At 58.6% G+C, this 57,671-nt stretch carries 44 protein-coding genes, 1 pseudogene and 1 riboswitch (2 of these 46 running past the window's edge); of the genes and pseudogenes, 18 read left to right on the top strand and 27 right to left on the bottom strand.

Features of this window, described 5'->3' with window-relative positions:
- Both gtfA and H3T90_RS05095 read right to left on the bottom strand, forming a co-directional pair.
- Positions 1 to 1,105: the 5' portion of a sucrose phosphorylase gene (gtfA, locus tag H3T90_RS05090; protein ID WP_198229794.1), read on the bottom strand. It extends 413 nt beyond the left edge of the window; the window shows 1,105 of its 1,518 coding nt (coding positions 1–1,105); it begins with the start codon at positions 1,103 to 1,105; its stop codon lies beyond the left edge, outside the window.
- A 249-nt stretch (positions 1,106 to 1,354) separates the two neighbouring features.
- Positions 1,355 to 2,632 (bottom strand): LacI family DNA-binding transcriptional regulator, encoded by a 1,278-nt coding sequence (locus H3T90_RS05095; RefSeq protein ID WP_198229795.1) that lies wholly within the window; start codon positions 2,630 to 2,632, stop codon positions 1,355 to 1,357.
- Between the two features lie 373 nt (positions 2,633 to 3,005).
- On the opposite strand from H3T90_RS05095, the gene H3T90_RS05100 reads away from it, so the two are divergent.
- The 5 genes from H3T90_RS05100 to H3T90_RS05120 all read left to right on the top strand — a co-directional run bounded on the left by H3T90_RS05100 (position 3,006) and on the right by H3T90_RS05120 (position 8,262).
- Entirely contained in the window at positions 3,006 to 4,076 is a 1,071-nt protein-coding gene (locus H3T90_RS05100; protein WP_198229796.1) for an iron-siderophore ABC transporter substrate-binding protein, read from the top strand.
- 46 nt (positions 4,077 to 4,122) lie between these two features.
- Positions 4,123 to 5,172 carry a FecCD family ABC transporter permease gene (locus H3T90_RS05105; RefSeq protein ID WP_198229797.1) on the top strand — a complete coding sequence of 350 codons (1,050 nt, stop codon included), beginning with the start codon at positions 4,123 to 4,125 and terminating at the stop codon, positions 5,170 to 5,172.
- A gap of 2 nt (positions 5,173 to 5,174) precedes the next feature.
- Complete coding sequence (locus H3T90_RS05110; RefSeq protein WP_198229798.1) at positions 5,175 to 6,233, top strand: FecCD family ABC transporter permease; 1,059 nt, start codon at positions 5,175 to 5,177, stop codon at positions 6,231 to 6,233.
- Positions 6,234 to 6,238: 5 nt separating this feature from the next.
- A complete protein-coding gene (locus H3T90_RS05115; protein ID WP_198229799.1) occupies positions 6,239 to 7,138 on the top strand; it encodes an ABC transporter ATP-binding protein in 900 nt (299 codons plus the stop codon).
- Positions 7,139 to 7,290: 152 nt separating this feature from the next.
- Positions 7,291 to 8,262, top strand: coding sequence for a siderophore-interacting protein (locus H3T90_RS05120; protein WP_198229800.1), 972 nt, complete (start codon positions 7,291 to 7,293; stop codon positions 8,260 to 8,262).
- 235 nt (positions 8,263 to 8,497) lie between these two features.
- On the opposite strand, the gene H3T90_RS05125 is transcribed toward H3T90_RS05120, so the two are convergent.
- The 8 genes and pseudogenes from H3T90_RS05125 to H3T90_RS05160 form a co-directional block, all read right to left on the bottom strand.
- Positions 8,498 to 9,088 (bottom strand): anthranilate synthase component II, encoded by a 591-nt coding sequence (locus H3T90_RS05125; RefSeq protein ID WP_198229801.1) that lies wholly within the window; start codon positions 9,086 to 9,088, stop codon positions 8,498 to 8,500.
- Positions 9,069 to 10,694 carry an anthranilate synthase component I family protein gene (locus H3T90_RS05130; protein ID WP_198229802.1) on the bottom strand — a complete coding sequence of 542 codons (1,626 nt, stop codon included), beginning with the start codon at positions 10,692 to 10,694 and terminating at the stop codon, positions 9,069 to 9,071. The genes H3T90_RS05125 and H3T90_RS05130 overlap by 20 nt, the downstream gene beginning before the upstream one ends.
- 467 nt (positions 10,695 to 11,161) lie before the next feature.
- A complete protein-coding gene (locus H3T90_RS05135) occupies positions 11,162 to 12,610 on the bottom strand; it encodes an MFS transporter (protein ID WP_046323515.1) in 1,449 nt (482 codons plus the stop codon).
- A gap of 39 nt (positions 12,611 to 12,649) precedes the next feature.
- Positions 12,650 to 13,573: a nucleoside hydrolase gene (locus tag H3T90_RS05140; RefSeq protein WP_046323516.1), complete on the bottom strand. Its 924-nt coding sequence runs from the start codon at positions 13,571 to 13,573 to the stop codon at positions 12,650 to 12,652.
- Positions 13,574 to 13,607: 34 nt separating this feature from the next.
- Positions 13,608 to 14,426 (bottom strand): energy-coupling factor ABC transporter ATP-binding protein, encoded by an 819-nt coding sequence (locus tag H3T90_RS05145; RefSeq protein ID WP_198229803.1) that lies wholly within the window; start codon positions 14,424 to 14,426, stop codon positions 13,608 to 13,610.
- Positions 14,423 to 15,271, bottom strand: coding sequence for an energy-coupling factor ABC transporter ATP-binding protein (locus H3T90_RS05150; RefSeq protein WP_198229804.1), 849 nt, complete (start codon positions 15,269 to 15,271; stop codon positions 14,423 to 14,425). The genes H3T90_RS05145 and H3T90_RS05150 overlap by 4 nt, the downstream gene beginning before the upstream one ends.
- On the bottom strand, positions 15,268 to 16,086 hold the full coding sequence (locus H3T90_RS05155; RefSeq protein ID WP_198229805.1) for an energy-coupling factor transporter transmembrane component T: 819 nt from the start codon (positions 16,084 to 16,086) through the stop codon (positions 15,268 to 15,270). Before H3T90_RS05155 ends, H3T90_RS05150 begins: the two co-directional genes overlap by 4 nt.
- Positions 16,087 to 16,232: 146 nt before the next feature.
- Positions 16,233 to 16,874 (bottom strand): annotated as a pseudogene (locus tag H3T90_RS05160) (ECF transporter S component); the annotation flags it as partial.
- A 251-nt stretch (positions 16,875 to 17,125) separates the two neighbouring features.
- Between H3T90_RS05160 and H3T90_RS05165 the strand changes: the two are divergent.
- Entirely contained in the window at positions 17,126 to 18,997 is a 1,872-nt protein-coding gene (locus H3T90_RS05165; protein WP_198229807.1) for a PfkB family carbohydrate kinase, read from the top strand.
- A 344-nt stretch (positions 18,998 to 19,341) separates the two neighbouring features.
- The gene (locus H3T90_RS05170; protein ID WP_198229808.1) at positions 19,342 to 21,411 is read left to right on the top strand and encodes a glycoside hydrolase family 31 protein; all 2,070 of its coding nucleotides are present in this window, start codon (positions 19,342 to 19,344) and stop codon (positions 21,409 to 21,411) included.
- A gap of 165 nt (positions 21,412 to 21,576) precedes the next feature.
- Here H3T90_RS05170 and H3T90_RS05175 read toward each other — a convergent pair whose 3' ends face one another.
- The 3 genes from H3T90_RS05175 to H3T90_RS05185 all read right to left on the bottom strand — a co-directional run bounded on the left by H3T90_RS05175 (position 21,577) and on the right by H3T90_RS05185 (position 26,204).
- On the bottom strand, positions 21,577 to 22,929 hold the full coding sequence (locus H3T90_RS05175) for an MFS transporter (RefSeq protein WP_232350567.1): 1,353 nt from the start codon (positions 22,927 to 22,929) through the stop codon (positions 21,577 to 21,579).
- Positions 22,892 to 25,081, bottom strand: coding sequence for a beta-galactosidase (locus tag H3T90_RS05180; RefSeq protein ID WP_198229809.1), 2,190 nt, complete (start codon positions 25,079 to 25,081; stop codon positions 22,892 to 22,894). Before H3T90_RS05180 ends, H3T90_RS05175 begins: the two co-directional genes overlap by 38 nt.
- A 106-nt stretch (positions 25,082 to 25,187) precedes the next feature.
- The gene (locus H3T90_RS05185) at positions 25,188 to 26,204 is read right to left on the bottom strand and encodes a LacI family DNA-binding transcriptional regulator (RefSeq protein WP_332468238.1); all 1,017 of its coding nucleotides are present in this window, start codon (positions 26,202 to 26,204) and stop codon (positions 25,188 to 25,190) included.
- A 260-nt stretch (positions 26,205 to 26,464) separates the two neighbouring features.
- On the opposite strand from H3T90_RS05185, the gene H3T90_RS05195 reads away from it, so the two are divergent.
- A complete protein-coding gene (locus tag H3T90_RS05195; RefSeq protein WP_232346836.1) occupies positions 26,465 to 26,860 on the top strand; it encodes a VOC family protein in 396 nt (131 codons plus the stop codon).
- 303 nt (positions 26,861 to 27,163) lie between these two features.
- Complete coding sequence (locus H3T90_RS05200) at positions 27,164 to 28,057, top strand: 3-hydroxyacyl-CoA dehydrogenase (protein ID WP_198207869.1); 894 nt, start codon at positions 27,164 to 27,166, stop codon at positions 28,055 to 28,057.
- 181 nt (positions 28,058 to 28,238) lie between these two features.
- Here H3T90_RS05200 and H3T90_RS05205 read toward each other — a convergent pair whose 3' ends face one another.
- From H3T90_RS05205 to H3T90_RS05215, 3 genes are read right to left on the bottom strand one after another with little or no spacing between them, the layout of a single operon-like run.
- A complete protein-coding gene (locus H3T90_RS05205; RefSeq protein WP_144177877.1) occupies positions 28,239 to 29,483 on the bottom strand; it encodes a glycoside hydrolase family 1 protein in 1,245 nt (414 codons plus the stop codon).
- 5 nt (positions 29,484 to 29,488) lie between these two features.
- The gene (locus H3T90_RS05210; protein WP_198229810.1) at positions 29,489 to 32,335 is read right to left on the bottom strand and encodes an alpha-L-rhamnosidase; all 2,847 of its coding nucleotides are present in this window, start codon (positions 32,333 to 32,335) and stop codon (positions 29,489 to 29,491) included.
- Between the two features lie 15 nt (positions 32,336 to 32,350).
- Positions 32,351 to 33,619: an MFS transporter gene (locus H3T90_RS05215; RefSeq protein ID WP_046323527.1), complete on the bottom strand. Its 1,269-nt coding sequence runs from the start codon at positions 33,617 to 33,619 to the stop codon at positions 32,351 to 32,353.
- A gap of 274 nt (positions 33,620 to 33,893) precedes the next feature.
- Here H3T90_RS05215 and H3T90_RS05220 point away from each other — a divergent pair, with 274 nt between their 5' ends.
- Together H3T90_RS05220 and H3T90_RS05225 are read left to right on the top strand one after the other, a co-directional pair.
- On the top strand, positions 33,894 to 34,700 hold the full coding sequence (locus H3T90_RS05220; protein WP_046323528.1) for an IclR family transcriptional regulator: 807 nt from the start codon (positions 33,894 to 33,896) through the stop codon (positions 34,698 to 34,700).
- 361 nt (positions 34,701 to 35,061) lie between these two features.
- A complete protein-coding gene (locus tag H3T90_RS05225; RefSeq protein ID WP_198229811.1) occupies positions 35,062 to 36,756 on the top strand; it encodes an MFS transporter in 1,695 nt (564 codons plus the stop codon).
- Between the two features lie 216 nt (positions 36,757 to 36,972).
- On the opposite strand, the gene H3T90_RS05230 is transcribed toward H3T90_RS05225, so the two are convergent.
- The gene (locus H3T90_RS05230; RefSeq protein ID WP_198229812.1) at positions 36,973 to 38,931 is read right to left on the bottom strand and encodes a right-handed parallel beta-helix repeat-containing protein; all 1,959 of its coding nucleotides are present in this window, start codon (positions 38,929 to 38,931) and stop codon (positions 36,973 to 36,975) included.
- 151 nt (positions 38,932 to 39,082) lie between these two features.
- Between H3T90_RS05230 and H3T90_RS05235 the strand changes: the two genes are divergently transcribed.
- The 4 genes from H3T90_RS05235 (at position 39,083) to H3T90_RS05250 (ending at position 42,975) form a co-directional block, all read left to right on the top strand.
- Positions 39,083 to 40,396 carry an extracellular solute-binding protein gene (locus tag H3T90_RS05235; RefSeq protein ID WP_198229813.1) on the top strand — a complete coding sequence of 438 codons (1,314 nt, stop codon included), beginning with the start codon at positions 39,083 to 39,085 and terminating at the stop codon, positions 40,394 to 40,396.
- 35 nt (positions 40,397 to 40,431) lie between these two features.
- On the top strand, positions 40,432 to 41,337 hold the full coding sequence (locus tag H3T90_RS05240) for a carbohydrate ABC transporter permease (protein ID WP_110425966.1): 906 nt from the start codon (positions 40,432 to 40,434) through the stop codon (positions 41,335 to 41,337).
- Positions 41,337 to 42,167, top strand: coding sequence for a carbohydrate ABC transporter permease (locus H3T90_RS05245; protein ID WP_110425967.1), 831 nt, complete (start codon positions 41,337 to 41,339; stop codon positions 42,165 to 42,167). The genes H3T90_RS05240 and H3T90_RS05245 overlap by 1 nt, the downstream gene beginning before the upstream one ends.
- Positions 42,168 to 42,351: 184 nt before the next feature.
- Positions 42,352 to 42,975 (top strand): TetR/AcrR family transcriptional regulator, encoded by a 624-nt coding sequence (locus H3T90_RS05250; protein WP_110425968.1) that lies wholly within the window; start codon positions 42,352 to 42,354, stop codon positions 42,973 to 42,975.
- Positions 42,976 to 43,017: 42 nt separating this feature from the next.
- Here the strand turns inward: H3T90_RS05250 and H3T90_RS05255 are convergent, their stop codons facing one another.
- On the bottom strand, positions 43,018 to 43,419 hold the full coding sequence (locus H3T90_RS05255; RefSeq protein WP_198229814.1) for a DUF4186 domain-containing protein: 402 nt from the start codon (positions 43,417 to 43,419) through the stop codon (positions 43,018 to 43,020).
- 189 nt (positions 43,420 to 43,608) lie between these two features.
- Here H3T90_RS05255 and H3T90_RS05260 point away from each other — a divergent pair, with 189 nt between their 5' ends.
- On the top strand, positions 43,609 to 44,898 hold the full coding sequence (locus H3T90_RS05260) for a class I SAM-dependent methyltransferase (protein WP_045935925.1): 1,290 nt from the start codon (positions 43,609 to 43,611) through the stop codon (positions 44,896 to 44,898).
- A gap of 113 nt (positions 44,899 to 45,011) precedes the next feature.
- On the opposite strand, the gene H3T90_RS05265 is transcribed toward H3T90_RS05260, so the two are convergent.
- The 8 genes from H3T90_RS05265 to H3T90_RS05300 all read right to left on the bottom strand — a co-directional run bounded on the left by H3T90_RS05265 (position 45,012) and on the right by H3T90_RS05300 (position 54,318).
- Entirely contained in the window at positions 45,012 to 45,557 is a 546-nt protein-coding gene (locus tag H3T90_RS05265) for an FMN-binding protein (protein ID WP_198207863.1), read from the bottom strand.
- Position 45,558: 1 nt separating this feature from the next.
- A complete protein-coding gene (locus H3T90_RS05270) occupies positions 45,559 to 46,386 on the bottom strand; it encodes an ABC transporter ATP-binding protein (protein WP_046323936.1) in 828 nt (275 codons plus the stop codon).
- 44 nt (positions 46,387 to 46,430) lie between these two features.
- A complete protein-coding gene (locus tag H3T90_RS05275; protein ID WP_198229885.1) occupies positions 46,431 to 47,597 on the bottom strand; it encodes an ABC transporter permease in 1,167 nt (388 codons plus the stop codon).
- A 16-nt stretch (positions 47,598 to 47,613) separates the two neighbouring features.
- Positions 47,614 to 48,924, bottom strand: a complete 1,311-nt coding sequence (locus H3T90_RS05280) for an ABC transporter permease (protein WP_198229815.1) — start codon at positions 48,922 to 48,924, stop codon at positions 47,614 to 47,616.
- Between the two features lie 21 nt (positions 48,925 to 48,945).
- Positions 48,946 to 50,220 (bottom strand): DUF2318 domain-containing protein, encoded by a 1,275-nt coding sequence (locus H3T90_RS05285; RefSeq protein ID WP_198191193.1) that lies wholly within the window; start codon positions 50,218 to 50,220, stop codon positions 48,946 to 48,948.
- Between the two features lie 13 nt (positions 50,221 to 50,233).
- On the bottom strand, positions 50,234 to 50,857 hold the full coding sequence (locus H3T90_RS05290) for an iron transporter (protein ID WP_110417790.1): 624 nt from the start codon (positions 50,855 to 50,857) through the stop codon (positions 50,234 to 50,236).
- Positions 50,854 to 52,668, bottom strand: coding sequence for an FTR1 family iron permease (locus tag H3T90_RS05295; protein ID WP_198229816.1), 1,815 nt, complete (start codon positions 52,666 to 52,668; stop codon positions 50,854 to 50,856). The genes H3T90_RS05290 and H3T90_RS05295 overlap by 4 nt, the downstream gene beginning before the upstream one ends.
- 159 nt (positions 52,669 to 52,827) lie before the next feature.
- Entirely contained in the window at positions 52,828 to 54,318 is a 1,491-nt protein-coding gene (locus H3T90_RS05300) for an amino acid permease (protein WP_198191191.1), read from the bottom strand.
- Between the two features lie 305 nt (positions 54,319 to 54,623).
- Between H3T90_RS05300 and H3T90_RS05305 the strand changes: the two genes are divergently transcribed.
- The gene (locus H3T90_RS05305) at positions 54,624 to 56,087 is read left to right on the top strand and encodes an amino acid permease (RefSeq protein ID WP_198191190.1); all 1,464 of its coding nucleotides are present in this window, start codon (positions 54,624 to 54,626) and stop codon (positions 56,085 to 56,087) included.
- 15 nt (positions 56,088 to 56,102) lie between these two features.
- On the opposite strand, the gene H3T90_RS05310 is transcribed toward H3T90_RS05305, so the two are convergent.
- The gene (locus H3T90_RS05310) at positions 56,103 to 57,059 is read right to left on the bottom strand and encodes a 3-hydroxyacyl-CoA dehydrogenase family protein (protein WP_198229817.1); all 957 of its coding nucleotides are present in this window, start codon (positions 57,057 to 57,059) and stop codon (positions 56,103 to 56,105) included.
- A gap of 152 nt (positions 57,060 to 57,211) precedes the next feature.
- Positions 57,212 to 57,390: riboswitch (Lysine riboswitch) on the top strand.
- Between the two features lie 96 nt (positions 57,391 to 57,486).
- On the opposite strand from H3T90_RS05310, the gene H3T90_RS05315 reads away from it, so the two are divergent.
- Positions 57,487 to 57,671 carry the start of an amino acid permease gene (locus H3T90_RS05315; RefSeq protein WP_198191188.1) on the top strand. 1,291 nt of this gene lie beyond the right edge of the window, so only the first 185 of its 1,476 coding nucleotides appear in the window; it begins with the start codon at positions 57,487 to 57,489; its stop codon lies off the right edge, out of view.

The raw sequence follows: 57,671 nt of genomic DNA on the forward strand, positions 1-57,671 counted from the left end.
ACTGGACTGCCCTGGCGGCCAGGTAGGCCTGATCGTTGCAGCCCAGGGCCGAGTAGTAGGTGCTGTTCACTTGATAGAGATCAAGATTACTGGCGGCCCCACCGGTGGCCTCGGCCGACTGGCCCCTGGTGCGCTTGTGTATGGTCCTGACCAGGTTGTCCACCGCCTGGTCGCTGACCAGCCCCTTCAGGTTCCTGTCGAGCTGATCGGAGCCGATGTCGATCACCCCGATTCCATCGTGGGTGTCAAGGACGGTCACCGCGTTCTGGGGACGCACCTGAATCCAATGTTCCAGCGCGGCCACGTCTCCTGTGTAAAGGGCGTGAAGGAGAAGAGGAGGCAGGGCGAAATCGTAGACCCTGTCAACCTTGGAAGCGATTTCAATCTGTTTTTTGTAGTAGGAGTGGACCTCAATCAGGGTCTCCAGACCACGTCTGGCCCCCTCCTCCTTAATCCGCCCGATCAGCTCGAAGGTCTTGGGAATCATGAAACAGCTGGTGCCCGCCTCTTTGGCTCCGTAGCCCACGGCATCCAACCGTATGTAGCGCACATGGCTGGCGGCCAGCCGGTCCAGGATGGAGAGGATGTACTCCCATCCACCCTGGGAGTCGGTGTCGATGTCGACCTGTTGGGGAGTGAAGGTGGTCCAGACCAGGCGCGTCTCGCCCGCCCAGGTGTATTGGGTAAAGGGCAGGCCCGGACGCGGGCGGTAAATGCCGGCCAAGTCGGACTCGGTGGCCCCGTCAGGGAAGACCGTCGACATGGTCAGGAACATGCCGTAGTAAGGGCTGCCCTGCCCGCGGGCCATCACATCCTGGAACTGGCTGGATTTCCATGACATGTGGTTGACGATGGTGTCCACCATCACGTCGTGGGTACGGCTGAGTTCGGTCACATCATCCCACGTCCCCAAACGGGGGTCCACCTGGGTGTGGTCTATGGGGTCGAAACCGGCATCAGCCCCGTCATAGGGGGCGAAAAAGGGGAGGATATGCACACCTTCGTAGACCCCCTGAAAGCGGGTGCGCAGGAGATGGGTGAGAGAGGCCAGCGTACCGTCCCCGAACCGGTCCGCGTATGCAATCAGTTGGACCTTGTTATCCATGAAGCCTCCTTAGGTCATCTGCCCTGCTAGCCCTGCACGTCACAGCTCTCCCCAAAGAGACGCCAAACGCAATATCGAACCCGTCGTCGCCACGTCTGACGAACGGGTTCGATAGTATCATAAAACCGGTTCGATACATTTGAAAAGCACACATGGTGCAACGGATTCCTGACCTCACGCTGGAACATAACCGCCAGCCTTTGGATCCGGTCAGGCTCATCTCTGGGAGGGGCCCAGCCAAATGCCGATTCAGTTGGTTTTGGTGGTCTCGCCGATCCTTACGTGCAGAGGAATCACATCCGCCACAGTATGCACGAATCTGTTCCCATCCATGGCAGATTCCGCTACCGAATCCGGACCTGCATGTGGATCCTCCCCTTCGGACACGCCGATCTGGCCACCACGACGGGCCGCGGAATACGCGCCCCTGTCCCGGCACTCGCGACCGCCGCCACCGGTTTGGGTCCTGCCACCTTCGGAGGACCTGCCCGACCTTCGAGTATTGTCCCTCTTCTCGTCGACCTCGATGGACTCAATGATCCGCCGGCCCAGAAGTTCGGCTATCCTGTCGAAGTTCTGTTGGAGGGCGGTCAGCCTCATGCCGGCCGCATCAGCCAGGTAGGTGCCGTCGTAGGCGATCACCTGAAGGTCGTCCGGAATCCTGATACCCCGCCGTATGGCCTCCTGGACGCAATACGCCGCCCCAATATCCGAACTAACCACGGCATCGACGTCGTCATAGGAGTCGAGCACATGGTTGACCGCCCTGGCATAGCCCTCCAGACTCTCGACAGCCCCCGCCTCTACGTACTCGTATCGGACGTCGGCCTGGTCCAGCGCGTGTTCCAACGTCAGGTAGTAACGAACCGTGGGGAAGGTAGTGTCCAGGGCTCCGCCCCCCCGTTGAACAGGGTCTGCAAGTCTTTTCGCCGACCTTCCCCGGTTGGAACCAGCCCGAGGCATGTCATGGAACTGCTCGCGCGGGCCGCCGATCATAACCACGTGACGGGCTTTGGAACTGAGTAGGATATCAGCCACGGAGCGCCCCCCACCCTCGTGGTCGGAGGCGACGACAGGGATGCCGGGTCCCAGGTAGCGGTCAAAGGCCACCAATGGGCGCCCGATGGAGGTCCAGTAGGAGGCAGGATAAGTGGTGTGGGCCCCCATGATGATTCCGTCCATCATATGTCTGCGGAGCATGTCGACGTACTGATCCACATCCTGGTTCACATCGACTGTGGAACAGAGGATGGTGCGAAAACCGTGCTGGTAAAGGACCCGTTGCAGGCTGGCCGTGAGTGTAGCAAAGAAGGGGTGACGGATCGTGGGCACGATGACCCCGATGATGTCAGTCCGGTTGCGGTAGAGGTTCCTGGCCAGCTCGTTGGGTATGTAGTCAAGGTCCTCCATGGCCGAATGGACCCTAGCCTTCATCTCGTCCGAGACATAGCCGGTACCGTTGACCACCAAGGAGACTGTGCTGATCGAAACCCCCGCGGCCCGGGCGACATCGCGCATACCAACCATAGTGGCCTACCATCCTTCCAGGTCTCTCCCCCGGGCTTCCTCACCCCGAGGCTAGCGGATACTCCATTATTACCAGCATGGTCATGACGAAGAGGCGACGAAGGGGGGTAAGTCCCGTGATCCACGTCCAACATGGTTGACCTAACCTCATTCAAGGCCTTAGTGGTTGAGGATGGTTTACGCAGTGGCAAGAAGGCCCGAGTTCATCAAGTTATTCATGCCCTTGATCGCAAGGACACTGTGGTCGGCATATGCTCCGTTTAACACATGCAATCAAGGAAATCAACTCTTTTCTTCCCATCGTGCCGATGCTACATCTGGTGTCTGGCTCTGGTGCACCATGCCAATTCGACAGCACGATCAAAGGAACCACATGCACATTCGACCACTCCTTTCCCTCACTCGATTCAAGCGCACTATCGCAGTCATCCTGGTGCTGGCAAGCGCCCTGTTCTTTCTGGGAGCCTGCGGGTCGGGCTCGCAGGCAGGCCAATCCGGCCAGCCAAAAGCCTCGGAGGAGCAAGGCTCCTTCCCCATCAAGATCGACCACGTCTACGGCACCACCTCCATACTCTCCAAGCCCAAGCGCATCGCCACCGTCGGATGGGCCACTCCCGACAACCTCATCGCCTTGGGGGTCGTGCCGGTCAGCATCCAGAAGAACACCTTCGGCAAGACCGTCGATGGCGGATACCTGACCTGGACCAAGGATGCCCTGGATGACATGCATGTGGACAAGGCGGACATGCCCAAGCTGCATGACGAATCAGACGGCATCGATGTCGAGGCCATCGCCGCATCCAAACCCGATCTGATCATCGGACTGCTCTCCGGCATGACCAAGAAGCAGTACGACACCTTGAGCAAGATTGCGCCCACCATCGCCTATCAGAAGGTTGCCTGGGGCGACCCCTGGCGCAAGGTCATCACCGCCACGGCCCAGGCCATCGGAGAACCCGAAAAGGGCAAGAAGCTAATAGCCGACATGGAGGAGCGCATCGCAAAGGCCGGAGAGGCCCACTCAGCCATCAAGGGGAAGACCGGGGCGGTCATGTACTTCGATGCCGCCAAGCTCTCCAAGTTCAGCGTCTACACCACCTCCGACGCCCGGCCTCAATTCCTGAACGACCTGGGCCTGGAGACTCCGGAATCCATCAAGGAGGACTCCAAGAGCACCAAGGACTTCTACAAGGAGATCTCCTCCGAGCATGCCGACAGGTACAAGGACGTCGACATCATCGTCACCTACGGCACCCCGGACCTACTTGAAGCGATGCGCAAGGACCCCCTCCTTTCCAAGATTCCCGCAGTTGAGCGCGGATCCGTTGTGGTCATCGACAACGACAGCGAGATGGCCAACGCCCTTGACCCCTCGGCCCTGTCCATCCGGAAGACGACCGACACCTACGCAGGGCTTCTGGGCGAGGCTGCCGCCAAGGTCTGATTCGGCCCCGCAGGGAAGGGATGGAAAAGGAAGAGGGAGCGCCGATATGCGGTCAGAAATGACACCGCGCCCTGATACTCGACAGGCCGTCATGCATCGCAAGAGAACCGGACCCATGGTTTTGTCCGGGCTGATCCTGACGGCTTGTCTGGTCATGGTCTGCGGCCTGTCCCTGGTTTTCGGATCCCGTTCCGTCAGCCTTTCCGACATCCTCAATGCCCTGTCCGCCTCCTCGGATGACATCGCGGTCTCGGCCATCCGCCTGAGAATTCCCCGCACCGTCCTCGGTATCCTGGTCGGTGCCGGGCTCGGGGTGGCCGGGACCCTGATGCAGGGCATATCCCGCAACCCGCTGGCGGACCCGTCGATTCTGGGCTTCAACACGGGGGCAGCTCTTGCAATCGTCTGCTCCATGGCCTTCTTCTCCCTTTCAACGCCAGCCCAGTATGTCTGGGTGGGATTGCTGGGCAGCGCGATGACCGCACTGGTCGTCTGGGCTATAGGATCCCTGGGTCCATCCGGCCCATCGCCCCTGCGGCTGACCCTGGCCGGTGTCGTGATCAGTTCGGTACTGGGATCCCTTACCTCCGCCATCCTTCTGCCGCGCGTCAACGTCATCAGCTCATATCGCTTCTGGCAGGTGGGCGGAATCTCGGGCGCCCGGTTCGACCTCATGATGCCGGTCCTGCCTCTTCTCGCTCTTGGACTGATACTCGCCTTCTGCCTGACGCCCGGAATCAACGCTTTGACCCTGGGGGACCAGATGGCCGAGGGGCTGGGCATGCACGTCGGGCGTGTCCGCAGCATGGCCTGGCTTGCGGCGATACTCCTCTGCGCCTCATGCACGGCACTAGCAGGTCCGATCGGCTTCGTCGGGCTGGTGGTTCCCCATGTGGCACGACTGCTCATAAGACCCGACTACAGGCGAATCATGGCCCTGAGCATCCTTATCGGCCCCCTCCTGGTGGTTGGTGCCGACGTGGTGGGCAGGATAATCACCCGTCCATCCGATGTGGAAGTCGGCATCGTCACAGCGCTGATCGGAGCTCCCGTATTCGTGATTCTGGCCGGACGCAGAAGAACCGCGGAGGTATAGGCATGGATGCTTGTCTCCTTTATGATTCGGCTAAATCCGACACGATGACCAAACTGCAGCGGATACGACGGGCCCATGCCATTCGTTCGCTGACAGTTACCGTCCTACTTGTGATACTCCTGGTCGCTCTCGCACTGGCCGATCTGGCACTGGGACACCGCGCCTACTCCATGAGCGACCTGCTTGGAGTGGTTTGGGGGCAGTCAGACGAAGGCACCAGGTTCGTGATTCTCCAACTGCGCATGCCCCGGACACTAATTGGCTGTGTCGCCGGCATCGCATTCGGCATGGCCGGAATTGGTTTCCAGCATCTCCTTCGCAACATGATGGCCAGCCCGGACATCATCGGCATTACTGCCGGAGCCAACACTGCTGCCATCTTCGGCATTGTCGTATTGGGTCTGTCGGGCATGCCTCTGGCCTGCCTGGCGGTCATGGGTGGTCTTCTGACAGCCCTCCTGGTCATGGCCCTGGCCTGGCGCGGTTCGTTTGACCCGACCCGGCTGATACTGATCGGAATAGGAGTAGCCGCAGGGTTCAACGCACTGGGCTCCTGGCTGATGATTCGTAGCGACCAGTGGGACATCCAGGCTGCGACCAGATGGCTGACGGGCAGCCTGGCCGATGCCCAGTGGACCGATCTGCCGATACTGGCGACAACAACCTTGCTCGGCGCCACGCTCTTGTTGGCACTCGACAGGAATGTCAGCACCCTACAGCTGGGACCGGAGATGGCCGCAGGACTGGGCGTCAGGGTAAGCCGTGTTCAGTTTCAGGTGATTATCGTAGGCGTGCTGCTCCTGTCCGTCGCAACAGCGACTACCGGTCCCATCTCCTTCGTTTCGTTCCTCTCCGGCCCCATCGCCGCGGTCCTGGTCGGCCGGGGAGCATCAGCCCTTATCCAGTCAGGCCTGGTAGGAGGTTGTCTGGTTCTGGGTTCGGACATCGTCGCCCAACATCTGCCCTCGGCCCAGGTGCCGGTCGGCATCATCACCAGCATTGTGGGCGGACCCGTCCTCATCGCGATCATGGTCCTCATGACCCGCAGACAGGAGCTCTGAACATCATGACGTCACCCCCGGCACACAACTCCTGGAGCAGCGAGCATCGGCTGGCCGCCTCGCATCTTCGCCTCACCTATGGCGGACGTACGGTCATCGAGGACCTGAGTCTTGATATACCTCCACACACGATGGGATCCATCATCGGACCCAACGGGTGCGGGAAGTCGACCTTTCTCAAGGCCATGGCTAGGATTCTGAAACCGGCGTCGGGGGCCGTCACGCTGGACGGAGAACCCATCACCAGCATGCCCACCCGCAAGGTGGCGACGATTCTGGGGCTGCTGCCGCAGAACCCGTCAGCCCCCGCCGGCATCACCATCACCGACCTAGTTGCTCGCGGCCGATATCCCCACCACCACTTCGTCGAACGGTGGACCACCAAGGATGAAAAGGCAGTGGAACGAGCCCTCGCCCTGACCGGACTGACCGACATGGCGGGGTGCCCAATCGACCGCCTGTCCGGAGGCCAGCGCCAGCGCGCCTGGATTGCCCTGACCCTGGCCCAGCAGACCGACATACTCCTGCTTGACGAGCCGACCACCTACCTGGACATCGCCTACCAGCTTGAGGTGCTTGACCTGCTGAGCACCCTGAACAGGCAGGAGGGCGTCACGGTGGTCATGGTCCTCCACGACCTGAACATGGCTGCCAGATACTCGGATTGGATCCTGGCCATCAAGGATGGCAGGAGGGTCGCCTTGGGTGCTCCCGATGAGGTCATGACCGAGAACCTGGTCAGCGAGGTATTCGACATCGCTTCCACTGTGGTGACCGATGGGTCCACCGGTGCCCCCTTGATGACCCCGACACCCCTCCATAGTCTCAAAGCCCACTCTGGCGGGGCTTGCAATGTACACGTACACTGGGATGACGCGGCAGGACGACACCAAACAACCCAATGATGTAAAACCTCTCGTCCTGCTCCCCACATCGCTTACCCCGACGTCCTGAACCGCGAGGTCTCAAGCCACAAAGTCACAAACTGCCACAACCTGAACGACGACAACCCGACACCAAGATCGACCCATAAACCTCAACCGAAAGAGAGCCAGCCGTGGAACGCCAAGCCGACAATCATCCTGTACCCTTGATCCCCTTCCGTGTCTCCGTAGCCAGAGCAGAAACGCTCTCGCCCCACTTCAAGCGAATCGTCTTCCAGGGACCGGATCTGAAGATTTTTGCAGACGCCGGGTACGATGAGCGAATCAAAATCCTTTTGCCCCTTCCCGACGGATCCGTGCCGCCCCCTTCCTTCTTTGAGGCGACCCCTGAGGATCCGCTCGCCTGGTATCAAAAGTGGAGGACCCTGCCCGCAGAGAGTCGCAATCCCATGCGCACCTATACGGTTCGCAAGGTCAGGCCCGAGAGCGAGCAAATAGATGTGGACTTCGTCATCCACGATCATGCCGGACCTGCTGGAGCCTTTGCAGAGGCTGCAAAACCTGGCGACCAGGCCATCATCATCGGCCCTAATGCGCAGGCCGGAGGACCGGTCGCTGGGATGGACTTTCACCCGGGCCAATCCAGACATCTTCTCCTGGTGGGCGATGAGACAGCGGTACCAGCCATCGCCGCCATAATAGACAGCCTGATTCGTGACCACTGGAAGGGAGAGGGGGTTGCATTGATCGAAGTTCCGGCCGAAGAGGATCGTCTTCCACTGCCCGAACTCGAAGGAATCCGCGTCATTTGGACGACCTGCGACGAATCCGGGCATGGGCACGCCCTCATCGAAGCCATGCGTAACCTGTTGGAGGACCTGCCGATCCATTCGCCTACGGTCGCAGCAGCCGAATCTTCCAAGGAATTCACAGAGGTCGACATCGACAAAGAGCTGCTCTGGGAGACTGCCAATGCCACCCAAGCAGATGCTTCCATTCATGCCGACGAGCTGTACGCCTGGATCGCCGGAGAGGCGGCCACCGTCCGCGAGCTGAGGCGCATGCTGGTCAGAGACCGGGGAATGAACCGGCGCAACGTCTCTTTCATGGGATATTGGCGTCAAGGTCGCAGCGAGATGTCCTGACTGACCGATCCCGTGAGCGGGCGATGACCTGCCATGCGCGGACAACCCACTCCAGTCTTTCTTGACCCACAAATCAGAGAGTAATCACACGGACCCTTCTGACTATGTAAGTATCAGGCCATGGTTGCCGAGCTGAACCTCGCCACAGCATCTTGCAAGACCGATAGAGAGGAAACACAGCCTTGCTTACTACATGGCGGATTATACGGAAAGGAACCCGGCCTGGCCTGATGAGTCAGTCCCCGTCTGATGAACCGCAGTACTCCTGGAAGAAATTGGCAATCACCTGGTGACCATACTGGCTGCCGATGCTCTCGGGGTGGAACTGGACACCCTCCATGAGCGACCGGTTCCGCCTCAGACCCATCACATAACCATCCAGAAGCGAGCGCGCGCTGATCTCCAGATCGGCAACCCGACTGACCGAGGCCTCGTCAGCAACCAGAGAGTGGTATCTGGTCACGTCGAAAGTATCGGGCAGGCCCTTGAAGCAGCCCTTCCCGTCGTTTCTTATTCCGCTCACCTTGCCATGCTGACGACTGGAGGCCCTGACCACCTGAGCTCCAGCATGTACCGCGATGGCCTGCATGCCCAGGCAGATGCCGAAGACCGGCTTCCTTCCTGCCACCTGATCAAGAAACTCCAGGTAGCCGCAGTCCTCCGGACGACCCGGTCCGGGGCCCAGAATGACCGCATCGAAAGCGAGCGGATCCACCTGCGCAAGGTGGTTTACCCTGACAATGGTCGTATCGGCGCCCAGCAGGTCCACGTAGTTCTTGACCACATAGACGAAACTGTCAAAGGCATCAACGAGCAAGACTTTCATGGGCCAGCTCCTTTCCGGTGATGGCCAGGTAGGCCGAACTCATCTTCTTCATGGTCTCCTGCCACTCGCTCTCCGGCTGGGAGTCCTCAACGATCCCGGCCGATGCACGCAGGTGATAGCTGCCGGAATGGTAGGAGGCCGTCCGTATGCACAGTGCAGTCAGGACCATACCGTCGAATCCAAGGAAACCCACTGCCCCGGCGTACACCCCGCGCGAACTGACCTCGGTCTCCTCAATGATTTCCACGGCACGTACCTTGGGGGTTCCTGTCATGGTACCGGCGGGGAAGGCGGCCGAGAAGACGTCGTACTTGTCCAGGCCAGGCCGGATCCGGCCGACAACATCCGAGACCATGTGAATGACGTGGGAATAGACCTCGGTAGTCATCAACCGGTCCACCTTCAAGGATTCTGGTGTGCAGCACCTGGCTACGTCGTTGCGCCCCAGATCCACCAGCATCAGGTGCTCGGCCCGCTCCTTGGGGTCGCCGATCAGCTGCCTGATGGCCGCCTGGCGGGCCTCTTCTTCTCCGGGGTTGCCGACCGTGCCGGCGATGGGCCGTAGGGTTATGTCACCGTCTGGGGTCAGCCCAATGAAGAGCTCAGGGCTGGCTCCGATGACATGCACCCCTTGGGGAGTCACGAAGTAGTACATATAGGGGGACGGATCCTGCAGACGCAGCCGCCGGTAGACCTGGAAGGGTGGAATGCGGGAATCCACCTGGATCTCATGCCCGAGCTGGAGCTGGTACACATCGCCCTGGGCTATGTGCTCCTTTCCCTTGGCAAACCACCGATAGAAACGGTCCCGATCGATTGTGTCATGGGCCTCATATGGATAGTCCGGCCCAATGCCACCTTGGGCAGCTTTCGATTCAGGGGATTGCCCCGGCGATACGTCAGATTGGAGCAGTCCCAGCACCTCTTCCAACGACGCGAATCCATGCCCGGACCCGCCGCTCTCCATTGACGCATTCTGGACCTGCACACCAGACTGTACTGAAGATCCGCGCTCTCGCGGTTTTTCCCCGACCTTTGGAATACCACACTCGGCATAGGCCTCTTCGACATGAATCAGAGTGGCGCAGTGGCCGCCGGCCTTCAGATCCAAGGTGATGATTCCCTGATAAAGCGTCAACGAGATGACCGGCAAGGCCGCGTCCCTTGGTATATGCTCCTCCAGATCCTCGATCATGAAGATGGTGTCATACCCGAAGTAGCCGAACCAGCCCATCCCGAAAGGGCCTTTGTGGTCACCGCTGATGACGAAGGAGGATTCCAACCGCCTCAGCACTGCAAAGACCTCCTTGATGTCGGGGACCGGATGGTCTACCACCCCCTGTTCAATCCGGCCAAATGTCTCCAGGATTCCTGTCAGCTGAGCATTGCCTAGAGAATCAATGGTCATGACATGGTCCGTCACACTCAGACTCAGCATCGGCTCGAACCCAATTGCCGAACGATTCCGGTCTTTATCTGGGCCACTTAGAGACTCCAGGAGGAAAAGCTGATCCTCCCGATATCTGGTGCACAGCCGTCTGTAGATGGCCAGAGCATCGAGGTCACTGGAGAATCGGCTAGATTCCATGGTTACGTTGATAGTCATTAGGGCACTTCCTAAGTCAAGTACTGCGGTTTGGAAACGGCAGATGAACCTCACCTGATGCCGATTCAGCAGGCCATAAATATGGATTTCCTGTGGCAGCCTGTCCACAGATAATAAAAGAGCAACCTCAAACACCGAGGTAAAGAGGTAAATCCAGGAATTAGAAGAAGAACCGGCTAAAACATCAACGCCATCGGGCATCGACATAGAAGAAGACACCCTTGGGCAACCAGGGCTGCAGTGATGTCGTTTTCTCCATGGCCACGATGCTAGAGCACCAGGATGCAACCGCCCAACCGGCATCCATAATCCGGACATTTTTAGACCGAAAGCTGTTCACCCGCCAACGGCGTTGCGGAAGATATGCCCATCATGCCCAACGGAATTCTATCCACACCCTTATAGAGAAGAACCGGGCCCAGGAGTAAATCCCAGACCCGGTTCTCTCAATTAAGCAGCTCGGAAGATCAGTCCTCGTCCTCAGCCACGCGGGAGTGGCTGTAGATCATCTTCATGGAGCAGATGAAGAGCACCAAGCCCAGCAGGATGATCACGCCGCCGATCATGAAGACATTGGCGTAGGTCGAAGCCAGGCCCTGCGCTGTGCCGGCCAGGCTGCCCGAACCCATGGATCCGTTGGCCATGAGCTGGCCGAAGAGGGCGACGCCGACAGAGCCGGTGATGGCCTGCAGGAGGTCGTTGAAGCCGAGCACACGCCCGGACTCCTCAGGAGCCACGGTCAGGGTCGCGGTGTCAACGATGGGCTGGTAGAAGAAGGAGGTGCCGAAGTAGTAGATGCAGGGCGCTACAGCCAGGGCCCAGATCTTGCCGGCAGGAATCAGGAAAGCGATGGCGATCAGACCGCCGCCCATGCAAGCCAGGGCCAGGATGACCGAAGCCTTGCGCCCGATCTTCTGGATGATAGGCCCGGCAGCGAATCCCATGATGCCAGCCAGGATGATGGACCAGACCAGCAGGTTGGAGACCTTGGAGGAGTCGATGCCGTACACGTTCAGACCAATGGCGTTGACGCCCGCGTTCAGGGTGTAGCTGAAGAAGTAGCCGACGAAGATGACGGTCATGGTCATGGCGAAGGCAGGGTTGGTCAGCATCTTCGGAGTGATGAAGGGGTTGCTGGCCTTGTTGATGTATACCACGAATGCAACGAGGGTCACAATGCAGGCGATGCCCCAGCCCCAGTTGATGTCGGTGAAGAACATGGTCACTGAAGCGGCGAACAGTCCGATCAGCGTGAAGCCGATGCCGTCGATCTTGACGCCAGCTGCATGCTGGTCGGGCAGGTTCTTGGCCAGAACAGGAATGAAGAAGACGGCCAGGATGCCCACGCCGAAGAGCCAGCGCCAGTCAAGCAGGGTCATGTAGCCGGCCAGGAAGACTCCCAGGGCGGCGGCGAAGCGGAAGACCGCGACGAAGACACCGTACCAGAGCACGCGCTTCTTTTTCTCCACATACTTGGAGACCAGAACCAGGAAGATGGAGCCGGAAACCTGCCAACCGGCAGACTGCACCACACGGGCGGCGATGACGATCCAGATGCTGAAAGTGCCGAAGCACCCCAGAATCGACCCCAGCACGAAGACGATCGTACCCAGGATCATCATCTTCTTCAGGGAGACGAAATCGCCCAGGGATCCGTAGATGACGCAGACGATTCCCAGGATGATGCCCGGCAGGGAGGTGATCAGCGGCGCCAGATTGGCCTGGTTCAGCTGCTTGCCGATGTTCACGTAGATCATGCCGAAGGCCTGCTGTTGGAGCACGCCCAGGGTGAAGATGATCAGGACCACCGGGATGGCCACGCGGGCCATCTTGTTCATTTTCGCGAACTCGGGAGTCCCCTCCTCGGGAACGGGTATGCCGTTCTTCTGCTCCTCGGAGACAGTTGACTCACTCATTTTTCCTTAGTTTCCTTTCGGTTCTTCTCAATGCGGAAGCTACTGGCGCTGGACCCGGCCGACCCTGTCGACAAAGGCGGAGCGGAACCCGTCCACATCCACGTCCACGCAGACGCTGGCGTTGGCCTTGCCGCCCAGGATGCCGTCGTAATCGACCACCGTGGCGCCCAGGGTGAGCGGACTGGAAATCTCGACATCCACGAAGGCCTGGCGCATGGTGAACAGGTCGGGCTGGAGCAGGACCATGGCGGCGGAGGGGTCATACATCTTGATTCCCTCCTCGATATGTCCGCCGTCGTAGGACCGGAAGAGGGAGGCAACCATGCCGCCCACTTCGCCGGCTGCGTCCAGGTCGTCCAGGTCTCCGGCGACCAGATGGGCCTTGCGACCGATGTCCAGGCCGACCATGGTCACGGGCAGCCCGCTGCGGAAGACCATCTTGGCAGCCTCAGGATCGACGGAGATGTTGAACTCGCCATAGACCCCGATGTTGCCGCGTCCGGTGGAGCCTCCCATCATGACGATCCGGTCGATGTGGTCCTTGACCTCCGGGAAGGTGGCCAGCAGCAGGGCGATGTTGGTCAGAGGGCCCAGGGTCAGGATGGTGACCGGCTCATCGCTCTCCAGCAGCACCCGCCGCTCCTCCAGGACCGCATTGTTCTCGGTCAGCAGGCTGGTGTCCGGCTCAGGGAAGACGAATGACCCCATCCCTGACTTGCCGTGGGCTTCGGTGGCGAACCTGTTGTCACGCATGAGCGGGGCCGCAGCGCCACGGGCCACGGGGATGCGCCTGCCCAGGAAGGTCAGCAGCTTCAGGGCATTGTTGGTGGTGTGGCCGATGCCCACATTGCCGGACACCGAGGCTATCAGCCTGATGTCGAAGCTGGGCTCGTCGACCAGCATCGTAATGGCCGCAGCATCATCGATGCCGGGGTCCGTGTCGATGATCAGTGGTCTGGTCATTGCTTCACTCCTTTTGCTCTTGTCGTGTCCAAACTCAAATTCCTGCCCCCGCTTTGGCCCGCCGGGCTGCACCGACAAAGCCGGAAACGGTGAAGACCGGGCCCTCCAACCCGACCTGCCGTGCCACTCGGGTGATGGGCGGAGGTGTCACATAGGCCTGCTTGAGCACATCCTCCCGGGCGAAGACCTCCTCGCGGCTGCCATCCAGCAGGACCCGGCCATGCTGCATGAGCACAACCCTGGGGAAGTTGCGGGTGACGAACTTCATGTCGTGGGAAATCGTGATGCAGAGCTTGCCTTGGTCCCGCAGACGGGCGATGATGGCAGCCAGTCGATCATTGCCAGCCTTGTCCTGCCCGCATGTGGGCTCATCAAAGACCACGGCACCCGTATCCATCATGAGGACGGAACCGATGGCGCAGAACTTCTTTTCAGTAGGGCTCAGATCAAAAGGATGATCGTCCAACCGGTCCGCCAGACCCACTAACTCAGCCACCTGCTCCAGACGTCGCCCTATCAGATCCTGATCGAACCCAAGCTGCCGGGGACCGAACTCAAATTCCTTACGCACACTGTCCAGAAAGAGCTGATCGTCGGGATTCTGAAAGACGTACCCCACCTTCCGGGCCCACTGGGCCATGTTCGCCGTTGCCAGATCGACGCCGTCAATCAAGATCCGACCACCGGTCGGTCTAAGGATGCCGTTCAGATGCTTGGCCAGGGTGGTCTTGCCGGCGCCGTTCTGACCGATCAGCGCCACGGGCCGGTCGCCTTCGAGGGTCAGATTCACTCCGTCCAAAGCACGATGGCCATGCGGGTAGACGTACTCCAGATGCTCCAGGTCGATTTTCATCGCAGCGCCTCCCGAATCATGCGTACCGCCTGGTCCTCGCGTACGGGCAGATCCGGCAGATCGAATCCTGCGTCCTGCAAACCTCTGCCGAGCTTGACGTAATCCGGTATGTCAATCCCCCACTTCACGGTCTCGGGATCGGTGAAGACCTCCTCGGGAGTGCCCATGGCACGGACCCGACCAGCGCCCAGGACCATGACCTGGTCGGCGCATCGGGCGACCCGCTCCATATCGTGATCCACCATGACTACGGTGATCCCCTCCTGGTTGAGTCGCTTGACAATGTCGAAGATCTCCTCGCTGCCAAGCGGATCCAGCTGAGCCGTGCATTCGTCCAGAACCAGGATGTCCGGTTCCATGATCAAGGTCGAGCCGAGGGCCACCCGCTGCACCTGGCCGCCGGAAAGCTCCAGAGGGTTCTTGTCGAGCAGATCCTCGATATGCATAAGAGCAGCCACCCGAGCCACCTTGGCATGCATGGTTTCACGTGAAACCCCATGATTGCCCAATCCGAAAGCCAGTTCCTCGGCCACGGTCCCGGCCGTATAAGAGAGCTGATTGAAGGGGTTCTGAAAGACCAGGCCCACGTATCTGGACAGATCGGCAATGGTCGAAGTGGCTACATCCCTGTCCTTAATTCTGACGCTTCCCTTGGATTTGCCTACGAAATAGTGTGGAATCAGACCGACCAAGGCGTTGCAAAGGGTCGATTTGCCTGATCCATTGGCTCCGACGATGCAGAAGAAGCTGCCCTGTTCGACGCTAAAGCTCACCCGCTTCAAGGTGGTCCGATCGGCATCACGGTATCTGAAGGAGAAGTCCTCCACTCGTATGACCTTGGTCATGCCCGACCTCCCCACTGGATGGCCAAGGTGATCATGCCTGCGCGCGAGAGGCAGGCGAGCATCAGGGCCAGCACCAGAAAAACGGTGAACAGGATGGTCATGACGGTGTCACTGCGCCGCCAGACCACCTCAAGGTAGCTGGTCTGCCGCACTCCCCGGATGCCGAATCCGCGAGTCTCCAGGGTCATCCCGCGTTCCTGCGAATCCGTCAGGGAGGAAAGAACAACCGGTCCGAGCAGGGGCAGAAAGGCCCGCGCCCGGGAAATCAAACCGCCGCCGGTCTCCAGACCACGCGCATGCTGAGACTGCTCAATGATCGCAATCCTGCGCTGCATCTGCGGGACCACATTCAGGCTGGCCAGAATCAGGTAGCCGATCTTCGAAGGCACGCCGATCTGTGTCAGAGCAGCAACCAGGCGACCCATGTAGGTAGTTTTATTGGTCAGGTAGAAGGATCCCAGGAAGACCAGAAGTGTCACTACGATTTTGGCCGCGTAGAGGCTGCCTTCAAGACCCAGCTCGGCAAATCGCAGGTCGAGAATGACCTTGGTATTCCTCGGGCTGTAGCACCCCTGGATGAACAGCAGCATGAGCGTAACGGGAATGCCGAACCCCAGCATCACGCCCGAGAAGGGCCGGAGCACCCGGGCCAGTGCCGCTGCGATAAAGAGCATGACGATGATTCCCAGACCCAAGGTAAAGTCCGGCCAAACCAAGGTCGCCAAGCCCAATGAGCACACGCCGACGATCTTGGCCATGGGATGCATGCGAGCCAATGGAGAATCGGGAATCCCGTTTGATTCAGGGCCAGGCATCAGCGTTCAGACCCTTGGGTATGATCACAGCCCAAGTCCGCGGGGGTACCTGGCGATGAGCCCCGATCAGCTTCTGCCCCGATGTCGACCTTCACCGGCTGCGATGAACTCTCTTGACTGGACGCTCCAGCCGCTTCGTGCCCATCCTCGTCTTCGTCCTCATCCAAGTCGTCCAGATCGGCCTGGTCCTCGCTACCGTCCAGGGCATACTGGCTCAGGAAGCGTTTGGGGATTCGACGCACAATCACATAAGCAATCAGGACGGTGATGCCCTTGTCGATCAGATTCTCCAGCATGGAGGAGGAGAGCACAGAGATAACGATGTTTTTTACAGCCACCACCAGTGCAGCTGTGAGGACCGAGGTGCCATTGACCCCGGTGGCGCCTCCGTAGACGAGCACGGTGATCAGAGAGGCGGTGACCGTGTTGACCAGGGCGCAGGCCAGCCAGACCAGGACGACTCCCCATATCCGTTTAAAGAGCCCGGCCTTGACCATGTATCCGATCACCAGGCCGCACAGAACGCTGGAGAGCGCGTAGGGCAGATAGACCGGATTCGCCACCAAGGCGAGGAAGACGTTGGTCAGCAGTCCACACAGGGCAGCCACCCAGGGACCGGACAGACAGGCGATGACCGTGGTGCCGATCATGTCCAGGAAAAGCGGCAGCTTGAGGGTAGAGCTCAGAGTCCCGCCGATGAGGTTGATGCCCACTGCGATGGGTATCAGCACCAAGGATTTTGTCGAAAACTGCGCAGTGATTCCTCTCCATAACGATCGCGCGCTCATAATCCGTACCGCCTTTGGTCCTTGAATGTCGATTTCTGCAGATGGCCGTCGCTCACAACCAGATCCGCATCACCGCTTTGAGAAACCACTTTAGTAAACAACTTTCATTGACAGAGACTATCAACAGCCGGATGGGGTGTCAAATGCGAAACCTCCGATGACGATCTCTCAGGTAAGCTTGATTCGCTAGATCCAACAGGTCGACAGAGCCGTTCGCCGGAGCGTCAGAGATGAGGAGGACAGGAAACCACATGAACATCAAGGACATTGCTCAACTTGCCGGCGTATCCACATCGACGGTCTCCAAGATTGTGAATCACAGGGACGCGAGCATCACAGCCGCCACGCGCGACAGGGTCCTTGAACTGGTCAGGAAGTACCACTACACGCCCTACGGATCCTCCAAACCCAACACCACCACCTGGAGAATCGGAGTCCTGCTGAGCTCATCCATCTCCATGGACTCCACCTTGGATGGGATCATCCAGCAGGCACAAAAGTCGGGGTACGGCACCCTGGTTTTCAACAGCTACGGCAATCACGACCAGGAGGAACGCAACATCCTGGCAGCTCTGGAACATCGAGTGGATGGCATGGTCTGGGAGCCGATCGACCGCACAAGCCTGGCCTTGAAAAGCAAGATCGAAGCACAAGGGATTCCCGAATTGACCATTGGACCCCTGGGAGACGACCGGACCGCGCTCATGCCCTATGAGGAGGCTGCATACAGTCTTACTGAAGAGCTGATCAAGCGCCACCACACCAGCATCGCCTGTCTGCTCTCACCGGGCAGACGGACCCAGAGCTTCCTGCACGGTTATCGTCGCTGCTTGTTCGACCACAACATCCAATACCACACTGACATGGTCCTGGAAACCATCGGCGAGGACCTGACCCAAGTCTTGGAGAACCGGCAGGTCACCGGAATCGTGGCATCCCACTATCACCATGCCCTGGAATTCCTCCAGTTCGCCGAATCCATGCATTACCGTCTGCCCCAGGACCTCTCCCTGGTCTCCCTGATGAACGACACCAACGTGCACCTACGCTACCCTGGCAGCCCGGAGATATCGTCCTACGTCATGCGCAATGCCGACTTCGGTGCCTACTTGTGCCGACGGATCATCCACGCCATCGAACATGAATCCCAGCCAAGCGAGGCTTTCGAGCACGTCTTCGCCTTGGACGGCGAGCAGACTGTCAGCCGGCCCCCGGACCAGCAATGCAAGAAGATCGTGGTAGTCGGCAGCATCAACGTGGACACCTACCTGACCGCCCCCAACCTGCCCAAGGCGGGCATGACCACCACGACCAGAAACTTCGCCTCCACACCGGGCGGCAAGGCCACCAACCAGGCGGTAGGCGTGGCCAGGCTGCAGCATCAAGTTTCCCTGATCGGCAATGTCGGCAGTGATCCGGCCGCAGACTACATCTACAAAACCATGAGGCAAGCCCATGTGGATGCCACCGGTGTGCGCAGAGTCATCGGCGCGGACACGGGCAAAGCCTACATCTTCGTCGACAGCAAGGGCGAGTCGATGATCTCCCTGGTGGCAGGCGCCAACGAGTCCCTGACCCCGGACGACATCACCGAGCGCGACCAGATCTTCCGGAACGCCGGCTATTGCCTGATCCAGACAGAAATCCCTATGGACACTGTCGCCGAGGCATGCAGAACAGCCAAGCGCCACCAGGCCGCCACCATCGTCAAACCGTCGTCCTGCGACCACCTGCCTGAAGACCTGCTGACTTCAATCGACATCCTGATCCCGAATCTCAACGAGTTGAACACCCTGATACCCGGACCAGGATCCGTGGCAGACAAGGCGAAACAGTTCATCAACGGCGGGGTGGGCAAGGTCATCATCACCCTGGGCGAGCACGGCTGCACCCTGGTCACCGCCAGCGGACACAAGGACTTCCCGGCCCACGAGACCCGAGCAATCGACGACACCGGCGCCAGCGATGCCTTCATCAGTGCCCTGGCCTCCTATCTGTGCAGCGGATGCTCCCTGGACAAAGCCGCCCACATTGCTAATCTGGCCGCCGGCTTCAGCGTCGCCCACGAAGGCGTCATCCCCTCCCTGATCAACCGCCGCCAGCTGGAGGGCCTGATTGACTGAGCGGTCCAGGCGCAAGTACGGTCGGAAGGCTGTTACCGTCCATGGCCATGCTCTGACTCAAGCTGAACGTCCCCAGGTTCTCCGGCTGCAGTACCTATCATCAAGGTCTGCAGTCTTGGCCCATCTCAGCCTCTTGGAGCGCGTCCCTCACGATGGGCCTTTATAATTTTATAGGGTACAGAATCCGGAATGGAGACCATTGATGGCTGCAGCTGTTCTGGCTTCGGCGCCAACCGTATTACTGCTGATGGTCGCACGGGAATATGTCATTGCGGGAGTCGCAGCAGGTGCGATAAAGGACTGATCTCAAAGGTGAATCAACCAGTTGGAAGGGTACCGAATCAATGCAACATTCAACATTTACTATCGACGGCCAAGCCCTGAAGTGGACAAGCGACGGTGAATACCTTCGCATCGAGCCCTGGGGAACAGATTCGATACGCGTCCGATCCTCGCAGATGCATGAACCTGAAGACCCGGACTGGGCGCTTTTACGCGACCACCACGAGCCTGCCGATGCGGTGCACATAAGCATCGACGATCAACGAGGACAGGCCACCATAATCAACGGATCTTTAATGGTCAAGGCGCAGGCTTCGGGCGGCATTGACACAGGCAACGGCTATACCGACAAGTGCCTGCTCAGCTTTTGGCGCGCGGACGGCGAGCTGCTCTTCAGCGAGATGAGCGATGGCGGCTCCCTGAATTTAAGAGCGCGTTCTTTCACTCCCATCGCGGGAGGCGACCACCAGGTCAAGGTAACATTCGTGCCTCCAGAAAACGAACGTCTGTATGGCATGGGCGAATATCAGCAGAACATCATGAATCTGAAAGGCTGCACTCTCGAACTGGCCCATAGGAACTCGCAAATCTCCATACCTTTCGTCGTCTCCAGTAGTGGATACGGATTCCTATGGAACAACCCAGCCGTCGGTTCCGTCAGTTTTGGGAAAAATAAGACTCAGTGGACGGCGGACAGCACTCGACAGATTGATTATTGGGTTACAGCCGGTGCCGATTATCGCTCAATTATGGCCCATTACGCAGACGCTACCGGTCATGCTCCTCAGATGCCTGAATGGGGTCTTGGCTTTTGGCAGAGCAAGCTTCGCTATTGGAACCAGGATCAATTGCTGGAGGTCGCCAGAAAATTTAAAAAGCGCGATATCCCTCTGGACCTCATTGTCATTGACTTCTTCCATTGGCCTCACATGGGTGATTTCAGATTCGAAGACGAATTCTGGCCAGATCCCGTCAGCATGAGCAACGAATTGCACAAGATGGGGATTCGACTCATGGTGTCAGTCTGGCCGCAAATAGCACTGACTTCTGAAAACTATCCAGAGATGAAAGCCAAGAATCTGCTGGTACGAGCAGACCACGGCGAAGACATCGGCATGATGTTCGAGGGACCCAGCCAGTTCTACGACGCCACCAACCCTAGAGCCCGCCAATATGTATGGGAGAAATGTCGTGAGCACTATGCCGATGTCGGTGTCGATGCCTTCTGGCTGGATGAAGCCGAACCGGAGTATGGCACTTACGATTTCAGCAATTACCGCTACTGGGCTGGGCCTGCTCAGCAAACGGCCAATTTGTATCCGAGGGAATACAACAAGGGATTCTACGAGGGGCAACTGGCCTACGGGCGCCAGGGACAGATCGTTAACCTCACCAGATGCGCATGGGCCGGATCCCAGCAATATGGGGCTCTTGTATGGTCGGGCGATGTTGCATCCACCTTCGAAGCGTTCAGAGCGCAAATTACTTGTGCCATCCATATGGGCATGGCCGGCATTCCTTGGTTCACCACCGACCTGGGAGGCTTCCACGATGGCGATATCGACGATCCCACCTTCCGTGAACTGTTGTTGCGGTGGGCACAATTCTCCTGCTTCTCGCCCGTCATGCGCAATCACGGTGACCGCAGCCAGCATCACCCCGATGGGACCACCAAGACCGCCATCACTACAGCGCAGGGCGAGCGGCGATTGCCGTCCGGGGCGAGCAATGAACCGTGGAGCTACGGCAAGTCCGTCGAAGATATCTATGTCAAGTTCATCAAGATCCGAGAGCATCTTCGCCCTTATCTGCGTGAGCTGTTTGCCCAGGCACATGAGGACGGGCAGCCGCTTATCAGAGGACTGTTCTACGAATTCCCCCATGACGATGCCGCCTCCGATATCGCCGACGAGTATATGCTCGGACCTGATCTGCTGGTAGCCCCCGTGGTAGAGGAAGGAGCCAGATCTCGACAGGTCTACCTGCCTGGTGACGCGACTACGCAGTGGCAGGATCTTCGCGACGGAGCAATGTACGACGGCGGTCAGACGATCACCGCAGAAGCCCCGCTGGATACTCTGCCGGTATTCGCAAGGGACAGCAGAAACCACGAGCTGCTGGGCATACTCTGATATATACATCTGTACACCACGTGCAGATTGCAGATTATCCGATCACTAATAATGGGTCAGGACCATCTCGTCCTGACCCACTTCATTCTTCAAGATAAGTTGATGAGACACCGTGGTTTGTTGGGACCATGTGCCGATATGCTGATCAGCTCATCATTTGCCTCGTTATTTGACCTTGCGGATAAAGAAAATCAGGCAGACGCCGACGGCCGCCAGAACAGCTGCCAACGGAAAGACCCCGCTGTAACCGACAATCTTGATGATCGCGGCAGAGAAAATGGGTCCCAGCACCTGACCTCCGTTATTGGCAATGTTGAGAATACCAAGATCCTTGGCTGCTGTCCGCTGATCAGGCAGCACTTCTATATTCAGCGCCTGATCCACGGAATTGAACATTCCCATGCCAATGCCCACAACCACGGCGTATGCCAGCATAATGAAGGGACGATTGGTCAAAGCAGGTAGAAACGACCCAACCGCTATCAGCAGACCTGCGATGATGACCGGCACTTTCCGTATATGCAATTTGTCAGAAACAGGACCGGCGCCGATGCACATGACGATTGCGGTCACCATCATGATCATGGAAATAGCCGAGACATATGCCTGCAGAGCGTTGCCTTTGAGCATTACGTAGTCAGTCAATATGTAAAGCTGATATCCAGAAATCGCGAATGAAGCGGTTTGTATGCTGAGCTTACCGAACAAGGCCAGGTAATAGTCCCGCACATGATGGGTCGGGAATACAAAATTATCAGAGAACGTCTTCCACGTTACCGGAGAAACAGGCATGTTTTTAGTCGAACCTTCGCGCAGTATCAGAGCAGCCACAGGACCCGACAACAAAGACATGACTGCCAAAACCACAAATCCGATCTTCGGCATAGGCAGGAAGAAAGAGGCCAACATCTGTCCGCCGTATTGTCCGGCCGAATTGCCGAGTGCGTAGACGGAAGATATCGTTCCACGGTACTTCGGCGCAGTCCGATCGGCAATGACCGCAATCAACGGCGCCACAATCATGTTCAGGAAAATCATATATACCGAATCCGATAGGACCACTTGCCACACGGCAGAGCATTGGCCCCAGAACAGCACACAGACAAAGGTCCCAACTGATCCGGCGACGATCCATGGCGTCCGACGACCCCATCGAGAACGTGTCCGATCCGACAGACCACCTTCCACGATGTTGGCGATAGTGGATACGATCATGGCCACCGTCGACATCAATGCGATATCGCCCGTTTTATTGGCAGGATCTATTCGCGCCACTTGCTGAGGAACCAGAACACCTACCAGGCCGAGATACGGCCCCAACCAAAGCAGGACACCTAGTGCGAGCGCCACACCCGTGCGCACAGGAACGCGATGCTGTTGATCATCACGGGGAGTCATCCAGGCAGCAGAGGGTTCATTATCCGTCTCCGCAGTCTTCCCTTGTGCACTGTTCATTGACCTTGCGGAATCCATATCATCCTCACCTTCCTGAATCCATAGGATTGTCGGCAAGGACATGCGTCTCCTGTAGTAGAACCACGTCCCAGGGGCCCAGCTCAACACTGCTCAAAGGCTCATTCTTGCCCAGCAATGTACATGAAACAGGCACGGCGATCCTGTGCGTCTGCCAGCTCCAGTTGAAGAGGAAATGCAGCCTTCGACCATACCGATTGACCGCCGAGGAGTGCGATATTGTCGTCTGACCAGCCAACCACGGATCGTCTGGAAGCAGATAGTCGAACAACGAAGCAGCCAGAGCCTCGTTGGGGACCGTGCCGATCATCGTTACTCTTCCCTGACCGGCAACATGGCTGGTGATCAGGGGAAATTGTGAGAAGTGGGGGTGGTTGCTTGTAGCCAGAATTTCCGCTCCCTCGCTCTGTAGACAATCAATCCACTCAGTGGCAGCAGATCCAGGACGCAATTTAAATGAGTCCGTTCCCTTAACTGATATAGGGGATTTGATATTGGAAAATTCCTGATAGTCCGCGCCAGCAAGATCATCAAGCATTGACGGTTTGGTTTCCATACGCGCGCGTGCGTACTGATCCGCATATGCCGTACGCGGTCCCAGGACCAGATGCCCGCCGGCTTTTACATATTCACGCAACCATGAAAGCAGTGCATCAGAACATATATACGCCCCCGGAACCAGTAACAGGGGATACTGGTTGACGAATGCAGTCGGCGCGACTACAGGTTTTCCAGCAGAGCCATCGATAAGATGCGTATCCTGAATCATTCGCACCTGATGCCCAGTGCGGAATGCACCACGATAAAAAGCCGTAAACATATGATCATACGATCCGGCATTGCGTGCACGGTGAGCATCTCCTGCACCATTTATCGCTGTGTATGGTTCGAATGTCAGGCCCCAACGTGACCCGACTGAATACAGGATGGCCACATCAGCATCCGGCTTAAGGTCCGTCACTGCATCGCCGGCAGCTGCCAGCTCTCCGCCAAGCTGAGATATCTCCGCATAAACACGTCCCGGCTTGCGGTCATGGGGGAGAATACCTCCCCAATACATCTCAGTACCATAATGCAACTGCTGCCAATGCCAGTATTCGATGAGATCCGCTCCACGCGAGACGAATTGCCAACCAGCTTGGCGCCATTGCCCCTTATAGCCAGGGAAGTTGTCTGCGGAGCCGCCGATGGGTCCGCCGTCCGTTTCCAGCACAAAGAAAGGAGCGGATTTCAGCGAATACGTCCTGTCGGCCATCTGGGCAATCGTCCAGGGGCCAGAAGGATACCAAGCATCTTCTGCCATATCCGGTTCAGGCAATTGCAAGCCGTCTTGCATATGGAAATACGGATCTGAACCTGCTACATCCAAATGCTCGGAAGACCTGGCCTCATCAACAGCCTCACGCCCCAAAGCCATATTCACCGTGATGAATTGATCGGAGCGACAATGCTGACGGATCAGGCGACTTTGCCAGGCGAGCATATCATCGGTGAGCAGCGCCTGATACCGATGCCAGGCAATATCGTATTGTGGCTGGCAGTTGCCTTCGGGCTTCCATAAGTCATCCCAAGTAGATAACTCATGAGACCAGTACGTCAACCCCCATGCCTTATTCAGATGTTCCACGCTACCGTATTCTCTGCGCAGATAATCTTTAAAACCTTCGAAGGCATCTGTGGAATAGTTCAGCCGTAAGCCAGGTTCATTATGTAATTGCCAGCCGATGACTGATGGATGCCCGGCATAGCGATCCACAATCTTGCCGATAAGCCTGGCTGCGTAATACCGAAACACAGGGTGGCTATAGCTATGCTCCTCTCGCGAGCCGAAAGGAACCTTCTGACCATGGTCATCGCTCAAGGCAATCTCTGGATACTTACGCACCATCCATTGAGGTATGGCAAAGGTCGGCACCCCGATAATCGCTTGAATATTGTTCTCAGCAGCCTTATCGAGAACTGGCTCCAGCCAATCCAGTGAAAATTGTCCGTCTTCCGGTTCCCAGTGTGACCAGCTTCCTTCGCCCACACGGATCACATTGATATGGGCTTTACGCATGAGTTGCATGTCGGCATCAAGGTTCGAGCTGGGTTGATATTCGTCATAATACGCAGCGCCGAACAGTATATGGTCGAGAGACTTCATTGCCTTCCCTTTCTTAAGTGAACGTTCACTTAATAACTGCAAAGAATGCATAGCAATAAGTTAACATTGAATTACAAGCAGCCATGCATGTTATGTAGCAGTTGCATAATAAGCACGTTCACATTAACTGTCAAACACATGCGAAGACGCTGGAACGTTATCTGCTAGTCGACTCCCGGATGATCAGTCGAGGCTGCATCAGTAATTTCTTGATGCTTGCTCCATGAATCATATCGATCGCACATGAGACCGCCCGACTGCTGAGCGCATCAAAATCCTGCTGAACGGTGGTTAGAGATGGAATCGTATAAGCCCCCATAGGAACACCATCGAAACCGGCCACCATCACATCATCAGGCACACGCAATCCACGATCACAAAAAGCTCTGATAAGCCCTATGGCCATTTGATCATTTGCCGAGAAGACGGCATCCGGCAGGTCATCGGCCATATCAAGACCAACGCGATAGCCCGACTCCTCGCTCCAATCACCTCGATAAACACGGCCCGCTGTCAGTGCGTAACGTGATGATGCCTGCATCCACTCCTCTAAACGGGCTTCAGACGAATACCATCCGTGGGGACCAGAAAGGTGGTCGATACGTCGTGCCCCTTGAGCCACCAGATGATCCAACAAAGTGCGCACACCCTGTTGCTGATCAGTATCGACCACGGAGAATTGTCCTTCTTGGGCGCAGGAGGACCCGATACTGACAAGAGGCAGGTCAGCAGCCATTCTGACGACAGGCTCTATCCATGTCTCTGTCGAGAGCACAATAATTGCCGAGACGTCGTATTCAAGCAGCTTGCCGACAGCTCGTTGGACATCATTGTCATTGTTGTTTTTCAACAGGGATATCTTTGCCAAATACCCTTGTTCACCCGCAGCCTTTTCTACATTCCACAAGAGCTGACCTGGCCCAAACTGCTGCGAGTCCGAAGCGAGGACACCGATTCCATTAGAAACCGAGCTCTTCAGAGCCCTAGCATTCTCATTACGGTGATATCCAGTTTTCCGTATGGCAGCTCTGACCGCTTGCAACGTTTTTGGGCGCACAGATCCAGGGTCATTCAACACTCGAGATACTGTTTGATGGGAAACGCCGGCCACGCGTGCCACATCCACAATGGATACGGACCGTTTCCGTCCTTGCCCACTCCGCACAGTGTTCACACCCCTATTATTTGTGTCCTCTGCCTTGCGTACTCCCGTGAACTGCCAGCACAGAATATACGCACTATATTGCTTAGTGTACCGACGACGCTCTATGAGGCAGCTTTCCGCTGCTTCTCCAGCGGTAAATCACGTGTATTCATGTTTATCACCTCGCCGTATGGCTGCACTGCAGAACGCACCCACATCTGCCAGAACGACCATCGCCTAGAGTAGATAAGGAAGCATCGCAGCATCAAGGTACCAAAGGAGCGGCCATCATGAGACCAATGTCGGACTATGCCAATGATCTGCAGCACTCGGGCATGATTGCCCGTGACCTGGACGAGACCATCGACTTCTACACCAACAAACTCGGGTTCGAGCTGGTCGGCATCTACCCCAACGGGGAGAACCGCTGCGCCTTCCTGCGTCTGGGGCATCTGACCATCGAGACCTGGGAGGGCGAGCCTGCTCCCATGCGCACCGGGGCCATCAACCACTGGGCGCTGGACACGCCAGACATCGATGCCGCCTACGAGCATGCCTTGGAGATGGGATTGAACATCAGAGAGGACTCCATCCAGTCCATCCCCACCTTCTGGCAGCGCGGAATCCGCTATTTCAACATCATCGGCCCCAATCAGGAGACCATCGAGTTCTGCCAGATTCTCTGACTGTCTTTTTTGATGTCCGGTGACTTTTCCCTCTTGCGGATACCGAAGAATGCAGGTGGCCGATTGCGTAATATAGCAGCCCTCGACCCCACTGCGACGACGGCTGCCGTATAACATTCATGTGAGCGAAGCGACAAAATTCTCAGTGTTCCACACAATTAATTAAACGGACGAATACGCCGTGATACCTCCTGTAACTCCAGCCTTTCAGCGACATAGGAACGCCCAGAGTAATCCCAGGCACTGCCGGTATTATGGAATAAGTATCCAAAGATGGATGCATTGCAACGAAAAGAGGTTTCTATGACGAACATTCATAATGTCACGGTTGCCGGCGGCGGGGTGCTTGGCAGCCAGATTGCCTATCAATCAGCCTTCAAGGGTAAGAAGGTAACGATCTACGACATCAACGACCAGGCTGTGGCGGCTGCCGAGGAGCGCGTCAAGAACCTGCGCGATTCCTACAAGCACGACATCAATGCCACTGATGAGCAATTCGACGCCGGGCTGAACAACATGTCCTTCACCGCCGACATGGCCGAGGCCGTCAAAGACGCTGACCTTGTCATTGAAGCAGTCCCGGAGAAGCCCTCGATCAAGCATGACCTTTATCAGAACCTAGCCAAGCTGGCTCCCAAGGACACCATCTTCACCAGCAACTCCTCCACCTACGTACCCAGCACCTTCGCAGCCGATACGGGCAGGCCGGACAAGTTCCTGAACATGCACTTCGCCAACCAGGTTTGGCTGTACAACACGGCTGAGATCATGGGTACCGATCAGACCGACCCTAAGGTCTTCGACGAAATCGTGGACTATGCCAAGGAGATCGGCATGGTTCCCATCGTCCTGAAGAAGGAACAGCCTGGATACGTCCTGAACACCCTTCTCATCCCCCTGCTCGAAGCCGCCTCCTACCTTTGGGGTCAGGGCATCGCGGACCCGGAGACCGTGGACAAGACCTGGATGATCGCAACAGGCGCACCCATGGGACCCTTTGCCATCTTTGACGTTGTGGGGCTGCGGACCGCCTTCAACATTACCAAGGAACAGCGGGGAGACAACCCTGACTTCAAGCCCTTCCTGGAGAAGATCCAGAAGATGATGGACGAGGGCAAGACCGGCAAGGATTCGGGAGAAGGGTTCTACACCTATCCCAACCCCGCCTTTGCGGATCCTGACTTCCTGAAGGCCTGACAAGGTACGGCAGGAATACGGCAATCCAGACAGTCGGCCAGAGGACAAGCGATTGATCGCTGAACTGTAGTCCGACGAAAATCGAATGACCCCAACGAACTCCTTTCACGGAATCCGCTGGGGTCACCTATCAGAAATCTCCGAACCGCCATACAACATGTCGTACGGTCGGACCCTGGTTTCAGATAACAGTGTTGGTCACAATGTCGTGGTAAACCCCGGCACTCTTCTTGGGGGTGCGATCGAAGGTACCGTGCTCACGGTCCACTGAGCAAAGGCCAAAGTGAACGTCGAAGGCACTGATCCACTCATAGTTGTCCAGAAGCGACCAGTGGAAGTAGCCGAGGACCGGAACACCATCACGGACGAGTTCAATCAAGGGCGGTATGGACGCTTTGAGGAAGCGGCACCGCAGCTCATCATCCTGCGTGGAAACACCATGCTCGGTGACAACAACAGGCAGGCCCGTCAGATGATGGATGTAATTGACGGCATTGACCAGCGACTCGGGGTGGAGGGCAGTACCGGTCTCGTTGACCTCTTCGCCTGGCTGAGCTGGGATGGGACCATCGTCGCCGAATATCTCACGCTCATAGTTCTGGACGCCAACGAAGTCGTCTCCCTGAACGGCCTGAGCCCAAGGACCATAGCAGGACCGACGCTTGGCCATGGCTAACTTCTTACCCTCCTCAGTCCTATAACTTTCGTCAATTACAGCCAGGGAGAGGCCCACTGGCAGTTCGGGACGGACCGAGCGCACAGCCTGCACGGCAGCACGATGGGCGCGGATGAAGCCGAACTCCAACTGGGTCACCTCTTCAGGGATGACCACATTGCCTGAACGGTACTGTTTCACACCGGCCTTCTTAGTGGCCGCGTTGATGCATGCGCGCTGAAGGTCCACCGCCTCCTGGGGCAAGCTCCCGTTGTCCAGAATCCTAGGCAAATCAGGTTCATTGAATGTGACGGCCAAAGCCACCCGGTCCCCAATCCGGTCCAGAACACGAACGCACTCATCGGCGAACATGGCGGGAGCATCATGATTGAGCCACCCTCCCTTGGCTGCGAACCAGCTAGGAATCGTGAAGTGGCAGAGGGTGATCGCAGGATCAATCCCGCGCTCCAGGCACCCGTCCACCATACGATCGTAATGATCCAGGGCATCCTGGTCGACATTGCCCTCCTCGGGCTCAATCCGCGCCCACTCGACGGAGAAGCGGTAGGAGTTGAGTCCCATCCCTTTAATCAAGTCCAGATCGTCGGCCCATCGTTCCCAACTCCTGCAGGCATCTCCGGCTGGTTCCTTGAATACCGAGGGAGAAACGCTCTCCAGGAAGGTGGTATCGGCAGCGGTGTCACCTCCGTCCACCTGATGGCCGGCCGTAGAGGCCCCCCACAGAAAATGATCAGGCAGGATTGCTGTCATGGTAATTACTCCTTTTCCTTTGTGTGCAAATCTTGTTTTTTCAGACCAGCCAGAAAGCTCCTGCAGACCCGCTCTATCTCGTCTGCTCCCGGAACGTACCCCTGCTGGGAGGCGACATCGGGCAAACGGTCCAGATCCGCATCCAACCACGGCTTAGCCGCTTTGGTAAAGGCCACATCCGCCTGATCACCTGCATAAACCGGCGATCCGGATAACGTCAGAGCTTCGGTCAACCGGTCCATGGACACGGTCGAATCAATCAGGTCGCGAATAGTTCGGATCGAACTCGATGGCTGGCAGACGTGTTCCAATGGAACGTCCCAGGCATACCGACCATGCCGGCAGATTTGCCCCCTCGCTCCCGGCAGGGCTACACAGGCTTGGATGCCGACAGGAATCTCCAGCTCCAGATGGAATGTTTGGCCGCGGATCGCCCAATTCAATCGAATAAGACCGTAGGGCGTCTCCTGACTGATACCGACATGGGCGATGGCGGGATCAACAACTGGAGATACACGGACCTTCCTCCAACCCGGTTCTTGCATCTGCAGGCCGGCCAGGCCCTCCAACATCCAGTCGACGATGGCACCCAGAGCGTAATGGTTGAACGAAGTCATCTCCCCAGGGTTGATTGAACCGTCGGGCAACATGGAATCCCACCGCTCCCAAATGGTGGTGGCTCCCATAGCGACTGGATAGAGCCAGCTGGGGCATCGGTCCTGCAGAAGGAGACGCACTGCCAGGCGTGGATGCCCACTCTTAACCAGGGCCGGACATACCAGGGGCGTGCCGAGGAAGCCGGTGGAAATACGGAAACCGCTGACCCGAATGATGTCAGCTAGGCGATCACCCGCACCCTGACGCTGGTCTGGAGTCTCCAGGAGGTCCCAAACCAGCGCCATGGCGTAGACCGAGGCACAGTCAGAAATAATTGCACCGTTGGCAGTCACGTATTCTTCGCGGAAGGCACGAGCCACCTCGTCGGCCAACAGGTTGTAGTGATCAGCTCGGTCCTCTTCTCCCAGGGCCTGGTGCGCCCGAGCCACCAGACGGGCCGAATGAGCAAAGTACGCAGTGGCCACTACATCCGGGTCGGCTTTGGAACCCCCGGGATTGTCTGGCGGTGCATCCGGATCCAGCCAATCACCAAACTGAAAGCCTCCACGCCAGAGACGGGAGCCCCCGCAATGGACTTCGACACCGTCTACGAACCGGTCCATCATGGGCAGGAAGCGACGCAATACCGCCTTATCCCCTGTAGCCTGATAGATCGCCCAAGGGACAAGTACAGCCGCATCCCCCCAGCCACAAGTCAGTTTGGGTCCGTCCAAAACGTCTGGCACTACTACGGGGATCCCCCCGTCAGAAGCCTGGGTGTCAGCCATATCCTCCAACCAAGATGCCAGAAATCCTCCGGCACGGAAGAGGGCGAGTGCCGTTGGAGCGAACATGGCAATATCGCCAGTCCAGCCCAGGCGCTCATCACGCTGGGGGCAATCAGTGGGAAGCACGATGAAGTTGTCCATAGTGGACCAGCGGGCGTTCTGGAAAAGCCGATCCAGCTCGGCTCGCGAGGACTTGAAAGTTGCCAGAGGCTTCATCTCGGCTGAGACCAGACAGGCTTCCAGATCCTGAGCTCGAAAATCCTGCACACCCTCCACCTGGACATAACGGAAACCATGCTGGGTGAAGAGGGGCTCCAGGTCTTCCTCGCCTCCGGAGAGGATGAAACGATCTGTCGCCTTCGCGTTGCGAAGAGGACGAGTACCTAGTTCACCTTTTTCAAGCACCTCGGCATGGCGGAGGATCACTTCCTGCCCAAGTTGCCCGTGCCTGATGTGCATGCGGACCCAGCCGGACACGTTCTGGCCGAAATCCACAATTTTCCCTCCGGATGGGGTTGTAATGATCTCCAGGCCTGGCAAGCGATCAAGAATCCGCGCGGACGGTGCCTCCTGTGGTCTGATCCGCGCCGCCGGCATCGGCAAGGCCCGAACCGGGTGGGTCTGTCCCCCCTGATTGAGCAGTGGGACGCGCATGTCCCGGGTTTGCCCGTCATAGAGGTCATTCGCCAGAATGGGCGAAGACCTCCACGTCCAATCCTGATCGGTGGCAAGCCTGTGCTCCCCATCCTGGTCCCGCCAGAATAGATTGGCCAGAAGCCAGAGATTCTTCCCATAGACTTCGGTTCGGCAGGTCCAGGTGAGTTGACCACGGTACCACCCGTTGCCCAAGATGACTGCAAGTTCGTGCCGGCCCGGAGCAAGCACCTGTGTCAGATCGTAGGTCAGAGCATTCATTCGTTTTCTGTAATCAGTCCAACCGGGCGTCAACTCATCGCAACCGATACGGCATCCATCCAGATAGGGGATGAAAATACCTCCCGCTGTCAAATCCAGGCGACCCAGATCACACCCCTGACCCACGGTAAAAGACCGCACCATGATAGGCGCTGGATCTTCCCGGCCAACACCCGGATCAGGCTCAATCGGTGAACCCGACCAGTCCTCATTGCTGAGCAGTCCGGTCTCCACCAGAGTTGGGTCGGACCAGGAGGACCAGTTACCGTCTTCTCCTGCAACCCGAACTCGAACACGGGCGCACTGACGCGACTTCAAAGGGGTGCCAGGCCAAGGCAGGCAGATCTGATCCGCTCCTTCAAAGTCGTGAATCTGAGGTGGCTGTCCATCCTGGGCGATCTCAACCTGGGCTCGATGCTGCTCCCAGCCATGAGGGGCTGAAAGAATCCTCCACGAAAGAGAGGGCCTCCGATCCTCATATCCTATGACCCGATCAGCCACAGGGTGTTGCCCGAAACCAACCTTGCCGACGGTCACTGCTGTCATGGTCATGCACCCTTCCCCTTCCTACTTGACTCCCCTGATGAGGGGCATTATGACTACACTGCAGAGACTGAGCACTGCACCGATGAACCAAAGCAGCGGGTAATTGTTCCCACCGGCGCTGTTGATGACAATAGGGGCGACGGCGGGCACCAGAACGTTGGCCCCGTTCAGAGCCAGTGCGAAGACGCCCATATCCTTGCCAGCATCCTTGCTCTCAGGCAGGACGGCGGCGCAAAGGGCCAGATCCACGGTCAGATACATGGCCTGCCCCACGCAGAAGATCTCCCAAGCAATCAGGAATTGAGTGAAGCTATGGGATGTCCCGCCCAAGCAGAGAGCACCAGCCATTATGATGGCGGCCAGAATGACAAAAGGCTTCTTCCGGCCCAGACGATCGGTCAAAAATCCCGAACACGAGAAGAAAATGACCGATATTGGCGCCGAGCACAGCGTAAGCAGTCCGGCCTTGCTCCCCACTTGGTTGAGGGGGACGCGCAGACCGGAGATCAGGTAGTAGACGAAGTAGGTCTGCATGGAAGCCATGGCCAGACCGACAAGGAAACGCGCCAACCAGGTCCATCCGAAGTTGGGATGTTTGCGGGGGTTGACGAAGAAACCACCAAAGAGTTTTTTCAGGCTGAGCGGTGGCACCTGGCTGCGCTTCTTAACCGGGTCACGGTATAGGAGAAGCAGAGGAATCGAGGTGAGCAAACCAAGCAGTATGGGCACTGTCATGAGCAGAAGGCCGTTGCCCACCAAGGCACCCGTGAGGTAGGTGCCTGCCGAAAACGAAAGGGCCCCAAAGAGTCCCATCAGCCCCATGACTGTTCCTCGTCTATTCTCTGGTACTCCCTCCACGGCGATGACCGAGTAAGCGTTGAACCCGGCCTGCATGAAAACAACAGCGATCACATAGGCAACCCCCATGATCCAGACGTTGGTGGAAAGGCCCACGACTGCAGCCGCCGCGAGACAGACCAGGAGGCAACCTACAATCCAAGGCCGACGGCGACCGAATCTGCTTGTCGTCCTGTCTGAGAGACCTCCGACCAAGGGAATGAAGAAGAGCATGAGCAGAGAACCTACCGAAGTTATACGGCTGTAGACCGTATCTTTCTGGTCCGGCATGACTGAAGCTACTCGTAGGGAGAGCGCCGTACCCAGACTCATGCACATGATGTAGAGACCAACTGCGGCAATCAGGACTAAAGCGATGGTCTTGCGCGGGTCGGGATACTCAGAAGGTAGATACCCTGGATCATGATCCGGCTTCCTGCCTGGTTCACTCATGTCAAGTCCTCCTTTGGACTGTAAAACTCGTTTACTTCTTTCCCGGGTGCATGCCCTCCGTAATCTGCATCCAGATCCGGTCACCGTTGCTACTTCGCATCGTCGTTTCCTGGCCACCAGCTCCCTAGATCTGATCCAACCCGGGTACATATCCGTTTCTATTCGTCCCATCAAAGGAGCACGAAGTCGATTCCCATCCAGTGGAAAAGGCATGGTTTGACCCAATGGGCCTTCTTATGGTTGCCTGTAAAGGATATGGGAGCAGATCAGAGCTATGGCAGCAACTCACGATTCCAGCAGAGCTGCACGCAGCGGCGTGCTTGACCGTGCCTTCGCCATATTGAGTTGCTTCACTTCGGACCAGCCCTCGCTGACGCTGACCCAGATCATGCATCGGACTGGACTGCCTGCCAGCACTACCAGCAGATTATTAAAGGAACTCACCTCTCACCAGGCTCTGAGCAGGGACCGGTCAGGCTCCTATTCCATCGGCCCCTTGCTAATGGAGATCGCCCAATACGCCCAGCCTATGCTCTACATACGCGAGGCAGCCTCCCCGGTGCTAGACAAGCTGTCAAGAATGACCGAGGAGCACATCCAGCTGGGGGTCCTAGACGGGCAGGAGATGGTGGTTCTAGACAGGCGAGAGGGTAGGCATCGGATTCCGGTCTACTACCATATCGGTGACCGCCTGCCCGTGGTTCCCACCGCCGTGGGCAGGGTCCTCCTGGCCTATGCCGACCCTGATACAATCGACGAGATTCTGGATCAGGAACAGTTCACTTGGCCCACATGGCAGACACCACGACCTTCATCCAAAACGGTACGCCGTGACCTGGAGGGAATACGACAGCATCAAGTGGCCCTTCTGAGAACGCCCAAGGCATCGGTTCACTCAGTAGCCGCCCCCATCTTCGGCCATACCGGGGCTGTCATAGCAGCCATAAGCATCGTAGTGGGCTCCGACGAGCAGCGTCTGGAGCAGTATGTACCTCTTATCAAGGCCGGAGCCAGGGCCATCACCAATCGGATCAGCGGGCCAAGGCCCTCACGCATCCTCCCACCCTGGGATGGAGAATGACCTATCCAGGCAACCGCCAGACATCATCACTCCGACCAACGATTGCATATCTCCTTCCCGACAACATCGGCGATGAATACCTCTTCGGCTGGATTACGCAGCGCTCTGTTGCTGACATTAGAGAGCCAACCAACCCAAGGTATAAAAGTCGATGAGTCAGCATCCAGCCGTTTCTCCTCATCGTTTGGTGCCATGCCTCACAACCGTTCGCGGATTAGCTGCAAGGGATGAACTGGGAGAAAAATGGCCTTGTGGTAAAATGTACATTTATGACGTTTTTGTAAAGCGTTCGAGAGGAGACCGCTGCGGCAGAAGACAGACCTCGGAGTAGTACAACGGCCCCATGGCCGGAGAAGGAATAATGGTAGAAGACGAAACAAATTCGACCAAGCATGACGGTCTTAGCGAGAAACAAACCCAGAAACAACTGAAGAAGCAGCAGGCCGCAGCAAAACGCAAGGCCCGCAAGCAGAATCCCAGACCGCATCGGGGCTGGAGCGAGCGCCTGCATCTGACCGACATCAACGTGGTGGACAGATCCACACTCAAGCGGGCCATTGCCGGCACCGTGGTCGGCAACTTCATGGAATGGTATGACGTGGGGGTCTACGGCTACCTGGCGGTAACCATCGGCCGCGTCTTCCTGTCCGACGCATCCGATGCCGTGCAGCGGCTCTTCTCTCTTGGTGTTTTCGCCGTCACTTTCGTTGCCCGACCGCTGGGCGGCGTGGTCCTGGGCCAGCTGGGCGACAAGGTCGGCCGCCAGCGCATTCTGGCCTTCACCCTGCTTAGCATGTCCGCAGCCACCCTGCTGATCGGCCTTCTGCCCAGCTATGCTGCCGTCGGTCCGCTGGCACCTATTCTGCTTATCCTGCTCAAGCTGATTCAGGGCTTCTCCACAGGCGGCGAGTACGCAGGTGCCTCGACCATGGTCACCGAATATTCCCCTGACCGGCATCGTGGCTTCTTCGCCTCCCTGCTGGACGTGGGATCCTACCTGGGCTACGCCTTCGGAGCAGCCTTGGTCTCCCTCCTGGAGTTCTCCATCTCCCCAGAAGCCATGCTGGCCTGGGGCTGGCGCATCCCCTTCATCATCGCCCTGCCGCTGGCTGCCATCGCGGTCTACTTCAGGGCCAAGGTCCAGGACACCCCTGCCTTCCGTCAGGCCCAGGATGCAAGCGACGAGAAGACCAAGAGCCAGCACAAGAGCCTGCTGGACCTGATCCGGGGCTACTGGCGGGAGCTGCTCATGGCTTTCATCCTGGTGGCCGCGGCCAACACCCTGAGCTACACGCTGACCGCCTACATGCCCACCTACCTGTCGGGCACCCTGCACTACAACACAGCCCAGGCCAACCTGCTCTCCCTGCCGGTCCTGCTCATGGTGGCCTGCTGCATCCCCATCACCGGAGCCCTTTCCGACCGCTTTGGCCGCAAGAAGGTGCTGTTTATGGGAGCATTCACTGGACTGTGCCTGTCCCTGCCCGCTTTCCGACTGTTGGAGCATGAAACCACGGGTGCCGTCTTCGGCGGACTGGTCCTGCTGGCCATCCCAGTCATCTTCTTCGTGGCCAACCTGGCATCCACCCTGCCGGCTCTCTTCCCAACCGCGTCCCGTTACGGCGGCATGGGACTGTCGTACAACCTGGCCGTAGCCGTCTTCGGCGGAACCGCGCCTGTCATCATGGAAGGGCTGGTGACCGCGACCGGCAAGTCCCTGGCACCTGCCTACTGGATCATGTTCACCTCGACCTGCGGTCTGATCACCGTGCTCTTCCTGGCCGAGACCGCCCGGCGCCCCATGCCCGGAACCCTGCCCACCGTGCTCAACCGGCAGGAGGCACGCGACCTGGTAGCCACACAGGACCGCAATCCCGACCTGGACGTGAAGACCATCATCAAGGATGCCGAAGAGAGTGGCGTGCGCAAGACACCGAAAAAGCTGGTTGCCGAGACACGCAAACTTCTGGGCATTCCCCGCTCAGGAGACAAGAAAGCCCGTGAGGCAAAGCAACCGAAGGATGCTGAACCCTCAACGAAACCCACAAAGTCATAGCACTCCGTGAGCCTGACATGCTTCCTCAGCCGATGCGCCAAGGAGGGTAATCTCCTCCCAGCCACCAGACAGGTCATAGTCAACGTCCAGATCCGAGGCCTTTGCCCCTTTCAGCCCATGACGACATCCCTCGGCATTCAAACGGAAAGAGTGGATGGAGTTTCAAAGAAGCTTCCATCCACTCTTTCTGGCTTCAGGCCATCCGTGATTCAACTCCTACATAAGCCGCACATGATTCTTCCCTGGTGTTAGCTCCTCAAGAGGGCCGGGCACCGGGGCATCCCCACGAGCGATGCCAGTCAGGTCCCTATCTATGGCAATCGGGCTGCCATCCGGGGCCTCATACCGTTCTTCGGACATGCGCGGCGCTCCCAACATGGCGGTGTCAACAATGCGGCAGCCCATGTGGAACATGGCCTCAGGCAATTCCCCATCCAGCCAAACAGTTCCGTCGTGGTCTGTTACAACTTTGAATCTCGGATTATCGGGAATCTTGCAAGCATCGCTGTCCTGAGAGCATGACTGTGCGCCATTAAGATAGACGTTGCGGTCAATATAGGCAGGTTGCTTCACTCGTTCGAAAAGCTCAAGGTCCCCCGGACCATGAGCATGAACCAGTTCCCGGTACTCGTCCATGCTGCCTGGGCACCCCTCATAGGTCTCTGTCCCCCTAGTAGTTACCCCAGGCAGATAGGCCTCTCCTCCCACAAATATGTTCTGATAGATTCGGTCGTCGCCTCCATAGACGCAGGCCGTGCCAGCGACAGTGGTCGAATGCGGCAAATGGTAGGGGGTGAACCGGTCGAGGACGTCGCGGCGCTGGGCGGACCCACAGAACAGGTTGTGCACAAAAGCGGTGCCCTGTGCCACATTGTCCAGGTTGTATGCCGAGGCGAACACATTGTTGTCGACCAGGCAGGGGCCATGAGTGACTTCAATCATAAAATCACGGATATTGTCATTGAAGACATTCGAGCTCACCCGCGTCCCCTGGGCTTCCCAATCCAGCCAGATTCCCAATGTGGATTCATGGATGTGATTATGCCGGATAATCACATCGATTGCGGTATGCAGCTTGATGCCGGCTATCTCATGGCCGAAGAACTCATGCTTATTGCCAATATCATGGATGTCATTGTCCTCAATCACCGAACGGATGCAACCCAGATGCCCGACGACTCCATTCTGGCCACAGTCGTGGATATGGTTATTGCGCACGAGATGCGAACCGACGGTCTCCATATCCCACCCGGCATGGCGAGCGCGGAAAACCGTCTCCAATTGCGTCTGATACCCAGGCTTGTATCCCCACCGGGTGGATTCGCTGTCACCAGTGGACCAGTCCTTGCCCAGCGAAACTGCGCTGCACCTGGCATCATGCAGATCATTTCCCTCAATGACCCATCCCTTTGACCAGTGGGTGCCGATCAGACCCTGCTGGTCACCCGTGGGGGGAGCCCATTGGCAGGCAGCCTGGGCCATCTCGAACCCGGTTACTGTTATGTAGTTGATGCCGGTACGCAATGGGTAGAAGCAGGTCGGGCGCACATTGATCTCCACCAGATTGGCGTTCGGATCATACCCTTGGAAATTCGCCCAAATGCAGGTTGTCCGATCCCCGACCTGTGCATACCACTGATAGACCGTATCCTCTGGATGAGCCACCGGCTCCTCCTCCTTGACCCAGTCGGGTCCGAAACCGGTCTTGCGCATCTGGGGATTGCGCACCGACTCCACGTCCGGAGCCTGGTACATCGACTTCCCATTGATATAGACCTCGCCGAGAGTCATATTCCATGTACTCGGCCGTTCCAGCCAATCACCTTTCAGAGGGGTTGCAAAGGGGTTGAAGCTTCCGAACAAGCTGTTGTCGATTTCGGCCGTCCAGACTGAATTCCCACGATCCTGCCAGCAGTTGACGCACTCTGAACCCTTGATCACCGGATGCTCGCCGGGAGCGGCAGTATAGGTGATCCGGTCATACCGGTCCTTGCCGCCGTTGATTGGATTCACGCTCTCCCTGTATGTGCCAGCATGCACCATGACCACATCGCCGGCCAAGGCCACATCGGCTGCCTGCTGAATGCTGCGAAAAGGCCTTTCCACGCTGCCATCGCCGCAGTCATCAGAGCCTTCCTTCACGTGCAGAACCCGGCTTCCAGTGTCTGGTCTCATTATTTCCTCCTTGAAGACACGAGAATTAAATCAATAAACTAATTTGCACTTAGTAATTACTAAGTATATAGTAATCATCGACTCCCGACGACGGAAGCCCTCGGGATTCAGATAAAACGAAGAGAAGATAGGACTCAAAGAGGAGACTGACATGAAACAATCGGGCAAACTCATTGCAGCCATAGCATCCACGGCCATGCTACTAGGAGCCTCCGCCTGCGGTTCCCAGCCTGGAAACTCGTCAGGCAGCAAGGCGGAAGGCGCCAATGTGACGACCTGGGCTATGACGGATGCACCCTGGAACCCCGTAAAGGATGCCTTCAAGGAATGGAACAAGGACCACAAGGATGCCCAGATCAGCGAGGAGAGCTTTGCCAATGACGCATACAAGGAGAAAATCCGCACTGCAGTCGGTTCGGGCAACGCCCCTACTTTCTTCCCCAGTTGGGGAGGGTCGCCGCTGACCGACTACACCAAGAGCAAGGCAATCACCGACCTGACCCCCGAACTCAAGACCGATATTCAGGGCAAGGTGCTTGATTCGGTTGCAGCCGAAGGTTTCCGAGACGGCAAGCTCTATGCCGTACCCACCGGACAGGCCCAGCCTGTTCTGATGTTCTACAACAAGAAAGTACTCAAGGAGGCGGGCATCGACTCGGCCCCACAGACCTGGGACGAACTGGTCGCCGATGTTTCAGCACTGAAAGCCGCCGGCAAGACCCCCATCTCCCTGGCGGGTGGCAGCAAGTGGCCATACCTGATGTGGGCCGCATACCTTGTTGACCGCATCGGAGGCCCTGAAGTCTTCAACAATGTGCTCAAGGGCAAGAAAGACGCCTGGAGCGATCCTGCGGTGACCAAGGCCATGGGGATGATTCAGGAGCTGGTCAAGGCAGGCGCCTTCGGCGATTCCTACCAGTCCCTGACCGCCGATGACAGGAAAGACACTGCACTCATCACCACTGGGCAGGCGGGATTTGAACTCATGGGATCCTGGGTGTATTCGGACCTGATCAGCATCAGCAAGGACTTCACCGCCAAGGACCTAGGCTATGCCCCCTTCCCGACCGTCAAGGACGGCAGGGGCGACCCCAATGACCTGACAGGAAATCTGTCCAGCTACTGGCAGCTTTCGTCAAAGGCCAGCAAGGAACAGAAGAAGACCTTCGTAGACTTCATCAAGACCAAGAACTATTCCGACACCATGGTCGATGCCATGCTCAAGCAGGGGCAGGTCCCTCCGGTGAAGAACATCGAATCCAAGATCAAAGCTGCTGACGATGGTTCAGGCTACTACCCCTGGCTGTACCAGGCCGTAAAAAAGGCGCCGAACTATCAGCTCTCCTGGGATGTTGCGCTTCCCTCTGAACAGGGTCAGGCCATACTGAACAACCTGGAGCAGGTGTTCCTGAACACCATGTCTCCTGATCAGTTCGTTTCGGCGATGAACAAAACGATCAAATAGCTCCCAAGGTACAAACAAGCTATGAGAGGAGCGCTATGAGGAAAACACATCAAAGGGGCACGGAGAAGACCCTGCACAAGGGACCGTCATTATGGTACGCCTTGCCGGCCCTGCTGCTGTTCGGTCTATTCGCGGCAATTCCCCTGGTAGGTGTAGTCATCCTGTCCCTGACCAACTGGGACGGACTGGGAGCGGTTACATGGAATGGCATCGGCAACTGGATCAGAATGCTCCATGACCCGCTGGTGCTCAACGGTCTGAAGCTCACTGTGATACTCACCGTTGTCAGCTGGCTGGTGCAAACCCCCATCTGCATCCTTTTGGGAGTCTTCATGGCAGGAAAGCAGCGGTACAGGGCCTTCCTGTCAGTGTTCTACTTCATTCCGCTCCTCTTCTCGTCCACTGCGGTCGCCATAGCCTTCAAGAACCTTCTGGATCCGCAATTCGGCCTTGGGAAGGCTTTGGGGTGGAAGTGGCTCGCACACAACTGGCTGGGCGATCCCAACACCGCCCTCTGGACCCTGATCGTTGTGGTTTCCTGGTGCTTCATACCATTGCATTCACTGCTCTATCAGGGTGCGGTACGGCAGATACCCCAAAGCCTGTATGAAGCAGCCATGCTGGACGGAGCAGGGACTGTACGCCAGTTCTTCTCCATCACCCTGCCGCAGATCAAATATACCTTTGCCACCGATTCGACCCTGATGATTGTGGGATCGCTGACCTATTTCGATCTGGTCTATGTCATGACCGCAGGCGGGCCGGGAAATGCCACCCGCATTCTTCCCCTGGACATGTATCTCAAAGGTTTCAAGAGCTATGACATGGGCGGGGCGAGCGTCGTGGGGGTCATCATCCTCGTCATGGGCATTGCCATATCGCTCCTGCTCAACAAGCTATCGGGTTCCGACAAGATGGAAAGCCAGATGGAGGGAGTCTGATGATCAGGATCAAAGGAAAGCAAATCAACATCGCCGGAGGACTCCTAGGCTGGATCTGGCTGGCCGTCGTGGTAGTGCCCGTTTACTACATTCTGGTAACGTCGGTCCGGAATCAGAACGACCTGTTCTCCCAAAACCCGCTTTCGTTGCCAAGCCATGTCACTTTTGACGCATATCGAAGAGTCTTCCAGAATCACTTCCTCAGATACATCTGGAATTCGGTCTTCGTCACAGTCGTCACCGTAGCCATAATTCTGCTGGTCACCTTCATGGTGGCTTACATGATCGTACGCAGAAACGACAAGTGGTCCCGACGGGTCTACAAGTTCATCATCACCGGCCTGGCCATTCCCATGCAGGCCGTGATCATCCCGGTGTATTACCTCATTATCCGCATCGGCCTCTATGACACTTTGTGGGCCTTGATCCTGCCGTCAGCAGCCTTTGCGATCCCCATCTCGGTAATGATATTGACCAACTTTCTGAGAGACATACCCCAGTCTCTTTTCGAAGCCATGTCAGTGGACGGGGCCAGCGAGTTCATGACCATGACGAAACTCGCTGTTCCGATGGTCAGGCCCGCAATCATTACAGTGGCTATCTATGACGGCCTGAATGTCTGGAATGGTTTCCTCTTCCCGTTGATTCTGACCCAGTCTGCAGATAACCGCGTGATACCCCTGTCGCTCTGGCTTTTCCAGGGGCAGTTCACTGTAGATACACCAGGAATACTGGCAGCAGTGGTTATTTCGGTGCTGCCGATCCTGACGGCCTACATCTTCGGCCGCAAACAGATGGTCGCAGGCTTGACAGCCGGGTTCAGCAAATAATCGTAGGCAGCCCAGCTGAAAGAACAGATCGGGGCCAAGCAGAACGGCTTTCTGTTTGGCCCCGATCTGTCCAGACGATGCATTGCCGGTTGACGGATTATCCTGATATAAGTGGTTGCATCAAGTACATTGAATACGGATACAATGCTGTTGGTACACGTCGACTTTCTCAGAGGGATGACCAATGAATAGGCGAAAGCGTTCTACCTCGTCACCGCGAATGTCGGCCGACCAACGCAGAACAAGCATTCTGAAATCAACCATCGCTTGTATTTCCAAGTTTGGCTTCTGGGGGTTCACCATACGTGATGTAGCGGAAGCTGAGGGAGTGACTGAGGCAGGGCTTCTGTACTACTTCAAATCCAAAGAGGAACTTCTTGTCAAAACTCTGGAATATGCGGACAGCATCAACGCCGAAGCCATCGCCAAGCGCCTTGGAGTCAGCGAGGAAACCGATATTTCAGATGGACTGGGATACCACGGTGATTTCAGCCTCAAGACCCTGACCACTGCAACTGTGGAAGCGAACGTCTCCCGACCGCAATTGGTCAGTCTCTATATCGTCCTTCAAGGCGAATCCCTGGAAGACAAGCATCCCGCCCACCAGTTCTTTCTCGATCGCGAGCAGAAGGTTCTTCACGAGTATGCCTACGTTGCCAAGAGGGACAGGCTTGAGAACCCCGATCGAATAGCCCTGCAAACGCTCAGTGCCATGGATGGGCTCCAGCTGCGGTGGCTGACAGGCGGTAAAACCATGGATTTTGTTGATGAATGGAAACGCTTCATCAACATCATCATTCCGGACTGATCCATAGCCACGAATAGTGACAGAAGCGTCGCAACATCAGTATCAAGCCGGATGATTGACCAAATCGCGCTCGATCCAGGCCATGACCAGCCTGGCCAGGGCATCCACCTCCGCATCGGTCAGAGCCCGTCCGCGCGGGATATGATGCCAGCGCTCGATGCACCCCCGGCAGCAGGTGGCCGTGGCATGCTGGGCTGTGAAAACCGGATGCCCGCGGTAGGGGGTCTGCTTGCCGTCCTTGAGCGGATGGGCCGGCCCCACACGCTTGGCCAGCATCTCATGAGCGTGGCGGTCGATGGTATCCCTGCCCTTGGCGCGGGCGTAGGCGCGATCCTTGGCCGACAGGGAGAAACCAGCCCGGAAGCGTGAATGCCCCAATCTGGCAAGAGTGTCCTGGACCCAGGCCTCATCTGGCCTGGCCGCCGCTGATCCGCTGCTGGACATTTCCCGCTCGCCTCCAGGTTCAGCCTTACCAAAGAGTCTGTACCCAGGCAAGGTTCCCCATGCGGAATAATTCAGCGAACATGACACCGATAGGGACCAGTGTCAGGGGTAGGGTGAAGACAGTACTTGTATCCACTAACTACCAGACCCGCCATGTTCGGTCATGTCCGGGTCACACAAGGGGGCTTTATGGCCAAAAGCAAGATGACTGTAGCCGAGATGATCGGGCTCTTCCTCACCCCTGACGCGCCTGTGCAGGTGACCGCCTTCGATGGGTCGGTCTTCGGGCAGGACCAAGCGCCACTGCATCTGGAAGTCAAGAATTCCCGTGCCATGTACTACATCACGGAAAATCCCAACGACCTGGGTCTGGCCCGCGCCTACCTGCAGGGCGATCTGGATTCACCCGAGCTGCTGCCGGGCAACCCCTACCAGGTCCTCAAGGAACTGATGGGCCTCAAGCACTTCGTCAAGCATCCCAGCAAGATGGAGCTGGCCCGGGCGGCTGGAGCCGTCTTCTCGCACGGAGTGCGCGTGCCCGAACCGCCAGCCATCGAGGGACCTTCCCTGGCCAAGCGACTGACCGAAGGCATCCGCCCCCACACCCGCCGTGGCGACGCAGCCACCGTCAGCTACCACTACGACCAGTCCAACGACTTCTACCGGCTCTTCCTGGGCTCCTCCATGACCTACACCTGCGCCGTCTTCGAGAAGGAGGACGACAGCCTGGAGGACGCTCAGTGGCACAAGCTCAACATGGTCCTGGACAAGATGCACCTGAACAAGGGCGACCGTCTGCTGGACGTGGGCTGCGGCTGGGGCTCCATGGAGATTGCGGCCGCCCGCCGCGGCATTCACGTCATCGGCGTGACTCTGGCTGAGGAGCAGGTGGAGTGGGCCCAGAACTGGATCCGCCAGGAGGGTCTACAGGATCTGGCCGAGGTCAGGCTGATGGATTACCGTGACGTGCCCGAGTCCGGCTTCGACGGAATCTGCTCCATCGGCATGATGGAACATGTGGGCTACAAGCAGTACCCCTCCTACTTCAAGGAGATGATGGACAAGCTGCGTCCGGGCGGCATCCTGCTCAACCACCAGATCACCCGCACCAACTCCCACGACCACAAGCGGGCCGGCGGATTCATCGACCGCTACATCTTCCCCGACGGTGAGCTGGCCAGCCCGGCCGAGATCGAACTGGCCATCCAGGACACCGGCTTCGAGGTCATCACCCAGGAGAACCTGCGTCAGCACTATGCGCTGACCCTCAAGCACTGGACCGAGAACCTCCAGGAGCATTGGGGCCAGGCCAAGCCCATGGTGGGCGAGCCCAAGGCGCGTCTCTGGGGTCTGTACATGGCCGGCGCGCGGCTCAACTTCGAGCTCGACAACATTCAGATACACCAGTTCCAGTGCATCAAGCCTGATCCTGAAACCGGCACGGACACCTATCCGCTGCGGCCCTGGTGGGATCGGTAGTTGGTCTGAGGCGACCGATATAACTACACGACCTATAATATAGAAGGCTTGAAAAGGGGCGAGGAATCAAATCCTCGCCCCTTTTTGTTTCTGCCACCCGTACGGCCCGGTTCTCAGGAAGACCTGTCCGCCGAAGCTTCCAGCCGAGCCAGATCCAAGGCCTTGTTGAAGGCATCCGAGGTCCAGCTGGCCCCAGCCACCTTGTCCACCTTGAGGTCCTTGAGTGGGCGCCCCTGGACTACTCCAGGCACAGCCCGGGCGAAGCGTTCCATGTGGCCGCGCGAGATGGGCGAATCCGAATGCCCCTGGACTTGGACCCGGGTCACCTGGCCTCCCGACAGGTCCAGATCCACATCAATGCTGTCAGCCCCGTCATGCCCGTACTTGCCCGTCAGGGCGTAGGTGCCATCGTGATAGTTGCCCGTGTCAGCCGGGGCGGTCGGCAGTCCATCACGGGAGACGGCGGTGGGATTACCTTCGCCCGCAGAGCCGGCTCCTGACTCTGGCGCAGAGCTGGACTCTGCGCCCGATCCGGCGAACTCATCGTCCATGGGCTTGGCCTGCTGACTTCCACAGCCGCCCAGGAGGGAGCCGACCGCCACAAGGGTCGCCAGGGTTGCCGAGGCCGTGGCCAGTCCCCGAGACTTGCTTTTGGCCATTTCAACGCCCTCCTTCTGATTCAGCGGCCGATCCCGGCAAGGAGCCGCCGGTCTTGGCCATCTTAGTGGGGTCATGGAAGCCCACCGGAATATCCTGGTCCCCGGAATCGACAGGAGTTCCACTGAAGGCCGGACGGCCTCCGGCAGCAAGGTAGGCCCGCTTGGCCTCCTCATCATTCCACTGCTCGCCGGCCAGCACACCGTGGTTGAGCATGATCTCCCGCTGGGCGCAGGAGGCCACCAGGGCATCGTGGGTGACCACAATCAAAGAGGTCCCCTGGTCATGCAATTGCCTGAAGAGGTCCAGCACAATCCGCTCATTGGCCTCGTCCAGGTTGCCAGTGGGCTCGTCAGCCAGGATCAGCTTGGGCTCGTTGATCAACGCCCGGGCCACGCAGACCCGCTGCTGCTCGCCACCCGAAAGCTGACTGGGCAGGTGGCGGGCCCGATCCGCCAGACCCACCCGGTCCAGAGCCTTCATGGCCTGGTCCTCGTCCACCACCGAGTGGTAGTACTGGGCCACCATGACGTTCTCCAGGGCGGTCAGATGCGGGACCAGGTAGAACTTCTGGAAGACCAGGCCTATCACGTTCTTGCGCACATCGGCCAGCTGGGACTGGCTCAGGTCCTCCAATGGCCGCCCCTGCAGACGGACCGAGCCCCGGCTGGGGGTGTCCATGCAGCCCAGAATGTTCATCAGCGTGGTCTTGCCTGAGCCGGATGACCCCACCACGGCCAGCCACTGACCTTGCGGGACGCTCAGATTCAAATCGTCCAGGGCATGCAGATCGCCGTAGATCTTGGATACATGGTCCAAATCCAGCAGCATGCCGCCGCCCGACGGGGACTCGTTCGCCTTTGCCTGCGTCATTGTCATTCCTCCCTCAAAACCAGGGCCGGGTCGATACGCGAAGCCCGGAGGACCGGCCGGATGGATGCGATCATGGATATGGCCACGCTCAGCAGGACCGTGCCCAGGGCCAGCCACCAGTTGAAGCCCAGCGGCCGTTGGAAGACGGACAGGCAGAGCAGCCGGGCGAAGCCATAGCCCAGGGCCGTGCCGATCAGGCCTCCTGCCAATCCGTAGCAGGCCGATTCCGCCAGAAACTCCATAGCTATCCCCCGCGAGGAAGCGCCCAGGGCCTTGCGCAGGCCGATCTCGCTGCGCCGCTGGGAGACGATGGAGGCCATGGTGGTCCCCACGCCCACAAAGGTCAGGACCAGCACCACCACAGAAACCAGCCAGAAGAGCGACTGGAGCATGGCGATGGTATGGCTGTCGCCCGCTGTGATCCTGGTGACCGGCCGGGCCTTGACCCCCATGGAGGTCATGTCGTTGATGCCTGCGGCAATGGTCTTTAGCCCCGAGGTCATGGTGTTGACCGAGTATTCAATGACATCGGTACCCCGCTTGGCCCCGGTCAGGAGCTCCAGGTCGGCCAGGTCGGCGTAGATGATCCGATCCTCGGGACCACCGGTATCGACGATGCCGCCCACACGAAAGTCACGGCCCTGGCCTCCGGCCTTGCCTGTGTTGGTGACCTGTCCGGCCGGATAGCCGATGGTCATCTGTTTGCCAGTGGTCAGCCCAAGCGAATCAGCCAGGTCCCGCCCCACCATGACCGAACCGGGCCGGGGCCAGGAACCCTCCACGCTCCAGTGGCGGTTGAGCCGACGCACTTGGTCAGGGTGGATGCCGGCCATCACGCGGGCCCCGGCATTGACCTGCACCGTCTCATATCGATAGGTGGCGTACCTTGCCGGAGCCTTGGCGGTCACCATATGGGTGGTGTGGTCCACCATGCCCTGTTCGATGCCGGATTCGGACCGGTTGCCCCCCTGAATGGGCGAGACGATCAAATTGGCCCCATAGGAACGCATCTCCTGGTTGATCTGTCTAGGGGCCTCGATGCAGACCGCCGCCAGGCAGAAGAGTGTGGCCGCCCCCACCAGGGAGGCCACCACCGCCATCAGGGCCCTGCCTCGACGACGGAAGACGGCCCCGAAGAGCATGGTCAGGAACATGCGGGTATTGGTCATATGGCTCTTATGGCGATCAGCGGCCATGAAGCACCTCCGCCGGCCGAAGCCGCAGAATGGATCTGATGGACGAGATGGATGCCAGCAGCACGGTCAGGGCCAGCAGCACGAAAACCAGCACGAAAACCATGGGCCGCATGGTGATGCCTGAGCCGAAGACCACCCTGCCCACGATCTGAGCCACTCCGGAGCCCAGCAGAGCACCGACCAGAGCCCCGGCCAGGGCGATCAGGGCCGTCTCGGCCAGCACCAGTCTGGACACGGCTCCATCAGTGGCACCCAGAGCTTTAAGCAGGGCGAACTCCGAGGACCGCTCGGATATGGAGGATGCCATCAGATTGGCCACGGCGATGGCTGCCGCCAGCAGGCTGAGCACGGTCATCAGAATCATGACCGCCTGGGTCTTCTGCAGAACGTCGCCCTGCAGGGCCGCCACCTGCCTGACCTGCTTGGCCATGGATCCGGGGATGGCCTCCTCGATTTGGTAGGCGATGGATGAGGGGTAGGCCGTGCAGTACCAGGTCTCCCATTCGTCCTGGGAGAGGGCAGCAGGGTTTCGCGCAGCCTTGCGCGCCAGATCGTTCTCGGGCGTGGTCAGGGCCTTGACCTCCACCTGGTCGATCTGATCGGTCAGGCCGGACATCTCCTGTAGCGGCCGGGTAGGCAGGTAGAGGGAGGAGGCATCGGCATCACCGGAGTCGAAGATGCCTACAATGGTGACGGTCCGCCGCTGATCGCCCAGACCGACCTTGACCTGGTCACCAACCTGACTGCCGCCCAGTCGTGCCGCCAGCTCTTTGCCCATCATGGCCTCGGTCCCGCCGCCGGACCCAGCCTCGTCCTTGGGCCAGCGTCCTTGAACCTTCCACCAGGGTCGAAGACCTTTCAGACCCGCAGTGCTGCTCTCGCCGCTGTCCACCTTGACGGTCCGGCCGAACCAGGTGCCCACCAGAGGGGCGCTGACCTGGTCCACAGTGCCGCGAAGGTCCAGGCGGGGGGCGAAGTCGGTGATGTTGTAGGCCCAGAAGATGGTCTTGATCTTGGGCACCTGGGACTCCTTGAGGAAGGCGGTTGGTGTTGACTCGTCGCTTGAGGGGCCGCCCTCCTGGTCGCCGTAGAGGTCGGAGACCACGGCATCCGCCTTGGCCTGGACCGTGATATTGGATCCATAGGTGGACAGTTCCGCGTTGAGCTTGTCGCCCACATCGAAGACCACCCCCAGCATGGCCGTAGCTACGCAGGCAGACAGGCAGACCGTGACGGCGATGAGCATTCTTCGCCCAAACTGGCGGCTGAATGACCGCAGCATCATTCGCATGAAGAACATACCAACCGCTCCTTCCCTTTTTCAGCTCTTGAAGTGTGAGGACAGGGCATCCAGGTCGGCGGTGCTGATCAGTATGGCGCCCCGGCCGGTTTTGTATGGCAGGGGTACGGGATTGCAGCCGCCCTTGAACCCGATGGTGGCCAGGTTGATGGCCACGTCGCACTTCTTGCAGATGATCTTGCCGTCTTTTTCGTAATAGCCCGCATCCCCGCAGTTCTCGCAGGCATCCAGCCCGACCCCATAGGCTGCACCATTCTTGCGGATGATGATGAAGCGCATCTCAGTGCCGTCCTTGGCCCGGTAGCTGAATCGATGCAGGTGGCCATCCTCCACCTGGGAGAAACGAATGGTAGCCGTATCAGCGGTCAGGGAATACCGCTCAGGAGGCGAGAGCACGGGCACCTGGTGGGCCTTGGCGGTGCCCACCGTCAGTGCCAGGGTGACGCCGATCATGGCCACCAGGCTCCAGACCGCCGATGCCAGGGCCCTTCGGCGGAAGGCCCGGTGGCTACGGTCGTCGGCTGTGGAAGCTCCAGTCACCGGCATGCGCCAGCCCGCAACCAGGCAGGCCAGAACCGGAATGATGAAGACCAGCACCTGGGCAAGAACCAGGATCAGGTCGGCGTTGTATCCCAGGGCCATGACCCGGAAGGCCCATCCATGCAGAAGAATCAGGCCGGTGGTCTGCATCAGGGCTACCAGGGCTACGGCGTGCCGGACCAGCAGCAGGATCACCATGAGCAGAGCGGCCAGGCGGAAGGCTATCCGAGGGCAGGAGGTATGCATGGTCCTCAGAATGGCGGCCACCGTCACAGCGGCAGCCAGACCGAGCAGGAAGCCCAGGGCCCGCAGGAGCATGGCCGAGGTCAGCACAGGCTCCCCCGGCTCCACAAAGGCCGTAAGCTGCAGGATGACATCGGGCAGGGCACGGAAAGTGGTCAGCGCTATGGCCAGGGCCGCCAAACCGTTAGCCAGATCCATGGCCCAGGGGCGGCGATGCCAGTCTGAGACCAGCCGGTCGGCGACCAGCACCACCACGATGGCCGCCAGATCGGTCAGAACGCAGGCTACCAGGGTCGGGTAGTTGACCATGGTCCGGCGGTTAATAATCACGGTGGCGCGCAGGAGGGCAAAGACCAACGCCCCCAGCACGCCGACCCCCAGGCCAATCAGTCGCCAGGAGGAGGAGCGGGGCCGATCGCGGCCCTCGCCAACCCCCAGAAGGACGCTGAAAACCATGACCAGGAGGGCCGGGGCCAGCGTCCCTGGCAAGACCGTGACAAATTGCTCAAGCATGGCGCATAGCAGCTTACCACTGGTGGGGCGTGTAGTCCCAGTCCCAGCTGACCACAATAGGCTCGGTCCAGAAGTGTCCCTTCACGCCGGTCTCCGGGTCGACGTGCAGCATCCATCCCTTCTTCTCCGGAGAGTCGATGGAATAGGTCAGCTTGTAGGATCCGGCCTTCTCCATCTTGATGTTGGCTCCGTAATGCGGGCCGTCCGAGGCGTTCATCTGCATGAAGGTGCCGGACTGCTTGTCGTTGGGGTCATCCTTGTTCTGGATGGTGTAGTTGACGGTCAGATCCGGAACGAACTCACCTTTGGCATAGCCCAGGTTGTTGTTGGGCAGGGCATGGATATCAGCCTCCAGGTGCAGGCTGGCATCGGCTGCCTTCAGACCCATGGATGCGGGCTCCATGTCGATGGGCTGGAAGAAGACCGTGCCAATGTTCAGGGGACCCTTCTGCTGATCGTCGGGCGGAATGGGGATCTCCTCGAACCCGGCCCCCTTGCCCGCCGAGGACTGGGAGGCACCGGAGGCCTCAGGCGCTTGGGCCTCACGGGTGCCTGACCCGCTGGAGCCGCACCCGGCCAGGGCCAAGGTGCCTGAGAGCACCAGCGCGACCAGGGCGGTCAGTTGTCTCTTCTTCATGATTGTCCTTCGCTCTTTGGTGTTTGCATGGATGCCGTGACCTCAGAGGGCACAGCCCCTTCGGCGGCCTGCTCGGCTTCCGTCTGATGGACGGTTGCCGACGGCGACCCGCCGGAGTCCTGATTCGACCGCAACCGCTCCTGCTTGTGCAGGCGGCGGGTCGACACAATTGCCAGCACGACCACGACCAGGGCGGCCAGGATCTGGGCGCCGATGGTCTGTGTGTAGGGATACAGCCCGATCCAGTCGCTGGTGGGCACACCGGGCAGATAGGTGGCCGGCACCAGATCGCCCTCAATCAGGGCATGGACACCGCCGCCGGCGAAGATGACCACCATGACCGCCATGAGCAGGCTGGTGATGATGAAGAAGGGCCGGATGGGGATCTTGACCGAGGTGAAGCGAATGAGCACGAAGACGATGACCAGGACCACGGCGGCAGCTGCAAAACCGGTCCAAATCTCCCGTCTGCCACCGGGAGCCATGGCGAAGATGGCCTGGTAGAACATGACCGTCTCCGCCCCCTCCCTGAAGACCGCCAGGAAGGAGAGCAGGGCCAGGGAGATCACGCTGCCCTTCGAGATGGCCGCCACCGTCCGGCTCCGGATGTAGTGGTTCCAGGATTCCACAGAGGACTTGGACAGCATCCAGTTACTGGTGTAGAGCAACATGAGCATGGCCACCAGGGCCACCACGCCCTCCAGGATCTCCTGCTGGGGACCGTTCCCGTTGAAGAGCAGGGTGAAGAGCAGGGCCACCAGCCCGCTGGCTACGAGGCCCGCTGCAATGCCCCAGTAGATGTGCCGAACCTTGTCTTTATGGCCGGACTTGACCAGGTAGGCAATGATGGCGGCCACCACCAGGATGGCCTCCAACCCCTCCCGCAACAGGACCACAAAAGCCTGTCCGAAGGCGGAGGTCAGGAAGGACGTCCACCCGTTGACCTGGTCTGCGGCGCCTCCGTCCAGAATGGCTGCGTCCTCGACCAGCATGCTCTTCAGGTCGTTCACCAGGGTCTTGGCCGGCTTGCCCGCCACCATGGCCATCCGGGTCTCCTTGAACTGGTACTCGACCTGGGAGACCCTGTTGCCGCTGATGGCATTCATGACGTTCTTCTCGAAGCCCAGCTTTTCGTAATACTGGTAATAAGCCTTGTTGACCAGGTCGGACCCCGCCTGGCCCTGTCCCTTGGATGCCTCGGCGAGCGCCTGATCCAGGATGGGCGTCATCTCGTGGGCCACCTGAGTCCAGGTCCGATCGCCCTTGCCGTTATTCCGATGCTTCTTGGCTGCGTCCAGCCTTCGACGGTCCGCCTTGATCTGCTCCTGCTGAGCCCTGGCATAGGCACGGGGATTGGCCAGCCCTTGGGTGGCATCCAGCTGGGTGGCCGCAGCAGCCAGATCGGCCTTGAGCTTTTCACTGCCCTGGGTCAGGGCCTGCCCGTTATCCGGAGCGTAGGCCTGGTTCTGCAGGGCCTGGAACTGCCCGTCCAGACCGTTGCGCTTATCCTGCCCTAAGGTCGACTCCACGACCGAAACGAACCCAGAGCCCACATAACCCACGTTGTAGGCTCCCATGAATTGCGAGGCGGCCCCGGCGCGATCTCCATGGCCATAGTCCTCACACCCTCGGTCCAGCTGATGGGATACGGAGTCAGCCACCTGGGTCCAGCTGTCATAATCCGTGGCCGCGCTCGCCGCCATGGCCGACTGCGGGGTTTGCAGAACCAGGAGTATCAGGGCCAACAGCAGGTATGAGAGCAGGGAACCAGCGGTCCTGGCCACTCGCGTCCTGCCGACCTGTGCAACCATGGGCGATGATCTCCTTCGTCAATCCCTCGTTATCGAACCCACGAGAAACGAAGGCCGATTTGACAGCTACCGAAAATCAATCTAGCCCAAGCACAAACGGAAAAACAGACTTGTTTATAGCCCTTTAAGGCCATATAATGCGCCCGCGCTCGCAGAAGGTCAGTCGACCGACAACGGCTCACCCTTATGCTTCCACAGGCAGATGCCGCCGAATACCAGCAGCCAGACCAATCCCAGTATGGCTGGATACCGGGTGTCGGGAGCCAGGAAGAGCGAGAGGTAGATCAGGACGAAGAAGGCGATGGCAATGGCTCCAGTCACCCGGTAGGCCGGCATGATGAACCCATCAGGCATGAAGTCCGGGCTGGTCCGGTAGCGGCGGTGAGCAAGCAGGGTCAGAATGTAGATGAAGATGATGACCGCGCTGGAGCAGGAGGTGAACAGGACGAAGGTGTTCTCGAAGCCGGGCAGCATATGCAACACCGGAGATAAGAGGATCAGCACTCCGGACAGGATGATGGCCCGGGCAGGCACCTTGCCGCGGCGTGAAATCGTATGAAGGCTGCGCATCACAGGAGAGCGGCCGGCGGCGGCCAACTGGAAGAGGTTGCGGCCGGCGGAATAGAGCAGGGAATTCAGCGAGGAGCTGGCTGCCGTGATGACCACGAAGAAGACCAATGCGGCCGCCCAGTCCACCCCCGCGTAACGAAAGACCATGACGAATGGCGAGGTGAAGCTGCCGTCGGCGTTGGGGCGGAAGGAGCGCCAGGGCACGATCAGCATGATGGCGACCAGGGCACCCACGTAGAAAATCAGTACGCGCAGGATGATCTGATTGATGGCCTTGGGCAGGACCTTGCGGGGATTCTGCGTCTCGGATACGGTCACCCCTACGAATTCGATCATCTCGTAGGCGAAGAAGACCATCTGGAAGCTCATGAAGAAGGCCATCCACCCGTTGGGCGCCAGGCTCAGACCGCTGGTGATGTTGTCCAGGCCGGCATGCCCAGCCGGGCTGATCCGGTCCTGTCCCGGCATGTGGACGGCCGGATAGTGGAAGCCTGTGATGACCATGACCACAGCCGTGACGATCATGGCCAGAATCAGGGTGATCTTGATCATGGAGAACCAGAACTCGGTCTCCCCGAAAACCCTCACGGCAATCAGATTGATGCACACCATGGCCGTCAGGAAGCAGAACTCAATCAGACCCCGCCAGGCGCTCAGATCAATGCCGAAGGTGCCGAAGAAGGTGACGAAGTAGGTGCCCACGGCAGTCAGCTCGGACATGCCGATCAGGATGAGCACGATCCAGTAGGACCAGCCGGCGAAGGACCCCCACCCCTGGCCCAGGTAGCGGCTGATGAAGGCGATGAAGGTGTGCTGGACGGGGCTGCGATACATGAGCTCGCCAATGGCCCGCATGAGCAGGTACATGATCAGCCCCACGCCGATGTAGACCAGAATGATGGAGGGACCGGTCAGGGCTATGGACTTGCCCGACCCCAGGAAGAGCCCGGTGCCGATGGTGCCGCCGATGGCGATGAACTGCACATGACGGTTGCTCAGACCGCGTTCCATACCGTCGCCTGCCGAGGCGCTGTCACCTTGATTCTGTTGCGCCAAAGGGCCATTGCCCGTACGGTTCATGCGACTGCACCTCCTTGTCTTCACAACCCATTAATCATCGCCGTCCAAGAAGGGACATCCTGTCGAGGCCGGTAGGACAGCAATACCACAGAGGTGTCGATAACCGGGAGCAGGCGGCAGGCACCGACGCCCATGGTAGGACCCAGCGGTCACGATTTGGTGAATTGAACGTCTCATATGGCGGACGCCTATATTCCACAATGCAAAGGCCTGGTCATCCTGCGCGGGTCGGCTTCGATAGGGTTGGGCCTGTCAGCCGGCGGTATCCAGTTGACAACCATCACCATCTAAGGAATGACATCCCCATGGATCAACCCAAGGAGTCGCAGGGCAAGGACCTGCGCAAAACCCTGAAGAACAGGCATATCCAGCTCATCTCGCTGGGCGGCGCCATCGGAACGGGACTCTTCTACGGGTCCGGGGAATCCATCTCATTGGCAGGGCCGGCCATCATCATCGCCTATCTGATAGGCGGTCTAGCCATCTTCATGATCGTCAGGGCCATGAGCGAAATGAGCGTGGAAGACCCCAAGTCCGGCGCTTTCAGCTACTACGCCACCCGCTACTGGTCCAAACGGGCAGGGTTCGTTTCAGGGTGGAACTACTGGATGAACTACGTGCTTGTATCCATGGTCGAACTCTCCGTAGTGGGCACCTTCGTCAACTTCTGGTTCCCGGCAATACCCGCCTGGGTATCTGCGGCCTTCTTCCTGGTGGTCATCACGGCAGCCAATCTGATGGGCGTCAGCAAATTTGGCGAGTTTGAGTTCTGGTTCGCCATCATCAAGATCGCAGCCATCGTGGCCATGATCATCGGCGGACTGGCCGTCGTGGTCATGGCCCTGCCCACGGCCAACGGACTGCGGGCCTCCTTTGCCAACTGGTTCACCGTGGGCGGCGGATTCCTGCCCAATGGACTGATGCGTCATGGCGCCAACGGCCAGTGGACCGGTCTGCTTATGTCGCTGGCTGTGGTCATGTTCAGCTTCGGCGGCACGGAACTCATCGGCATCACCGCCGGAGAAGCCTCGGATCCCCGTCGGACCATCCCCAAGGCCACCAACGCCATCATTTGGAGGATCCTGGTCTTCTACATCCTGACGCTTGGAGTGATCATGGCCGTGGTTCCCTGGAACGCCATCGGCAAGCCCAATGCCCAGGGCATGGTCGTCAGCCCCTTCGTCCAGATTTTCGACTCGGTGGGAGTCCACGCGGCCGCAGGCATCCTCAACTTCGTCTGCCTGACCGCAGTCATGAGCGTCTACAACTCGGCCCTCTACTCCAACTCCCGCATGCTCTTCTCCCTGGCCCGGCAGGGCAATGCCCCCAAGTACCTGGGACGGCTGTCCAAGGGCGGCGTGCCCTACGCAGGAGTGCTGACCTCGGCCTGCATCATCGCCCTGGCGGTGGTCGTGGTCTTCCTCTGGCCCCAGTTCGCCTTCAACTACCTGATGAGCATCGCCACGATCTCGGCCATCATCAATTGGTCCATGATCATGGTGACCGAGATGCTCTTCCGGCGTGCTGTTGCCCGCGGTGAAGGCCCCGGCGACCTGGCGGGCAAGACCGGCGAAAGCGCTCTGAACGCCCTACACTTCAAGCTGCCCTTTGCCCGGGTGACCCCCTGGGCGGTCCTGGCCTTCCTGGCCATGATCGTGGTACTCATGTGCTTCTCATCCAGCTACCGGGTGGCCGTCATCGCCGGGCCTATCTGGCTTATCGTCCTGCTGGTGTCCTACCAACTGACCCAGCGGCGAGCGCGCCAATGATATAAGCGGGAGAACTCAGCGGTCTTTCTCTTTCTTGTGGTCCGCGACCAGCGCCTCCAGCAGCCGCTGGTCGCGGTCGGCGATCATGGCTTGGCTCTCGGCCCCCTGCCATGAATAAAACCCCTGGCCGCTCTTGGCGCCCAGCTGACCGGCCTGGACCTTGGACTTCAGAACCGGGTCCTCGCCCGGACGGTTGTCCAAATCGTCGTAGAGGTACTTGGAGATATTGTCGAATACATCCAGTCCGCCTAGATCAGCGCTGGCGATGGGCCCAAGGATGCTCCACCGTCGGCCCAGGCTGTAGGTGACGATCTCATCCACGGCCTGCGGGGTGGCAATGCCCCGTTCCACGATATTCAGGCACTCTCGAATAACAGCCGCCTGGATGCGGTTGCCTACGAACCCGAGCGATTCCGTGGACAGCGCCACGGCATGCTTGCCGATATGGTTCATAAGCTCGACCGTGGTATCCACCACGCCCTGGTCAGTGTTCGCAGCAGGCACCACCTCGACCAGGGGCATGAGCTGGGCGGGATTCCAGAAGTGAGCCACCAGGAACCGCTGGGGATGCCGCAGCACCGAGGCAATTCCAGTGGGTCCCAGTCCTGAGGTGTTGGTGGCCAGAATGGTCTGCTCGCCAACTATGGCCTCCACCTGCTGCCAAACCTGGTGCTTGACGTCCATGTCTTCCAAGACGGATTCGATAACAAAGTCAGCGTCAGCCAGAATGCCGTAATCAGTGTCCTCTTGGATGCGATCCAGCACGCCCTCCCTCTGATTCTGGGAAATCAGACCAGCACCGATGAAGGTATCCAGATCATGCTCGATCAGTCCCCTCCCCCGGTCCAGGGCCTGGCGGCTGGAGTCCACCAACCGGACCGGATACCCCCGCATGGCGAACTGGAGCGCCGTTGCATGCCCCATGGTGCCCGCCCCGATATTACCGATTACCTTGATATCATCGACCTTCATCAGTCACTGCCTTCTTTCCTAACGAATTCACGCCCATCCTACGCGGTCAATAGGCGCAGCCAGGATTGCCAGCACGGCCATGGACATTGCAGAAAAGCAGAAGCCATTTGGGCCTTGTCTGAGAATCACTCTATGCTGTCTCGTGATTACAAAACCACTGATGAGGTCGCCGAACCTATCAGTAACCGGGATCAGACAGTGCGGTGTCGCATACTCCCGGTGAAAGGAGGTCCGGCCGAAACGGTTCGGATCCGCCCATCCGACTCGTTGGGCCCGGGTCGAACAGGTCCGGGACTGTCGCAACCAGATGTTGCGGAGCGCTATGTGCAGTGTCACAGACAGGCAACCTGCCTGGATTCCGCCTGAGCGGAACTGGCCGGAACCGTCGTCATAGGGCTCTCAGATCAGTTCGAGGAGAAGAGCAGTCATGGCGACCAGGCAGGGCGAGAAAGACGACCCCTCCGCATCCGACGACCGGGTCCAACGCAACCTCAAGACCCGACACGTCACCATGATCGCTCTGGGCGGCTGCATTGGCACCGGCCTGTTCATGACCTCCGGGTCCACTATCGCCAAGGCCGGGCCGGGAGGCGCACTGGTGGCCTACGCGGC

The sequence above is a fragment of the Bifidobacterium polysaccharolyticum genome, from assembly GCF_016101585.1.
GTDB lineage: Bacteria > Actinomycetota > Actinomycetes > Actinomycetales > Bifidobacteriaceae > Bombiscardovia > Bombiscardovia polysaccharolytica.

Bases quoted from the DNA above. Each gene is read 5' to 3' on its own strand.
- H3T90_RS05145 (WP_198229803.1), bottom strand. From the start codon at position 14,426: ATGAAAATCGACCTGGAGCATCTGGAGTACGTCTACCCGCATGGCCAT.
- H3T90_RS05220 (WP_046323528.1), top strand. From the start codon at position 33,894: ATGGCAGCAACTCACGATTCCAGCAGAGCTGCACGCAGCGGCGTGCTT.
- H3T90_RS05230 (WP_198229812.1), bottom strand. From the start codon at position 38,931: ATGAGACCAGACACTGGAAGCCGGGTTCTGCACGTGAAGGAAGGCTCT.
- H3T90_RS05295 (WP_198229816.1), bottom strand. From the start codon at position 52,668: ATGGTTGCACAGGTCGGCAGGACGCGAGTGGCCAGGACCGCTGGTTCC.
- H3T90_RS05205 (WP_144177877.1), bottom strand. From the start codon at position 29,483: ATGACAGCAATCCTGCCTGATCATTTTCTGTGGGGGGCCTCTACGGCC.
- H3T90_RS05290 (WP_110417790.1), bottom strand. From the start codon at position 50,857: ATGAAGAAGAGACAACTGACCGCCCTGGTCGCGCTGGTGCTCTCAGGC.
- H3T90_RS05280 (WP_198229815.1), bottom strand. From the start codon at position 48,924: ATGTTCTTCATGCGAATGATGCTGCGGTCATTCAGCCGCCAGTTTGGG.
- H3T90_RS05150 (WP_198229804.1), bottom strand. From the start codon at position 15,271: ATGACCAAGGTCATACGAGTGGAGGACTTCTCCTTCAGATACCGTGAT.
- H3T90_RS05240 (WP_110425966.1), top strand. From the start codon at position 40,432: ATGAGGAAAACACATCAAAGGGGCACGGAGAAGACCCTGCACAAGGGA.
- H3T90_RS05265 (WP_198207863.1), bottom strand. From the start codon at position 45,557: ATGGCCAAAAGCAAGTCTCGGGGACTGGCCACGGCCTCGGCAACCCTG.
- H3T90_RS05180 (WP_198229809.1), bottom strand. From the start codon at position 25,081: ATGCATTCTTTGCAGTTATTAAGTGAACGTTCACTTAAGAAAGGGAAG.
- H3T90_RS05095 (WP_198229795.1), bottom strand. From the start codon at position 2,632: ATGGTTGGTATGCGCGATGTCGCCCGGGCCGCGGGGGTTTCGATCAGC.
- H3T90_RS05170 (WP_198229808.1), top strand. From the start codon at position 19,342: ATGCAACATTCAACATTTACTATCGACGGCCAAGCCCTGAAGTGGACA.
- H3T90_RS05200 (WP_198207869.1), top strand. From the start codon at position 27,164: ATGACGAACATTCATAATGTCACGGTTGCCGGCGGCGGGGTGCTTGGC.
- H3T90_RS05275 (WP_198229885.1), bottom strand. From the start codon at position 47,597: ATGACCAATACCCGCATGTTCCTGACCATGCTCTTCGGGGCCGTCTTC.
- H3T90_RS05135 (WP_046323515.1), bottom strand. From the start codon at position 12,610: ATGAGTGAGTCAACTGTCTCCGAGGAGCAGAAGAACGGCATACCCGTT.
- H3T90_RS05270 (WP_046323936.1), bottom strand. From the start codon at position 46,386: ATGCTGCTGGATTTGGACCATGTATCCAAGATCTACGGCGATCTGCAT.
- H3T90_RS05195 (WP_232346836.1), top strand. From the start codon at position 26,465: ATGAGACCAATGTCGGACTATGCCAATGATCTGCAGCACTCGGGCATG.
- H3T90_RS05250 (WP_110425968.1), top strand. From the start codon at position 42,352: ATGAATAGGCGAAAGCGTTCTACCTCGTCACCGCGAATGTCGGCCGAC.
- H3T90_RS05155 (WP_198229805.1), bottom strand. From the start codon at position 16,086: ATGCCTGGCCCTGAATCAAACGGGATTCCCGATTCTCCATTGGCTCGC.
- H3T90_RS05140 (WP_046323516.1), bottom strand. From the start codon at position 13,573: ATGACCAGACCACTGATCATCGACACGGACCCCGGCATCGATGATGCT.
- H3T90_RS05235 (WP_198229813.1), top strand. From the start codon at position 39,083: ATGAAACAATCGGGCAAACTCATTGCAGCCATAGCATCCACGGCCATG.
- H3T90_RS05225 (WP_198229811.1), top strand. From the start codon at position 35,062: ATGGTAGAAGACGAAACAAATTCGACCAAGCATGACGGTCTTAGCGAG.
- H3T90_RS05165 (WP_198229807.1), top strand. From the start codon at position 17,126: ATGAACATCAAGGACATTGCTCAACTTGCCGGCGTATCCACATCGACG.
- H3T90_RS05310 (WP_198229817.1), bottom strand. From the start codon at position 57,059: ATGAAGGTCGATGATATCAAGGTAATCGGTAATATCGGGGCGGGCACC.
- H3T90_RS05245 (WP_110425967.1), top strand. From the start codon at position 41,337: ATGATCAGGATCAAAGGAAAGCAAATCAACATCGCCGGAGGACTCCTA.
- H3T90_RS05215 (WP_046323527.1), bottom strand. From the start codon at position 33,619: ATGAGTGAACCAGGCAGGAAGCCGGATCATGATCCAGGGTATCTACCT.
- H3T90_RS05210 (WP_198229810.1), bottom strand. From the start codon at position 32,335: ATGACCATGACAGCAGTGACCGTCGGCAAGGTTGGTTTCGGGCAACAC.
- H3T90_RS05100 (WP_198229796.1), top strand. From the start codon at position 3,006: ATGCACATTCGACCACTCCTTTCCCTCACTCGATTCAAGCGCACTATC.
- H3T90_RS05105 (WP_198229797.1), top strand. From the start codon at position 4,123: ATGCGGTCAGAAATGACACCGCGCCCTGATACTCGACAGGCCGTCATG.
- H3T90_RS05110 (WP_198229798.1), top strand. From the start codon at position 5,175: ATGGATGCTTGTCTCCTTTATGATTCGGCTAAATCCGACACGATGACC.
- H3T90_RS05125 (WP_198229801.1), bottom strand. From the start codon at position 9,088: ATGAAAGTCTTGCTCGTTGATGCCTTTGACAGTTTCGTCTATGTGGTC.
- H3T90_RS05285 (WP_198191193.1), bottom strand. From the start codon at position 50,220: ATGCTTGAGCAATTTGTCACGGTCTTGCCAGGGACGCTGGCCCCGGCC.
- H3T90_RS05260 (WP_045935925.1), top strand. From the start codon at position 43,609: ATGGCCAAAAGCAAGATGACTGTAGCCGAGATGATCGGGCTCTTCCTC.
- H3T90_RS05300 (WP_198191191.1), bottom strand. From the start codon at position 54,318: ATGAACCGTACGGGCAATGGCCCTTTGGCGCAACAGAATCAAGGTGAC.
- H3T90_RS05255 (WP_198229814.1), bottom strand. From the start codon at position 43,419: ATGTCCAGCAGCGGATCAGCGGCGGCCAGGCCAGATGAGGCCTGGGTC.
- H3T90_RS05130 (WP_198229802.1), bottom strand. From the start codon at position 10,694: ATGACTATCAACGTAACCATGGAATCTAGCCGATTCTCCAGTGACCTC.
- H3T90_RS05175 (WP_232350567.1), bottom strand. From the start codon at position 22,929: ATGTCCTTGCCGACAATCCTATGGATTCAGGAAGGTGAGGATGATATG.
- H3T90_RS05305 (WP_198191190.1), top strand. From the start codon at position 54,624: ATGGATCAACCCAAGGAGTCGCAGGGCAAGGACCTGCGCAAAACCCTG.
- H3T90_RS05115 (WP_198229799.1), top strand. From the start codon at position 6,239: ATGACGTCACCCCCGGCACACAACTCCTGGAGCAGCGAGCATCGGCTG.